A 57,671-nucleotide genomic window follows, 5' to 3' on the forward strand; every position below is an offset into this window, starting at 1 on the left:
CCTTGTGCCGCAACAATAGTGAATACACCGCCGGTACCGTCACCATGACCGATACCCGCTCGGCGCTCAGCGCGGCGATCAGCGCGCCGAGGTCCAGCGTGGGCATGATCACCGACGCTCCCCCGAGCCGGGCGGCGGCCAAAAGCTGTGAATTGCAACCCGTCACGTGGAACAGCGGAACCGAGATGAGCGTTCGCATCTCCTCACCCAGGTCCCGCGGCTGTTGCAGACAGCGGATCGCGTTCTCGGTGTTGGTCAGGAAAGCCTCGTGCGTGGTCGGCACCCCCTTGGGGTGGCCGGTGGTGCCCGAGGTGTAGAACAGGGCGGCCACGTCGGCGGGGCCGAGCTGCTCGGTGACGTATGGCTGCCCGTCGGGCAGCGCGGAGTCAGGCGACAGATCCAGCTGCGCACCGGCGTCGGACAGGACGAACTCGACCTCCGGTTGCGCCGAGCGCGTATTGACCGCCACCGCAACGCCACCGGCCATCACGGTGCCCCAGAACGCCAGCACCCAGTCGATCCCCGCGGGGTAGCGCAGCGCGACGCGATCACCGCGCTTCACCCCGGCCGCGCGCAGCCCGCCGGCCACGCGCGCCGCGCGGTCCCAGAGCTGCCGGTACGTCAGCCGGCCGCCGCCGAGCTCGACGACGGCCTCGCTGTTCGGACGGGTGTCGACGTGTCCGGCGAGCATGTCCAGCAGGGTGGCGGGCAGCTCGTCGTATCGCGGGATGCCGTCGCGGCCCCGGGACACGCCGGTCACCGGGAACGGGTTGCGCCCGCGCGAAATTTCGATCACTGGAGGCATGCCCGGTCCTTACTCTCCGGTGTCCTATCGTGATAGCGGTGACGAACGATTCCGCCATCATGCCCGAGGCGTTTTTCACGGTCGACGGCGACTCCTATATTCCGGGCACGTTGACGCAGGGGCCGTGGGGCGCGGCCATGGGCGGCCAGATCGTCGGCGGCCTGTTGGGTTGGGGCATAGAGCAATCCGGCATCGACCCGGACCTGCAGCCCGCCCGGTTCACCGTCGACCTGTTGCGCCCGGCCCTGATGCGGCCGGTGCAGATCCGGACGTCGGTGACGCGGGAGGGCCGGCGCATCAAGCTCGTCGACGGCGAGCTGGTGCAGAACGGCACGGTTGTCGCGCGGGCCAGCGCGCTGTTCCTGCGCCGCGGCGATCATCCCGACGGTCAGGTCTGGTCCTTTCCGGTCGAAATGCCTCCGCTGCCGACGTCCTCGGACGGCTTTCCGGCGGACATGCCGTTTCTCATCTGGGGGTACGGGGCGACTGTCGAGGGCAGTCCGGGCATCGCGGCCGGCGAGTGGGAACAGTCCGACTCGCAGAAGTTCGCGTGGGCCAGGCTCTTTCGGCCGATGGTGCAGGGCCACCCGCTCACCCCGTTCACCCGCCTGGCGTTCGTCGGCGACATCACGAGTTCGCTCACCCATTGGGGCACCGGCGGATTGCGCTACATCAACGCCGATTACACCGTCACCGCGAGCCGGCTGCCCGACGGCGAATTCCTCGGGCTGGCCGCCCAGAGCCATTACGGCGCGGCCGGGGTCGCCACCGGCGCGGCCACCCTGTTCGACCGGCACGGCCCGATCGGCACCAGCTCGGCGCTGGCGCTGGCCCAACCGGCCGACGCGTTCAAGCCGACCTACGCCTAGCTCCCCGAGGGTGCGACTCACTCCATCAGCTGGGCGGCGACCGTCGCCCCGAGCTCCCAGCACGCTTGCAGCTGCTCCTTGCTGGGCTTGCCCGAAACCACCACCGTTTCAGCGGCTTTGGACCAACCCAGTCCGGTCGTGATGGTGTCGACCGCGCGCTCTGCACCCTCGGTGCCCTCGTTGCCGTGCAGGTACAGCCCGAAGGGGCGCCCGCGAGTGGAGTCGAGCAGCTGGTAGTAGGAGCAGTCGAACGCATGCTTGAGGGCCCCGCTGATGTAACCCAGATTGGCCGGGGAGCCCAGCAGATATCCGTCGGCGCCCAGCATCTCGGCCGGCGAGACCGTCAGCGCCGGGCGGCGCAGCACCTCCACGCCCTCGATCTCGGGGTCGGTCGCACCGGAGACCACCGCCCCGAACATCTCGTGCGTGTGCGGCGACGGAGTGTGGTGCACGATCAGCAGCGTCTTGCTCATGGGTGGCCCTGCAGGTTGACGGCCGTCTTCATGGCCTCGCGGGCGCGCCGCCGATCCCCCGCGTAGTCGTACGCGCGGGCCAGCCGATACCAGCGCCGCCAGTCGTCGGGGTGGTCCTCCACCTCGGTGCGCACCGTGGCGAACAGCGCGTCGGCCGCGTCGCGCTGGATGCGCCCGGACGGCCGGCGCGGCAGCGCGCTGGTGTCCAATTCCATTCCGTCGTCGGCGATCAGGCGCGCGAGTCTCTGGTGCGCGAACCCGGCGCGCAGGGTGGCGATCATCGCCCACAGCCCGATCGCGGGAAGGATCAACACCGCAAGGCCGAGGCCGACGGCGGCGGCCCGGCCGGAGCCGATCATCGCGACGGCCACGCGCCCCAGCAGTACGAAGTACACCAACAGCGCGACGCACATGAAGGCGACGAGCAGTTGGGTGCGCAGCGCTTTGGTCATGGCAGATTCAGGTCATTGCAGGTTGAGCAGGGCCTCCAGGCCCACCGTCAGGCCGGGGTGTTCCGTGATGCGCCGCACCGCCAGCAGCACGCCGGGCACGAACGAGGTCCGGTCGAGGCTGTCGTGCCGGATGCTCAGCGTCTCCCCCTCGGTGCCGAACAAGATCTCCTGGTGCGCGACCAGCCCGGCCAGGCGCACCGAGTGCACCGGGATTCCGTCCACGTCGGCGCCCCGCGCGCCCGGCAGGCTGGTGCTGGTGGCGTCGGGGTTGGGCGGCAAGCCTTTTCGGGACTCGGCGATCAGTTTTGCGGTGCGCGTCGCGGTGCCGGACGGGGCGTCGGCCTTGTGCGGGTGATGCAGTTCGATCACCTCCGCCGAGTCGAAGAAGGGCGCCGCCTGCTTGGCGAAGTGCATCGAGAGCACCGCCCCGATGGCGAAGTTGGGCGCGATCAGCACCGATGCTTTCGGGTTCTCGGCAAGCCAGGCCTGCACCTGCTGCAGCCGTTCGGCGGTGAAACCCGTGGTGCCGACGACGGCGTGAATTCCGTTGCCGATGAGGAACTCCAGGTTGCCCATCACCACGTCGGGGTGGGTGAAGTCGATGACCGCCTCGGTGCCGCCGTCGGTCAGCAGGCTCAGCGGGTCACCGGCGTCCACCTCGGCGGACAGCGTCAGATCCTCGGCGGCCTGCACGGCGGTCACCATCGTCGATCCGACTTTTCCCTTGGCTCCCAGCACTCCCACTCGCATGGCCTTCACCCTAGACCGGGGCGAGTTATCCACAGTCCGCGGTTTATCCACAGTTGCCGCCCCTGCCCATGTCCCCCGGCGGTGGGAAGCCATAGAATTCGAACATGCATTCGATCGAAGTCCCGGCCGAGGTGGCCGCCGCCCTGGCCGCGCAGGACGCCGCCGACGCGGCGATCCGCGGGCTGAACTTCGATCGGTTGGATCCTGCCGTTCGGCTGCGCGTGCTCGAACGGATGGAGACCTCGCGCCGGACGCAGATCGCGGTCAGCCACGACGTGATCGCGGGCCTGGCAAAAGAGGACCCCGCGGCCATCGGCGGCCCGGCGCACCAGGTGGTCGCCGACTGGCTGCGGATCAGCTGCGCCGAGGCCTGCCGCCGGCTTCGCGACGCCAACCAGCTGTCGCCGCGACTGACCCTCACCGGTCAGGAGTTGCCGCCCGAGCTGTCGGCCACCGCCGTGGCGTGGCGCGACGGCATCCTCGACGGCCAGCACCTGCGGGTGATCCAGGCGTTTGTGCGCGACCTTCCGGAGTCCACACCCGTGGACAAGGTGGACAACGCCGAGCGATTCCTGGCCCGTGAAGCCGAGAAGTTACGCCCCGACCAGCTGCAGAAACTCGCGCACCGCTACGCGCTGTCGATCAACCCCGACGGGAAATTCTCCGACGCCGACCGCTCCCGCCAGCGCGGCTTCACCTGGTGCGGTCAGCGCGGCGACGGCATGAGCATCGGGAAACTGATCGCCTCCCCGGAGCTGCGCGCCAACTTCGATGCGTGGCTGTCCCGCTTCGCGGCGCCCGGGATGTGCAACCCGGATGACGAAACACCCTGTGTCGACGGCGAACCCGATGACGAGTGCGCGCGCCGAGACACGCGCAATCCCTCCCAGCGCCAGCACGACGCCCTCAACGCCCTGGTGCGCGGCCAGCTGGGCGATCCGAAACTCGGCCGGCACAACGGCTTGCCGGTGGCCGTGATCGTGTCGACCACGCTGCAGGAGCTGACGTCGGGCACCGGGCGGGCGGTGACCGGTGGCGGAACGCTGCTACCGATGCGCGACGTGATCCGGATGGGTCGCCACTCCTACCACTATCTCGTCGTGTTCGACGAACATTCAAGTCGCCCATTGTATCTCGGCCGGTCGCGGCGTATCGCCTCAGCGGATCAGCGCGTCGTCCTGTACACGCACGACCGCGGCTGCACCCATCCCGGCTGCGACGCACCCGGCTATTGGTGCGAGGTGCATCACCTGAGCGAATGGGCAGCCGGCGGCATGACCGATGCCGACAACCTCACCTTCGCCTGCGCGCCACACCACAAGCTGGTCGAAAAGGGCTGGCGCACAAGGAAGAATTCCGGTGGTGACACCGAGTGGATACCGCCGCCGCGATTGGACCGCGGGGTCCGCACCAACGACTATCACCACCCCGAGCGCGGCATCGGCGACCGCGCCGGACCCTGACCCGGCCTACGTGACGAACCGCCCGGCGAAGCCGCGCAGCGGCAGGTCCGCGCTCGTGATGAGCCCCGGCGGCGCCGCGATCACCGACTTGATCGCGGCGAGGGCGGGCATGCCGGTGACGGTCATGCCGATGGAGGCGAAATTCTCCGGGTTGGACAGGTCGACGCCGGGCTTGGGAAAGATCATGTGCTTGTTGTAGACGCACGGGTCGCCCTTGATCTGGGTGATGTAGCAGCCCTTGATGTTCCAGCTGGGATCGGTGTGCGGGGTCATCTGCCATTCCAGGTGCGTCTCGACCCGGGGCACGCCGTCGACCATGCCTTGATACTTGATGTAGTTGCCGCCCAGCGAACCCTTGGGCAGCGTGTACCAGCCCAGGTCGACGTCCTTGGTGCAGGCGCCCAGCTCGTAACTGAACTTGACCTCGTCGAGCGGCAGGTCGAAGCAGTCGGCCATCATGTACACGCTGTCGGCGAAGACGCGGGTGTACTTCTCGAGCTTCGACGGGATCTCGGGATCGTCGACCGGCTGGCCGTAGCCCACCTCGATCCAGGTGTCCTTGGAATGGTGGCACGACACGTCGACCGACTCAATGGTGGTGATGTTCTCGATGTCGGCGACATCGGCCGAGCACACCACGCCCAGGATCTGGTTCAGCCCCGGGTTCATTCCGGTGCCGTAGAACGTCGCACCGCCCTTTTCGCAGGCCTCGGCCAGCAGCTGGCTCACCGGCTTGCCCGACAGATGCGGGTGGTTCGTGTCGCGATGCCAGCCGGTGATCCAGTCCGCGGTGGTGACGATATCGATGCCCGCCTCGAGCACTGTGACGTAGAGGTCCTCGTCGGGGAACACGCCGTGGAAGGTCAACACGTCCGGCTTGGCGGCGATGATCTCCTCGATGGTCCCGGTGAACACCACCCCGTTGGCGCCCACGCCGGCGAACTCCCCGGTGTCCTTGCCCACCTTCTCCGGCGAATAGCAGTGCACGCCAATGAGTTCGAGGTCGGGCTGGGTGGCGATCCGCTTGATCATCTCCGAACCGACGTTTCCGCTTCCGACCTGGAAGACGCGGATCGGTCCAGCGGGTGCATTCATGCGATTCAGCCTTTCTGGGACGCTGCGTAGACTTCGGCGGCGCTGCCGCCGATGCCATCGGGATAGAACTGCTTGGCCCACTGGCGGATCGCCGTGAAGCCCTCGTACTCGTCGGTGGCCAGTGCGGGTGGATCCGAATACCGTTGGTGCCGCCAGATTTCGATGTCCTGGGTGAACTGGCGGATCACTTCCTGCCCGAATTCGGCCGCCTTGAGTTCGGCGCGGTCCGATTCGTTGCCCGGCACCCGGCCGATGTAGACCATGAAGCGCACATCGGAGGTGCGATCGTCCACCGGGGTGATCGCCGAGATGGTGCGGTTGTCGATCATGCCCCAGCTCTTGGTCACCGCGATCCCCAGTCCGCCGTTGATGGCCTGCACGCCGCTGTTGACGTCCTCGATCCGCTGGCCGTCGTCACCTTCGAAGGTGATGGTGAAGTCGACGTAGGACACCGGCTCGGCGAAATCGTGGCGGGTGAACACGGGCACGATCGGCGTGTTGTGCACGTACTTGAAGTGCGCGAAGTCAACCCCGTTCTCCAGCACGTACTGCGGGTGCATTTCCAGGGTCTCCCGGTACAGCCGTTGCTGCGGGTAGTAATCGTCGGCGCTGCTGCCGTCGTTGAAGGCGGCGAACACGTCCGGCGGGTCGAAGTAGGGTTCGCGGCGCTGTACGTCGTGCCAGATGTAGACCGACGCATTGCGCTCCACCACCGGGTAGGTGCGCATGCGCCGGCCGCGGTTGGGCCGGTCCTGGTACGGGATGCAGACGTTGCGGCCCTCCTGGCTCCACTGCCAGCCGTGGAACGGGCACTGCAGCACCTCGCCGACGACCTTGCCGCCGTACCCGAGGTGCGCGCCGAGGTGCTCGCAGTAGGCGTTCATCACCGTGAGCTGTCCCGATTCCGCGCGCCAGGCGACCATCTCGGAGTCGAAGTACTTCATCGTGTGCACGTCGCCGACGCCGATCTCGTCGGACCAGGCGACCTGGAACCAGCCGGTCGGCTTCATCGACAACGGCGGTTTAGCCATCGAGCCCTGCCATATGAGCTGCCCTCCCTCGGGTACGAATATAAGCCGCGCCAACAGGAAATCAAAGTACCCTCTATGAAACTCCTCATCCCGCCCGGCCCGAGTGGATAGGATCACCCAATGACGCGCCCACGCAGCGGAGCCGGGATCGCGGGCCGGCGCCCCAATCGGCGTGGTCATGCGACCCGCGAAAGCATGCTCGAGGCCGCGCTGCGCTCGCTGGCCTCCGGCGAGCCCGGCTCGGTATCGGCCAACCGGATCGCCAAGGACATCGGCGCCACCTGGGGGGCGGTGCAGTACCAGTTCGGCGACACCGACGGCTTCTGGGCCGCGGTGTTGCACCGCACCGCGGAGCGGCGTGCCGCGACGTTCTCGACGCTGACGACACCGATCTCGCCGGAGGCGCCGCTGCGCGAACGCGTCGGCGCCATCATCGACACCCTCTACAGCGGCCTGGCGTCGCCGGATTCGCGCGCGATCGAAAACCTGCGGGCCGCGCTGCCGCGCGATCCCGACGAGCTCGAACGGCTCTACCCGCGCACGGCCGCCGAGCTGTTTTCCTGGGGCAAAAGCTGGCTGGAGACCTGCCAGCACGCGTTCGCCGGTCTGGCCGTCGACCCGGACCGGGTCCGCGAGGTGGCCGCCCTGATTCCCGCCGCGATGCGCGGTCTGGTGTCGGAACGCCAGTTGGGTTCCTACGCCGACCTCGACATGGCGCGCCGGGGCCTGACCAACGCGCTGGCCTCCTACCTGGAGCAGTCCCGGCCGTAACGCCACCGGCTCAGGCGTCGATGACCACCCGCCCGCCGTCGGCCCGCGAGACGCACACCAGCATGCCGTCGTCCCCGGGCGAGGCACGCCCGCGGTGATCTACCTGTCCGGCAAGCACTTTGACCCTGCAGGTGCCGCAGAACCCCTGCCGGCACGAGTAGGGGGTCGTCGGGTCGCGATCGAGCATGACCTCGAGTGCGGTCCGATTCGCCGGCACGCTGAGCACCTGCCGTGATCGCGCGAGCTCCAACTCGAACGGAACCCCGTCGATCACCGGCGCCGGGCTGAACCGCTCGTAATGCAAAGGCGCGCCGGCATGTTGGCTGCGGGCGACCCGGACCGCCTCGAGCATGGCCGCCGGCCCGCACACGTAGACGGCGGTCGCCGGGCCGGCGCCGGCCAGCAGCTCCGCCACGGTCGGGAAGCGGCCGCGCTCGTCGTCGGCCCACACCGTCACCCGGTCCGGGGCCACCGACACCACCTCGTCGAGCAGCGGCATGTACTCGCGGCTGCGGCCGGTATAGATTGCGCGCCAATCGATCCCGCGCTGCGCGGCGGCGAGGATCATCGGCAGGATGGGGGTCACCCCGATGCCGCCGATGACGAACAGCACGTCGTGCTCGGCCGTGCCGAGATAAAACGCGTTGCGCGGGCCTTCGAACTCGCACGTGTCGCCCACGCCGAACGCGTCGTGCATCTCGATGGATCCACCGCCGCCGTCGGCGATCCGACGAACCGCGATGCGGTAGTCGGTGCGCCGCCCGGGCGGACCGCACAGCGAGTACTGCCGGCGCCGGCCCGAGGGCAACAGGACGTCGATGTGCCCGCCGGGCGTCCAGGAGGGAAGCAGCCCGCCGTCGGGGTCGGCCAACGTGAGCGCGACGACGTCGGGCGCGACGAGCTCGCGCTTGGTGACGACCGCGGTCAGCTTGCGCTGCACCGGCTTCACCCGCGAGGGCTCCCACCGCGACACCGAGGCGAATCCCTCGAACACCGCGCGGATTCCCCACAGCAACGACCCAAAGCGGTCGTGGTCGCGCCGCCCGTACAGGTCGGCGGGCCTGCTGGCCCAAATGCTTTCCGGCACCGGTCCCCTACCTCTGTCGAATGTCCAAGCGCGCGAATAGCCGGACCGCCCCCGGGCTGATGCGCCGCATCGCGTAGCCGATCCTGGATTCGGCGGCGATAGGCAGCACGGCCGGACCGGTCTTGATGGCCTTGACGATCGCCTTGGCGGTCGCCTCGGGGGTGAAATTGCGGCGCCGGTAGGCGGCGTCGGCCTTGCCCCGCGCCCGCTCCTGCTGCTGCGCGCTCATCCCGGCGTAGATCGTGCTCTTGGCGATGTTGGTGTTGACGAAACCCGGGCACACCGCGGTGACGCTGATGCCCTCGTCGGCGAAGTCGGCCCGCAGCGATTCGCTGAGCGCCAGCACCGCCGCCTTGGTGGTGCTGTAGGCGACCATGGATTTCGACGGCAGGTAGGCCGCCGCCGAGGCCACGTTGATGATCGTGCCGCCCTCGCCGCGCTCGACCATCTGCGCGCCGAAGGCCCGGCTGCCGGAGATGACGCCGCCGACGTTCACCCCCATGATGTCTTCCCAATTCGCGGAGCTGGTCTCCAGGAACCGGCCCGCCATCCCGATGCCGGCGTTGTTCACCAGGATGTCGACCACCCCGTGCTCGCTACGCACTTGCGCCGCAAGGTTATCCATCGCGTCCTCGTCGCTGACGTCGACCTGGTAGACCGCGGCCTCGGCCCCTGCGGCGCGGACCGCGTCGGCGGTGTCGTCGGCGGCGCCGCGATCACGGTCGACGAGCACGACCTTGCGGGCGCCGCACCGGGCCAATTCCATCGCGGTGGCCCTGCCGATGCCGGCGCCGGCCCCGGTGACCAGCGCGAGTTTGCCGCGCACCTCGCGCCGTTCGCCACGCACCTCGGACGCGCCGGGGCCGCCGGCGACGCCCCCATCGACCCACTCGGCCGTCAGCCGGGCGACGACGTCGGGACGCGACGTCACCACCCAGTGCCCGCCCTCGATCGCAATCACCCTGGCGCCGTCGGGAATTGCGCCGGTGAAGCGTTGCAGCGCGGGCGTGACGAAGACGTCGCGGCGCGGGACCAAGGTCTGCACGGCGACGGTGGTCGTCGGCAGCTGCGGACCCGGCGCCAGCATGGGCGCGGGCATGTTCTGCCGGTACAGGTTGAGCCCGTTGACATAGTCGGTGACCGAGCGCATGGTTTCGTGGCGCTGGCTGCGGGTGCTCGAGCGGCCGATCCGCTCGACGGCCTCAACGACTTTGACGCCGATCCGGGAGCGAAACGACAATTCCGGCACTCCAGGGCACAAGAAGAAGCCGATGTAGCCCGACGAGATCAGCTGTCTGGCAACCTGGGCCACGGCCCGGGGCGTGCGCGCGGACCGCAGAAACGCCCCGGCGTACTGCAGGTGCGGGCCCGAGATCGACGTGAACGACGCCACCTTGCGCATCACCGAATCGTCGGTGACCGCCGCCCACGCCTGAATCGAACCCCAGTCGTGGCCCAGCAGGTGCACCCGCTCGACGCCCAGGCTGTCGATCACCGCATCGATGTCGGAGATCAGTTGTGCGAACAGGTACCCGGAACGCTCTGCGGGAGAAGACGATTCACCCGCGCCGCGCACGTCGTAGGCGACGAAGTTGTAGGGGCGGCCGGCCAGCTCCCGGGCCACGCCGTCCCAGACATGGTGGTTGTCCGGAAAACCGTGAATCGCCAGGATGGTTGGGCGCGCCGGGTCGATGTCGGTGTAGCGGTGCACGGCCAGCGTGACGCCGTCGCTGGCGGTGAGGCTCGACGTCGTGGTCATGGGTCAGTGCGAGGCCCGCGCGGCGGGTGAGACGGCCAGGTAGTCGACGGCCAGCCCCAGCCCGCCGAGCTGCGAGGGGTGAAAGCCCGGCCGGTAGTAGTTTCCGATCGCCCGCACGAATCGCCGCGGCCCGGGCACCAGACCGCGGCGTGCCGAGCGGAAGTAATCCCGCCAGCGCGGCTTGGTGCGCGCAGGCAGACACGGATCCAGCGAGTACATGAACCGCACCCCGCGAATCCACAGCAGCAGCATGGCGGGCGACACGAACAGCTGGGCGCGGACCTGTCGCCAGTACCCGGCCCGCAGATGCTTCATGGTGTCGAAGGCCACCGCCTTGTGCTCGACTTCTTCGGCGCCGTGCCAGCGCAGCATGTCCAGCATCACGGGATCGGTGCCGATCGCGTCGTGCGCCGGCGAGTCGAGAATCCACTCGCCCAAGATGGCGGTGTAGTGCTCGATGGCCGAGATCAGCGACACCTGCTCGAGCAGCCAGCTCTGCTGGCGGCGCTGGCTCCAGTGGGGCCGGGGCCCGAGCAGCTTGTCGAACAGCCACTTGATCTGGCCGGTGTAGGGGCTCAGGTCGATGCCCCGTGCGGCGAAGTGGGCGAGCACGTTGGCGTGCGCCTGGGAATGCACCGCCTCCTGACCGATGAACCCCTGGACGTCCAGCCGCAGCTGGTCGTCTTTGATCAGCGGCAACGTCTTCTTGAACACCTCGACGAAGAACTCCTCGCCCGCGGGCAGCAGCAGGTGCAGGACGTTGAGGACGTGGGTGGCGAAGGGCTCACCCGGCACGTAGTGGAACGGCAGCGTCGCCCAATCGAAGTGCACGTCACGCGCCTCGAGGACCAGTCGCTCGTGGTCCAGCGACGCGTCGTGCGGGCCCGCGGCCTGGTCGTCGACGGTCAGCATGATGGCCCCCTACCTCGGCGTTTAGCCCTGGATCACTGTCTTTCCGGTGGATGTTGCGCGCCGCAAGTATAGTTGCGCGACCAAGTATGCGAAACCGCCGGTACCGGGTTTTGTGCGTTTGGTCCGCGGGTGATTCAGGGCGCGGTCGGGCGCAGGTCGTACTTTTCCGGATCGGTGTTGGCCAGCATCGCGCGATGGTCGGCCGGCGTGAAGGGCCACACCTCGGGCACGCCGTCCTTGTTGAGGTACCAGCTGTCGCAGCCGGTGGTCCACACGGTGTCCGGCATCGCCGCGCGCAGTCCGGCGTTGTAGCTGTCGGTCGCCGACGGCGTCGGCTCGACGGTGTCGAATTCCCTTCGGCGCCAACGCTGGATCCACCGCAGGATGTGATCGGCCTGCGATTCGGCGACGGTCGTGAGAGCCAGGTTGCCCACCGGGCTGTGCGGCCCCAGCATCATGAAGAAGTTGGGGAAGCCCGGCATCGCGACGGTCTGGTAGGCCCGCGGGCCGTCGCGCCACAGATCGTCGGCGGCGATCCCGTCCCGGCCGGTCAGCCGCATCGGCCGGAAGAACGCGTGGGTGTCGAATCCGGTGGCGAGCACGATGATGTCCACTTCGTGCAGGACGCCGTCGTCGGTCACGATGCCGCGCGGCTCCACATGGTCGATACCGGCGGTGACCAGGTCGACGTCGTCGCGCTGCATCGCGCGGTAGAAGCCGCCCGACATCACCAGCCGTTTGCACATCGGCGTGTAGTCGGGGGTCAGCGCCCGGCGCAGCTGGGGGTCGCGGACCTCACGGAGGCTGGCACGGCACAGCGCTGCCATGATCTTTCGGCGGACACCGGGTTTGGTCAGCCCCACCGCGAAGAGGTCGAAGACCGCGCTGTAGCCCCGATACGCCATCCGGTCGAGCCACGGAAATCTGTTCCGGGTGACGCCGGTGAACCTGGTGTAGCGCGGATTGGGCAGCTTGAGCACCCATTGCGCCGTGCGCTGGAACAGCATCACCCTGCCCGCCACGCCGGCCAGGCCGCAGACGAGTTGCACACCCGTCGACCCGTTGCCGATGATCGCGATCCGGCTGCCGCCCAGCCCGACGGAATGGTCCCAGCGCGCCGAGTGAAAGACACGGCCGCCGAAGTCGTCCAGGCCGGCGATCGAGGGCACCCGGGGATGATGCAACACGCCGGTGGCCGTGATCAGGAAGTCCGCCGCGCACTGGGCCCCGGCGGCGGTGCGCAACCGCCAGCGGCCGTTCTCGAAACGGGCATCGGTGATTTCGGTGCCGAACCGGATGCGGTCCCGCAGGGCGAACTTGTCCGCGATGCCCCGGAAGTAGTCCTGGATTTCGCCGCCCGGCGAGAACATGCGCGTCCAGTGCGGGTTGGTGGCGAACGTGTACTGATAGACCCGCGAAGGTACGTCGCAGGTCAGGCCCGGATAAGTGTTGTCCCGCCAGGTGCCGCCCACCTCGTCGGCCTTCTCAAAGATGGTCACATCGGTAATCCCGCTGCGCAGCAAGGCAATCGCGACGCACAACCCGGACATGCCGGCTCCGACGACGGCTACGGCGGGATCGCGTCGCGTCATTGGAGAACTCCCGCGCCTCTTCGGCTACTCGGTTTCGGCGCGCTGTTTGAGCCGCTGCAGCGTGAGCCGGATGTGTTCGCTGTTGGCGGCCACCCGGTCGGTGACGCCGGTGGCTTTGCCGGCGACCTTGCGGAACCACCCGGGCCGGTGGTCCCAGGTGCTTTCGGTGACCTCGCAGCCGCCGTCCGCCGCGACGATGTCGTACTGCCAGCGGGCAATCGGAAGAACGGTGTGGGTCACGTCAAAAGCAAACCGTCGGCCCGGTTCCGCGTCGGTGACGGTGCATTTGGTGCTCCAGCGCCGACTACCGCTTTCGTTGCGGCCGGTGAACACCGCGCCTGGGGTCACCGCGTCACCTCTGCGCCACTCCATCGCCACCGCCTCCTCGGCCAGCGACGACAGGGTGGGCAGATCGGTGATGAGCCGGTACACCACGTCGGGGCGGGCATCGATGCGCACTGTGGCCGAAACGCAGGGGTCGGTCATCCGCCGATCATAGCCAGCGAGTGATGCGATGCACATCGATTGCGGCCCTTCCGAACTTTCTTCACACTTGAAAGGGCTTCACAATTGAAAGTGAATGCGCGAACAAGGGGCGATCATGCGAGTCGGCGTACCGACCGAGACCAAGACGAACGAGTTTCGCGTGGCCATCACCCCCGCCGGTGTCGCCGAGTTGATCCGCCGCGGTCATGACGTGCTCGTCCAGTCCGGCGCCGGCGAGGGCTCGTCCATCACCGACTCCGAGTTCAAGGCGGCGGGCGCCCAACTCGCCGATACGGCCGAACGGGTTTGGGCCGACGCCGAGCTGCTGCTCAAGGTCAAAGAACCGCTGCCGGCCGAGTATGAGCTGTTGCGGCGCAACCAGATTCTGTTCACCTATCTGCACCTGGCCGCGTCGCGTGCGTGCACCGACGCGCTGTTGTCGTCCGGCACCACGTCGATCGCCTACGAGACGGTCCAAACTCCCGACGGCACACTGCCGTTGCTGGCGCCGATGAGCGAGGTGGCCGGGCGGCTGTCCGCTCAGGTGGGGGCGTATCACCTGATGCGCACCCACGGCGGGCGCGGCGTGCTGATGGGTGGTGTGCCAGGCGTCAAGCCGGCCGACGTCGTCGTGATCGGGGCGGGGACGGCGGGCTACAACGCGGCCCGCGTCGCCGGCGGCATGGGGGCGATGGTCTCGGTTCTCGACGTCAACATCAACAAACTTCGGTTGCTCGACGCGGAATTCGGCGGCCAGGTCCGCACCCGGTACTCGTCGGCCTACGACTTGGAGGGCACCGTCAAGCGCGCCGACCTGGTCATCGGCGCCGTGCTGCTCCCCGGCGCGAAGGCACCCAGCCTGATCTCGAATTCCCTTGTCGCGCAGATGAAACCGGGCGCGGTGCTGGTGGACATCTCCATCGACCAGGGCGGCTGCTTCGAGGACTCGCGGCCGACCACGCACGACGATCCGACCTTCGCCGTGCACGACACGGTGTTCTACTGCGTGGCGAACATGCCCAGCGCGGTACCCAAGACGTCGACGGTGGCGCTGACGAACGCGACCATGCCGTACGTGCTCGCGCTCGCCGACCGCGGCTGGCGGCCGGCGTGCCGCTCGGATCACGCTCTGGCCAAAGGACTTTCGACGCATGACGGCGCGCTGCTGTCCGAACAGGTGGCCATCGATCTCGGCCTGCCGTTCACCGACCCGGTACGATTCCTGGGCTAAGCGGTGGCCGCGAGGCTCGCGATGATGTCGGCCGCGGGGCCGGCGCTGGCGTGCTTGAATGCCGCCCCCGCCCACAGCGGTATCCCGTTGGGATCCTCGATGGCGGCGGCGGCTTCCCGGATGGGCGATGTCATCTGGTTGACCTCGGGGTAGCCTAGCGGCGCCACGTGGTCGAGCATGCGGGTGAAGTCGTTTTCCAGCCCGCGCGCGTACCGGCCCGAGAATGCCCGCGTCACAACGGTGGTGGCGAACAGCGGGTTTTTCAGGGCGGTGCGGTGCGCGGGGTTGGTGCCGGCCTCGTCGGCGAGCAGTAGCGCGGTGCCGACCTGGGCGGCGACCGCTCCCCTGCGCAACACGGCCCCGACCTCGTCGGCGGTGCCCAGCCCGCCCGCGGCGACGATCGGGATGTCATGCGCGTTGCGGACGCGATCGATGAGCTGGTGCAGCGACTCGTTGGCGGGTTCCATGTCGGGCGCGAACGTGCCACGGTGCCCGCCCGCGGCGGGGCCCTGCACCACCAGGCTATCCGCGCCCGCCGCGACGGCCACTCCGGCCTCGTAGGCCGACGTCACCGTCACCATCACCAGCAGGCCCAGCGCGCCGAGGCGCCGAATCACGTCGGGTGGTGGGACACCGAACGTGAACGACACCAACTCGGGCCGGACGTCGGCCACCACCTCGAGCTTCTGCTCCCACCCGTCGTCGTCGCCGTACTGCGGATGACCGACCTCCACCTGGTAGTGGTCGGCGATCTCTTCGAGTTCGGCCGCGTAGTAGTCCAGCGCCACCCAATCGGCGACGCTGGGCTGGGGCACAAACAAATTCACCCCCAGCGGGCCGGTGGTGGCCTGGCGCGCCGCGGCGATGTCGCCGGCGAACTGCTCGGCGCTGAGGTACCCGCCGGGGACGAAACCGAGCCCACCGGCATTGGACACCGCCGCGGCCAACGCGGGAGTGCCGGGCCCACCGGCCATCGGAGCGCCCACGATGGGCACCACGATGTCCCAGAAGCCCAGTACCATTCGGCTAGTCCGTCGACGGCGAGCGCCGGCACGCTGCGAGTGAGGAGGCGGACATTTGAGCTACGTTACCATCGCCCGAAGTTGTTGGGGCAGTGACCGTTTGGCGGTGTACGGGCCGAGAACCGCGGCGCCGTAGCGCTGCCCGAGCAGCCGGTGCGCGACGGCGTTGACCTGCTCGACGGTCACCCGGTCGATTTGCTGCAGCGTGTGCTCGATGCTGCGGTGCTTGCCGTAGTTGAGCTCGCTGCGGCCCAGGCGGCTCATCCGTGAGCCCGAGTCCTCCAGGCCGAGGACCAGACCGCCGCGCAGCGAGCCCTTGGCGATGCGGCATTCCGACTCGGTGATGCCGTCGCGCGCCACCGAGTCGAGGACCTTGCTCGTCACGGCCATGACCTCGGCAAAGCGTTCGGGCTGGCAGGCGGCGTATACGGACAGGGCGCCGCTGTCGGCGAAGATGTCCACCGTCGAGTAGACCGAGTAGGCCAGCCCGCGCAGCTCCCGGACCTCTTGGAACAGCCGAGAGCTCAGGCCGCCGCCCAGCGCGGTGTTCAGCACCGACAGCGCCCAGCGGTGCTCCCAGCCCCGGCCGGGCGTGCGGACACCCAACGACACGTGCGTCTGCTCGGCGTCCCGGGTGCCCAGCAGCAGTCCGGGGTAGCCGTTGACACGCCCGGCGCCCTTGCGCGGCGCGATGGGCTCGCGGCCGCGCACCAGATGCGGGCCGAAATGCTCGCGCACCAACGCGACCACCTCGTCGTGGTCGACATTGCCGGCCACCGCCACCACCATGCGTTCGGGCGTGTAGCGCCGGACGTGGAACGAGTGCAGCTGGCTTCGCGTCATCGACGTCACCGACCGGGCGGTGCCGATCACGGGCCGGCCCACCGGATGGTCACCGAACAGCGCGCCCAGGAACATGTCCCCGAGCGCGTCCTCGGGGTCGTCGTCGCGCATCGCGATCTCCTCGAGGACCACGTCGCGTTCCAGTTCGACATCCGCGGCGGCGCAGCGGCCGTTGAGCACCACATCGGCGACCAGATCGACGGCCAGCGCCAGGTCGCTGTCGAGCACGTGCGCGTAGTAGCAGGTGTGCTCCTTGGCGGTGAACGCGTTCAGCTCTCCCCCGACGGCGTCCATCGCCTGGGCGATGTCCACCGCGGTACGGCTGGGGGTCGACTTGAACAGCAGGTGCTCGAGGAAGTGAGCCGCGCCGGCGACGGTGGCACCCTCGTCGCGCGAGCCGACCCCGACCCAGACCCCGACCGAGGCGGAACGCACCGCGGGCAGGTACTCGGTGACCACCCGCAAGCCGCCCGGCAGCGTGGTGCGGCGCAGTGCGGCTTGCGGTTCGGGGTCCGCCGCGGCGGTCTGGTTGCCCCGCCGCAGCGCGGGATCAGCTGCTCGCCTTCGGGAGTCAGCTCGCGGCATCGGCTGGGGCGGCCGCCGGGACATCGGCCGGAGCCGAGTTGTCGTCCTCCACCAGCACCAGCGAGATCTTGCCGCGCTTGTCGATGTCGGCGATTTCGACGCGCAGCTTGTCGCCGACGTTCACCACGTCCTCGACCTTCGCGATGCGTTTGCCCTTGCCGAGTTTGGAGATGTGCACCAGGCCGTCGCGGCCCGGCAGCAGGGATACGAACGCACCGAAATCCGTTGTCTTGACCACGGTTCCGAGGAACCGCTCGCCGACCGTGGGCAGCTGCGGGTTCGCGATGGCGTTGATCCGGTCAATCGCGGCCTGCGCCGAGGGGCCGTCGGTGGCGCCGACGAACACCGTGCCGTCGTCCTCGATGGAGATCTGCGCGCCGGTCTCCTCGGTGATGCCGTTGATGACCTTGCCCTTGGGGCCGATGACCTCACCGATCTTGTCCACCGGGACCTTGATGGTGGTGACCCGCGGTGCATACGGGCTCATCTCGTCGGGCGCGTCGATGGCCTCGGCCATGACCTCGAGGATCGTCAGGCGCGCGTCTTTGGCCTGGCTCAAAGCACCCGCCAGGACCTGCGACGGGATGCCGTCCAGCTTCGTGTCCAGCTGCAGCGCGGTGACGAAGTCCTTGGTGCCGGCGCACTTGAAGTCCATGTCGCCGAACGCATCCTCGGCGCCCAGGATGTCGGTCAGGGTGACGAAGCGGCGCTCGGTCGATTTTGTGCCGTCTCCCGCCTCGACCTCGACGTCGTCGGAGACCAGGCCCATCGCGATGCCGGCCACCGGAGCCTTCAGCGGCACACCGGCATTCAGCAGCGAGAGCGTGGAAGCACAGACCGAGCCCATCGACGTCGAGCCGTTGGAGCTCAGGGCCTCGGAGACCTGGCGGATGGCGTACGGGAACTCCTCGACGCCGGGCAACACCGGGATCAGGGCCCGCTCGGCGAGCGCGCCGTGCCCGATCTCACGCCGCTTGGGCGAACCCACCCGACCTGTCTCGCCGGTGGAGTACGGCGGGAAGTTGTAGTGGTGCATGTAGCGCTTCGAGGTTTCCGGTCCCAGCGAGTCGATCTGCTGCGCCATCTTGACCATGTCGAGCGTGGTCACACCCAGGATCTGGGTCTCACCGCGCTGGAACAGCGCGCTGCCGTGCGCCCGCGGCACCACGGCGACCTCGGCCGACAGCGCGCGGATGTCGGTGATGCCACGGCCGTCGATGCGGAAGTGATCGGTGAGGATGCGCTGGCGCACCAGCTTCTTGGTCAGCGCGCGGAACGCGGCGCTGACCTCTTTCTCGCGGCCCTCGTAGGTCGCAGAGTCCCCAGTGAGCCGCGCCAGCACTTCCGCCTTCAGCTCGTCGGTGCGGGCGTCGCGCTCGGCCTTGCCGCCGATGGTCAGCGCCTTGGACAGCTCGTCGGTGGCCACCGAAGCCACCGAGTAGTAGACGTCTTCCTGGTACTCCGGGAACGTCGGGTACTCGCCGACCGGTTTGGCGGCGGCCCCGGCCAGCTCCGCCTGCGCGGTGCACAGCGCGGCGATGAACGGCTTGGCGGCCTCCAGGCCTTCGGCCACAACGGTTTCCGTGGGCGCCTGGGCTCCGCCCTCGACGAGCTCGATGACCTTGTCGGTGGCCTCGGCCTCGACCATCATGATGGCGACGTCTTTGTGGTCACCGTCGCCGACTATGCGGCCGGCCACGACCATGTCGAACACCGCACGCTCGAGCTGCTCCACGGTCGGGAACGCGACCCAGGTGCCGTCGATCAGCGCGACCCGCACGCCCCCGATCGGACCCGAGAACGGCAGACCGCTCAGCTGGGTGGACGCCGACGCGGCGTTGATCGCCAGCACGTCGTACAGGTCGTTGGGGTCCAGGCTCATGATCGTCACGACGACCTGGATCTCGTTGCGCAGGCCATTGACGAACGACGGCCGCAGCGGGCGGTCGATGAGCCGGCAGGTCAGGACCGCGTCGGTGGACGGACGTCCCTCCCGACGGAAGAACGAACCGGGGATGCGACCGGCGGCATACATCCGCTCCTCGACATCGACGGTCAGCGGGAAGAAGTCGAAGTGCTCCTTGGGACTCTTGCTGGCGGTAGTCGCCGACAACAGCATGTTTTCGTCATCCAGGTACGCGACCACGGCACCGGCGGCCTGCTGGGCCAACCGGCCGGTCTCGAAACGGATGGTGCGGGTGCCAAAGCTCCCGTTGTCGATGGTGGCGGTCGCCTCGAACACGCCCTCTTCAATTTCAGCGACAGACATAGACGTCCGTACGGCCTCTCTTATTCGGCTGTTTCGCGTCGCCACGCGCAACCTGGAGAGGGTCCGCAGAACCCGTTCGGGCCTGCGAGTCACCCTGGGAGCTATCCCGAAGAGCCAGTCTGAATGCGGCTACGGCCATCGATCGAAGCGGCCGAGAAGCCCCAGATCCGGAGAGCCCGGCAGCCACTACCGAAGACCGCCCGATGCAGACTGGGCTGCTCCCTCGAAGGTGCGTAGTGACACGCTGGAACGGCACACGCGGATCTGCGTGACCGCACCGTTTGCTCGGGCCGGAACCGGCCCAGAACGTCCTCACTCTACACGGGCGGCCCCGCCCCGGCAGCATCGCGCGGGATCAGCGGGGTGCCATCGGCCCGGTGTCGCCGGCGTCAGCGACGCAGGCCGAGGCGCTCGACCAGCGAGCGGTAGCGCGCCACATCGATCTGGGCGACGTATTTGAGCAGCCGGCGCCGACGCCCGACCAGCAGCAGCAGCCCGCGCCGCGAGTGGTGGTCGTGCTTGTGCACCTTCAGGTGCTCGGTCAGGTCGGCGATCCGCTTGGTCAGCAGCGCGACCTGCGCCTCCGGGGAACCGGTGTCGGTGTCATGCAGGCCGTAGGTGCCCAGGATTTCTTTTTTCTGCTCGGCTGTCAGCGCCACGAACTATCTCCATCAATCGGTCCGCGAAAGGAATCTTGAAGGCGCGGCCACCGCGAACCGCAGCACGCGCCGATGTCGTCCGGCAGTTTAGCAGCGGTGCAACCGCCGGGCACAAACGCAGCGCATCAACCCGCGGACAGCAAAGCCCGGGTCCGGTCGGTGTCCCTGCCCATCGCCACGATGAGTTCCTGGACGGAGTCGAACTTGTGCTGCCCGCGGATGCGGCCGACGAAATCCAGCGCGACGTGCTGCCCGTACAGGTCGGCGTCGGTGTCCAGGACGAACGCCTCGACGGTGCGGGTGCGTCCGGAGAAGGTCGGGTTGGTGCCGACCGAGACCGCGGCCTGGTAGCGCTCGCCCGGGACCATCGCCCCGGGGGCGCCCGCCCCTGGACCGTGGCCGAGCACGGTGAACCATGCGGCGTACACGCCGTCGGCCGGGATTGCCGAATACATCGGCGGCGCCACGTTCGCGGTCGGGAAGCCCAGTTCGGCGCCGCGGCCGTGACCCCGCACCACCACGCCCTCGACCCGGTGCGGTCGGCCCAGGGCTTCCGTGGCCGCCACCACGTCGCCGGCGTCCACGCAGGACCGGATGTAGGTGGACGAGAACGTGACGGTCTCGTTGCTGTGGTGTTCGGACAGCAGCGACATCGATTCCACGGCGAACCCGAATCGGTCGCCGGCGCGCCGCAGGGTCTCGACGTTGCCGGTCGCCTTCTTGCCGAAGGTGAAGTTCTCCCCCACGACGACCTCGACCACATGCAGGTTCTCCACCAGCAGCTCGTGCACGTAGCGGTCCGGCGTGAGTTTCATGAAATCGGTGGTGAACGGCATCACGAGGAAGACGTCGATGCCCAGCTCCTCGACCAGCTCGGCGCGCCGCGTCAGCGTCGTCAGCTGCGCCGGATGACTGCCGGGATAGACCACTTCCATCGGGTGCGGGTCGAACGTCATCAACACCGTCGGCACGCTGCGCGCACGCCCCGCCTTCACCGCATGCGCGATCAGCTCCGCGTGGCCGCGATGCACCCCATCGAACACACCGATGGTGAGCACACACCTGCCCCAGTCCGTGGGAATCTCGTCCTGGCCGCGCCACCGCTGCACGACCGCAAGCCTACGGCGCCGAGTCCCCGGCCGGGAGATCCGCGGGGCGCAACACCCGCCAACGTGGCGGGGAACACGCCGGATCCGGAGTGGGGTGCCTAAACTTTGTCGTTGTGAGTGCTGACGAAGAACGTGGCGGTCTCACCGCGGTCGGCCAGGACTACCTCAAGGCGATCTGGAACGCCCAGGAGTGGTCCCCCGACAAGGTCAGCACGAAGATGCTGGCCGAGAAGATCGGGGTGTCGGCCAGCACAGCCTCGGAGTCGATCCGCAAACTGGCCGAGCAGGGCCTCGTCGACCACGAGAAGTACGGCGCGGTGACCCTGACCGAGGCGGGGCGGCGCGCCGCGCTCGAGATGGTGCGCCGGCACCGGCTGTTGGAGACCTTCCTGGTCAACGAGCTCGGCTACGCCTGGGACGAGGTGCACGACGAGGCCGAGGTGCTCGAGCACGCGGTGTCGGATCGCCTGGTGGCCCGCATCGACGCCAAGCTGGGGTTCCCGCAGCGCGACCCGCACGGCGACCCGATCCCGGCCTCCGACGGGCAGGTGCCCACCCCGCCGGCGCGCCAGCTGTGGGCGTGCGGCGACGGGGACGCCGGGACGGTGGCCCGCATCTCCGACGCCGACCCCGAGATGCTGCGCTACTTCACCGACGTCGGCATCAGTCTCGATTCCCGGCTGCGGGTCCTGACCCGGCGGGAATTCGCCGGCATGATCTCGGTGGCGATCGAATCCGGTGACGGCGCCGAGACGACCGTGGATCTGGGCAGCCCCGCCGCGCGGGCGATCTGGGTGACGGCCTAGCTTTTCGGGTTCGCGGTGCGGTTACGCGCGAAGCTCAGTCCGCCAGTAACCCCTTGGCGATGTGGGTGACCTGCACCTCGTTGCTGCCGGCGTAGATCATCAGCGACTTGGCGTCGCGGGCCAGCTGCTCCACCCGGTACTCGGCCATATAGCCGTTGCCGCCGAACAGCTGCACGGCCTCCATCGCCACGTCGGTGGCCGCCTCCGAGGAGTACAGCTTGATCGCCGACGCCTCGGCCAGCGTCAGCGGTTTACCGGCCTGCTGGCGCTCGATGGTCTGAAAGACCATGTTCTGCACGTTCATTCGGGCGATTTCCATCTTGGCGAGCTTGAGCTGGATCAGCTGGAATTGCCCGATGTTGCGGCCCCACAGCGTGCGGGTCTTGGCGTAGTCGACGCACAGCCGGTGGCATTCGTCGATGATGCCCAGGGCCATCATCGCGATCCCGATCCGCTCGGCGGCGAAGTTGGCGCGGGCGCTGTCGCGGCCGTCGCCGTCGGTGTGCTGTTCGCTCTCGCCGAGCAGCCGGTCCGGGGTCAGCCGAACGTTGTCGAAGAACAGCTCGCCCGTCGGCGAGGACATCATGCCCATCTTCTTGAACGGCTTGCCCTGCGTCAGGCCCGGCATGCCCGCGTCGAGCACGAATACCAGCACCGGGCGGTTGCGCTTGTCGACCGACGCGTCACCGTCATCGAGTTTGGCGTATACGACCAGGACGTCGGCGTTGGGCCCGTTGGTGATGAACGTCTTCTGCCCGTTGAGGATGTAGTCCTGGCCGTCGCGTTTGACGTAGGTCTTCATGCCGCCGAACGCGTCCGAGCCCGAATCCGGCTCGGTGATGGCCCATGCCGCAATCTTTTCCAGCGTCATCAGCTCGGGCAGCCAGCGCTCCTTCTGGGCCAGCGTGCCGCGGCTCATGATGGTCGCCGCACCCAGACCGAGGCTGACCGACGCGGTGCTGAGCAATCCGATGCTGACCCGGGCGATCTCGGACACCAGCACCGCGATCATCGAGCCCTGGGCTGTGCCCCCGAAACCGCCTGCGTCATCGGGCTTTTCGGCGGGCTCCTCGGCCGCGGGAGTCCCGTCGAGCTTGGCCCGTTCCCGGTCCAGCATCTTCTTGACCGACTCGGCGGCCATCGCGTCAAGGCCGAACTGGCTGAACAGCTTGCGCGCGATCGGATAGGGCGACATTGCGCCGCTTTCCAATTCGTCCAGATGCGGCCGGATCTCTTTGTCGACGAACTGCCGAACGGCATCCCGGACCATCAGGTCGGTGTCGGACCACTCGATCATCGTGCGGTTCAGCGTTCGGCGCGCTGGTAGGCGGTGACGACGGCGGCCCCACCCAACCCGATGTTGTGTTGCAGTGCGGCGCTGACGCCCTCGACCTGACGCTTGTCGGCCGTGCCTCGCAGCTGCCAGGTCAGCTCCGCACACTGCGCCAGCCCGGTCGCGCCCAGCGGGTGCCCCTTGGAGATCAGGCCGCCCGACGGGTTGATCACCCAGCGCCCGCCGTAGGTGGTGTCGTTGTTGTCGATCAACTTGGGCGCCTCACCCGGACCGCACAGGCCCAGGGCTTCGTAGAGCAGCAGCTCGTTGGCCGAGAAGCAGTCGTGCAGTTCGATCACCTGGAAGTCCTGCGGCCCCAGCCCAGACTGGTCGTAGACCTGTTGTGCGGCTTGCACATTCATGTCGTAGCCGATGAGGTTCTTGGCGCTTCCGTCGAACGTCGAGGCGAAGTCGGTGGTCATGGCCTGACCGACGATCTCCACGGCTTGGCCGGCCAGCCCGTGGCTGTCGACGAAACTTTCCGAGGCCAGGATCGCCGCGCCCGAACCGTCGGAGGTCGGCGAACACTGCAGCTTGGTCAGCGGGTCGGAGATCATCCGCGCCGCCAGGATGTCCTCGAGCGTATAGGACTCCTGGAACTGGGCGAAGGGGTTGTTCACGGAGTGCTTGTGATTCTTGTAGCCGATCTTGGCGAAATGCTCTGCGGTGGAACCGTATTGCTTCATGTGCTCGCGGCCGGCGGCGCCGAACATCCACGGCGCGACGGGCATCGCGAACTCGTCGATCTCGGCCATCGCCTTGACGTGCTTGCCCATCGGCGATTCGCGGTCTTGCGCGCCGCCGCCCAGCGAACCGGGCTGCATCTTCTCGAAGCCCAGCGCGATCGCGCAGTCGACGATGCCGCCGCGGATGGCCTGCGCCGCCAGGAAAAGCGCGGTGGAACCGGTGGAGCAGTTGTTGTTGACGTTGACGACCGGGATGCCGGTCATGCCGAGCTCGTAGAGCGCGCGCTGTCCGGACGTCGAGTCACCGGCGACGTAGCCGACGTAGCCCTGCTGCACCTCGTGGTAGGCGATGCCGGCGTCCTTCAGGGCGTTGGTTCCCGATTCGCGCGCCATGTCCGGGTAGTCCCAGCCCTCGCGGCGACCCGGCTTCTCGAATTTCGTCATGCCGACGCCGACGACATAAACCTTGTTGGATTGCTTGGTAGACATCGTTGTCCCTTCCGTAGGCCGCCTTGACAACCAGTGTGCAACGTCGCCCAACCAACCGCTCGGCCGGGACCCGCTAGAGCGTCTCGGGGCGGGATTTGATGGCCCGGCTCCTCCTCAGTCCGATCCGGACTGCATCGTCGCCGGTCGGATTTGATGGCCCGGCTCCTCCTCAGTCCGATCCGGACTGCATCGTCGCCGGTCGGACCACCACCACCGACTTGGTCCCCGCGCCCTCGTCGCGCAGCAGCGCCATCACCCGACCGTCGGGGTCACACGCGGCATAGACGCCGTCGATCCCGGCCGGCGGCAGGGATCGACCGTTGGCGGCGGCGTCGGCCTCGTCGGCGGACAGGTCACGGCGCGGGAAGATCAGCAGGCAGGCCTCGTCGAGGCTGTAGCTCAGCCGCGGACGCTCGGCCAGCTCGTCGAGCGAATGTGCCTGATCCAGCCCGAAGCCCCCGACGCGGGTGCGCCGCAACGCCGTCAGGTGCCCGCCCACGCCCAGCGCCGCCCCCACATCGCGGGCCAGCGCGCGAATGTAGGTCCCCGACGAGCAGTCGACCTCAACGTCAACGTCGACGACGTCGAAGCCTTCGGACCCTGGCCGGACGTCGAACACGTCGAACCGGTCGATGCGCACCGGCCGCGCCTCGAGCTCGACGGTCTGGCCTTCGCGGGCCAGCCGGTAGGCGCGCTTGCCGCCCACCTTGATCGCGCTGACCGTCGACGGCACCTGTGCGATGTCACCTCGCAGCCCATCCACCGCGGCCTCGATCGCCGCGAGCGTCAGGTGCCGCGCCGCGACGCTGCGCACCGGTTCGCCCTCGGCATCGTCGGTCGACGTGCTCTGCCCCAGCCGGATGGTGGCGGCATACGACTTCGACGACGCCGTCAGCAGGCCCAGGATCTTGGTGGCGCGCTCGATGCCGATCACCAGCACCCCGGTGGCCATCGGGTCCAGCGTGCCCGCGTGCCCCACCCGGCGGGTGGAAAAGATCCGTCGGCAGCGCCCCACCACGTCATGGCTGGTCATCCCGGGCGGCTTGTCGACGACGACGATGCCCGGACTGCTCATAGCACGATGGCGGTCAGCACCAGTCCGCGTTCGACCGACCACCGGCCCGCCAGCTCGGTCAGCGGCGGCCCGGACAGCGCCGCCGGATCGATCAGGATTCGCGAGACGAACCGGCCGGTCGCCGCCCCGGGACCGTCGGATTCGAACGTGATGTGCGCGTCCTCGAAGCCCAGCCACCTTTTGGTCAGCGGGAACCACGCTTTGTAGGTTGCCTCCTTGGCGCAGAACAGGATTCGGTCCCAATGCAGATCTCCCGACAGGTTGGCGGGGATCTCGGTGCGTTCGGCCGGCAAGCTGATCGCGTTGAGCACGCCGTCGGGCAACACGTCGTGCGGTTCGGCGTCGATGCCCACCGAGCGCAGCACATCGGCGCGGCCCACCACCGCGCCGCGGTAGCCCGTGCAATGGGTGAGGCTTCCGACCACGCCGTCGGGCCAGCAGGGTTCTCCTTTCTCGCCCTTGAGGATCGGCACCGGCGGCAGGCCGAGCTCACCCAGCGCGACCCGGGCGCAGTGCCGGACGGTGATGAACTCGTTGCGCCGCTTGGCCACCGACCTCGCGATCAACGGCTCCTCGTCGGGCAGCGCGACGAGATCGGGCGGATCGGTGTACACCTCGGAGTAGGCCAGACCGTCGGAGGCCGGCAGCACGGAGGACACCAGCGTGTGCTCCCCCGTCATCGTGATTGCCGCTGCCGCAACCGTTCCCGGAACTGCGTGGCCTGTTGCCGCATCTCGGGAGTGATCTCGAAGTGGCCACCGAAGTCGTTGAGGTCGCCGGGCGCGTACTGGGGATCCGGCAGCACCTGACGCAGCCAGCTCGGCGGCTTGCGGCGCCGCCACTCGCGCGGATAGCCCACCGACACCTCCTCGAAGCGCACGTCGTCGTACCACGTGGTGCGCGGGATGTGCAGGTGGCCGTAGACCGAGCAGACGGCGTTGTAGCGGGTGTGCCAGTCGGCGGTCTTGGTGGTTCCACACCACAGCGAGAACTCCGGGTAGAACAGCGCGTCGCAGGGATCGCGAACCAGCGGGAAATGGTTCACCAGAACGGTCGGTGTCATCCAGTCCAGCCCTTCGAGCCGCGCGCGGGTGATCTCCAGACGCTCGCGGCACCACGCCTCGCGGGTGGGGTAGGGCTCCGAGGAGAGCAGGAACTCGTCGGTGGCCACCACGTTGTGGTCCCGCGCGATGGTCAGGCCCTCGGCTTTGCTCGTGGCCCCCTCGGGCAAGAAGCTGTAGTCGTAGAGCAAAAACATCGGCACGATCGTGGCCGGGCCGCCGCGCTCGGTCCACACCGGGAACGGATGCTCGGGCGTGACCACACCCATCTCGTCGCACATGTTGACCAGGTAGTCGTAGCGCGCCTTGCCGAAGATCTGCACAGGGTCGCGCGTAGTGGTCCACAGTTCGTGGTTGCCCGGCACCCAGATCACCTTGGCGAACCGCCGTCGCAGCAGGTCAAGGGCCCAGCGGATCTCGTCGGTGCGCTCGGCGACGTCGCCGGCGACGATCAGCCAGTCATCCGGCGACGAGGGATGCAGCGATTCGGTGACCGGCTTGTTGCCGAGGTGACCGGTGTGCAGGTCGGACACCGCCCACAGCGTCGGTTGCCCACCGTTGGTCGATTCCTGCCCCGATTGATGCCCAGCCACGAATAACCACCCTAACGACCCGAGTCGGGCAAGGCCGTTTCGCGGCCGCCGGGCCCGCGAATTAGAACAAGTTCAGGTTTGCCTGTGACGCCGCACGCGCGACTTGTACACTCCCCCGAAAGGACCGCTGCGGCGTCAGGGGGGTGTCGTGTTCGCCAGTGTTCGTCTGATGGGCGCGCTTGGTGCGCTGCTCACAGCGGCCATCGGGGGCACGGTAGGTCTGCTGACCGCCCCGCCCACACCAGGCGGCGGCGACCGGCCCGTCGAGCTGCGGTCGACCGCCCAGCCGATGGAAACCACCATGAAGAGCCCCATCGTGGCGACCACCGATCCGCGCCCGTTCGATGCGTGCGAGGACATCCCGTTCGACGTCGTCCAGCGGCTCGGGCTGGGATTCACACCGCCCGAACACGAGGACGGCCTGCGCTGCCACTTCGACGCCGGTAACTATCAGGTGGCCGTCGAGCCCATCATCTGGCGCACCTACGAGGCCTCGCTGCCCGCCGACGCCGTCGAGACGACGATCGCGGGCCACCGCGCCGCGCAGTACTGGGTGCTCAAGCCGACCTATCACAACAGCTACTGGTTCTACTCCTGCATGGTCGTGTTCAAGACCGGCTACGGGGTGCTGCAGCAGGCCCTGTACTACTCGACGGTCTACTCCGACCCCGAGGTCGATTGCATGCAGACCAACCTGCAGCGCGCCAACGACCTCGCGCCGTATTACAAGTTCTAGGGTGAGCATCACCTCGATCCGCCCCACGCAGCCGGCCCTGAACACCCTGAAACACTTGGGCGGCAAGGCCCTCGGCCGGCTGCTGGGTCTGCCGCCCGCGACCACCGGCTACACCGTGGAGCGCGTGCGCGTGCCGATGCGCGACGGGGTCCAGTTGGTGGCCGACCATTACGCGCCCGCCACGCCCGCGGCCGCCGGCACCTTGCTGGTCCGCGGCCCCTACGGGCGCGGCTTTCCGTTCACCCTGATATTCGGCGGGTTGTATGCCGCGCGTGGCTACCACGTGGTGCTGCAGAGCGTGCGCGGGACGTTCGGGTCGGGCGGGGTTTTCGAGCCGATGGCCGACGAGGTCGCCGACGGCGCCGACACCGTCGCGTGGCTGCGCGAGCAGCCGTGGTTCACCGGCCGCTTCGCCACCATCGGCATGTCGTACCTGGGATTCACCCAGTGGGCCCTGTTGCAGGATCCCCCGCCGGAACTGGCCACCGCGGTGATCGCGGTGGGACCGCACGACTTCAACGAATCAGTGTGGGGTACAGGCGCTTTCGCGGTCAACGACTTCCTGGGCTGGAGCGACATGGTGGCGCACCAGGAGGACCCGGTGCGCGCCCGGTCCGCGCTGCGCCAGTTGCAGACCCGCCGCAAAGTGGCGCGGGCCGCGGCCACCGCGCCGCTGGGTGACGCCGCGCGGGCCCTGCTCGGCACGGGCGCACCGTGGTTCGAATCCTGGGTCGAACACAGCGATCCCGACGATCCCTTCTGGAATGCGTTGCGGTGCAACGAGGCGCTGGACCGCGTGCAGGTGCCCGTGCTGCTGGTCGGCGGCTGGCAGGACATCTTCATCAGGCAGACGCTGCAGCAGTACGCGCATCTGCGCGGCCGGGGCATCGATGTCGCGCTGACCGTCGGCCCGTGGACGCATACCCACCTGCTCACCACCGGGCTGGCCACCTGCGTCCAGCAGTCACTGGAGTGGCTGGGCACCCATCTGGGCGACGCTCCCGCCGCGCGCCGGCCCAGTCCGGTCCGGGTTTACGTCACGGGCGTGGACCGGGCGCACGCCTGGCGCAGCCTGCCCGAATGGCCGCCGGCCACCACCGAGCGCGCGCTGTACCTGCGCCCCGGCGGCTACCTGGGCGAGACCGCACCGACACTGAAACGCCTGTCCCCAGCCACATTTCGCTACGATCCGGCCGACCCGACACCCACCACCGGGGGCCCGCTGCTGTCCGCCAATGGCGGTTACCGCGACGACGGCCGGCTCGCGTCGCGGGACGATGTGCTGGCCTTCACCAGCGCCACCCTCACCCAGGATCTGTACGTTTACGGAACGCCGGTCGTCGAGCTCGCGCATGGCGCCGACAATCCGCACGTCGACCTGTTCGTGCGGGTGAGCGAGGTCGACGCAAAGGGCCGGTCGCGCAACGTCAGCGAGGCCTACCGTCGGCTGCACACGGCGGCGAAGCCGAAGTCGGAGAAGATCGTTCGCCTCGAGCTCGACGGCGTGGCCCACCGCTTCCGCGCCGGCTCACGCGTCCGGGTGCTGATCGCGGGCAGCTGGTCCCCGCGCTACGCGCATAACCTCGGCGGCGGCGAACCGGTGCTGACCGCCCGGCACGCCACGCCGGTCACCCACAGCGTGCGCTACGGACGTTCCCGGCTGGTGTTGCCCGTCGGCCCGGCCGAGCTGTCAGCCAACGGCGTCGCGGACGCGGACGGCGACCGCGGCTAGCGCGTCGTCATCGTGCACCGGCGCCGCCAACGGCGCGTGCACCCCCAGTTCCACCCAACTCTTACAGCCGGCGTATTCGGGGGCCCGGGCGAGGCGCATCGGCTCGGCCAACGGGATCACCGACACCACCAGCACGGCCAGCTTGTGCTTGGGGCGGAAGTCGAGCCGGTCGGCGCGCACCGACTCGGGCGTCCAGATGTGCAGGTCCTCGATGCTGGAAAGGCCGTCCGGCCGGTTAACCGGCACTGCCGCAACCACTTTCGCAGCGGCGCGGATCACGAGCTCGTCGTCGGTGCTGTCGGCGGCGGCGGGCTTGAGTAAGTCTTGATACTCGGCGCGCACCCGCTCGGCGTGACTGTGCGCGACCGTCGGGAACAACAGGAATTCGCGGGCCGCCAGTTCGAATCGCTTCTCACCGATGCCGCCCTTGCGCAACAGCACTCGCTGGCGACCGTCGAGCAGGGCGTGGACGGCCGCGCTCCACTCTTTGAGCGCGGGCAGCGTTGCGGTCACCGTCACGTCGCACCGGCTAACCGGGCCACCACCGCGGGCCGGCGCAGCGGCGGAACCGTCTTGGGCGGCTGGCGCCGCGGAGCCAGCTTCCCGAGCAAGCGCGTCGTCGTCTCGGTGACCTCGGCGACCGCCTCCTCGAACGCCTCGGCATTGACGGCGGACGGGTGGGTGATGCCGCTGACCTTGCGTACGTACTGGCGGGCGGCCGCCGCGATTTCCTCGGCGGTGGCCGCTGGTTGTAGACCGCGCAGTTCGGTGATGTTCCGGCACATGACCCCACGATAAGCGCTGCGCGCGGCGCTCTCTACCGCACGAGCAGACACAAAAGCACCTCCTGACCGGGGCGTGTCGTGGGGCCTTTACGTCTGCTCGCGAGGGCATCTCTACGGTGTTGTCATGACCGACGAGATCCTGCTGATCGACACCGCGGAACGGGTCCGCACCCTGACCCTGAACCGTCCCCAATCGCGCAACGCGCTGTCCTCGGCGCTACGGGACCGCTTTTTCGGCGCGCTGGCCGACGCCGAAACCGACGACGACGTCGACGTCGTCATCGTGACCGGCGCCGACCCGGTGTTCTGCGCGGGACTGGATCTCAAGGAGCTCGGTGGTTCTTCGGCGCTTCCGGACATCTCGCCGCGGTGGCCGGCGATGAGCAAGCCGGTGATCGGAGCAATCAACGGCGCCGCGGTGACCGGCGGGCTGGAGCTGGCGCTGTATTGCGACATCCTGATCGCCTCGGAGAACGCCCGCTTCGCCGACACGCACGCCCGGGTGGGCTTGCTGCCCACCTGGGGGCTGAGCGTGCGGTTACCGCAGAAGGTGGGCATCGGCCTGGCCCGGCGGATGAGCATGACCGGCGACTACCTGTCCGCCGCCGACGCGCTGCGCGCCGGCCTGGTGACCGAGGTGGTGCCGCACGAGCAACTGCTGGGCGCCGCCCGGGCGGTCGCGGCGTCGATCGTCGGGAACAACCAGGACGCGGTCCGGGCGTTGCTGGCGTCCTATCACCGCATCGACGACGCGCAGACCGGCGCGGGGCTCTGGCAGGAGGCGATGGCGGCCCGGCAATTCCGGACCAGCGGCGACGACATCGCTGCCAACCGCGAGGCCGTGCTGCAACGGGGGCGGGCCCAGGTCCGCTGACGGGGCCGGTCTCTGGCGGTCCGTTTGGGCCGGATTTCGGCCACCCAATACGATCGGGTGATGCATGCGGTCGTCGGAATCAGCAGGGTGCTCGCCGGCCTGACGCTGGCGGCATCGGCGCTCGTGGTCGGCGCGCCGCTCGCGGCCGCGCAGCCACCACCGAACTTCCCCAATCTCGACGGCTTCACCGCCGTCCCGGCCGACGGCTACCTCAGCGCCGGGGCCGGGGGGACCTCGCCACGGATCAGCTTTACCGCCCCGTATGCCCTGGTCTGTGACTTCTACGGCGGGCCGGCGCCCGCCCCGCCACCCTCGCAGGACATCAAGTGCAAGGGGGACATGTCCGGAATGGACGACGTCCCCATCCACGGGGGGCGCCCACGACCGGGCGATTGTGTCGTGGGGTCGGTTGACTTCAAGGGCCCCGGCTACCAATTGAGCCGCATGTCCTACAGCGGATGCGACGGCAACCCGCCCACGCTGCCGTCGGGCGCCAAATTGTTGGCCGCGGGCCAGAAGTTGACCTATCTCAACGTCACCTGCGCGGTGGGAGCCGACAACCTGGTCGCCTGCCTGGACTCCACCAGCGGCGACCACGGATTCGTCGTGCAGCGCTCGGGCAGCTGGGCGTTTTAGCCACCGGCGGCCGAACAGCTGTCAGCGCGCCCAGCGGCCCGAGATCGCCCGCCAGCCAACGAAGATCAGTCGCAACACCACGAACGTGGTCAGTCCCGACCAGATGCCCGCCAGACCCCAGTCGAACACCAGCGACAGCCAGACCAACGGCAAAAAGCCGATCAGCGCGCTGATCACGGTGGCGGTGCGCATGAATGCGGCGTCCCCTGCGCCCAGCAGCACACCATCCAGCGCGAAAACTATTCCGGCAAAGGGCAATTGAGCCACCAGGAACCACCACGGCACCCTGATCGCGGCCAGCACCGAACGGTCGTCGGTGAACAGTGCGGGCAGTGCGGAAAACCCGATCGCGAACACCGCGGCCAACAGTCCGGCGGCCGCGGCCGAAAACACCGTCACCCGCCACGCCACCGATTTGGCGTGCACGGCGTCACCGGCGCCCAATGCGGCGCCCACCAAAGCCTGCGCCGCTATCGCCAACGAATCCAGAACCAGCGCAAGGAACTGCCACAGCTGCAGGACCACCTGATGCGCGGCCAACGCCGAGGCGCCGAATCGGGCGGCAACCGCGCCGGCCGAGACGAAGCAGGCCTGAAAAGCCAACGTCCGCACCACCAGATCGCGACCCATGACGAGTTGGGCCCGCAACACGGTGCGGTCCAGCCGCAACGGTGCCCGCTCGGCCAGCAGCGCACGTCCGAACAACACGGCGGCCAGCCACTGGCCCGCCAGATTGGCCACCGCCGAGCCGGCCAGCCCCAATCGCGGCAACCCCAGCCAGCCGTAGACCAACAGGGGGCACAGCAGCGCCGAAAGCCCAAAGCCGGCAACCACATAACGCAGCGGGCGGATGGTGTCCTGCACGCCGCGCAGCCACCCGTTGCCCGCCAGCGACACCAAAATTGCCGGAGCGCCGAAGATCGCGATCCGCAGCCACGGCAGCGCCATGCCGGCGATCGCCTCTCCCCCCACTTTGCCGCCGGCGATCGCCGATACCAGCGGCACCGCCGCGGTCTGCACCACGACCACGACGAGCGCGCCCAGCCCCAGCGCCAACCAGGTCGCCTGCACGCCCTCGGCCACCGCCGAAGCCCGGTTCCCGGCACCGAAGTGGCGAGCCGAGCGTGCCGTCGTGCCGTAGGACAAAAACGTGAGGTCGGAACCCACCAGGCTGAGCAGCAGTCCCCCGATGGCCAGCCCGGCCAGGCTCAGTGCGCCGAGTCGGCCGACGATCGCGGTATCGAACAACAGATAGAGCGGCTCTGCCGCCAGCACTCCCAGCGCGGGCAGCGCCAGGCCTGCGATCTGTCGGCCCCCGGCGCCAGGTCGATCCCTTTCGGTCACCCGAGGGCGGTGTGCAGCGACGCCACGACGTCGTCGATCGAGCCGGTGGTCGAGTAGCCGGCCGCCAGCCGGTGCCCACCGCCGCCGAACCCGGACGCGACCGCCGCCAGATCCACCTCGGCCTTGGCGCGCATCGACACCGACCACTGTTGCGGCGCGATCTCCTTGAAGACCGCGGCCACCTCCGCCTGCTGCGTGGTCCGCACGATGTCGACGATGCTCTCGACTTCCTCGGGGCGTGAAGTGATCCAATCCTGGTTGCCGACAACGGCATACACCAGCCCCCGCCCGCCGGCGGCGCCCGGCAGCAACTGGGCCGACGCCAGCACGCGCGACAGCAGCGGCAGCCACCCGAAGGGGTGGGTGTCCATCAGCGTTCGGCTGATCGCGGCGTTGTCCACGCCGGCGTCGACCAGCCGGGCGGCCAGGCGGAGGGCGCGCGCGCTGGCCCAGCGGAACGATCCGGTGTCGGTCGTCAGGCCGGCGTAAATGCAGTGCGCGACGTCGGGGTCGAGGGGCTTGCCCCACGCGTCGAGAATGTCGGCGACCAGCATGGTGGTCGAATCCGCCGACACGTCAACGAAATTGGCGGTGCCGAACAAGTCGTTGGAGGCGTGGTGGTCGATCACCAGCACCTCGGCGCCCGACACGGTCAGGTCGCCGAGCGCTCCCAGCCGCTTGACGCTCGGAACGTCAACGGTGACAACCAGATCGACGTCGCGGCGCATCGCCTCCGGAGCAACCAGCAGCCGGCAGCCCGGCAGCGAGGCCAGCGATTCGGGCAGCCCAGCCGGCTCGGCGAAACTGACCTCCACCCGCTTACCGCATTTGTCGAGCACCAAACCCAGCGCCAGCCCGGCGCCGATGGTGTCGGCGTCGGGATGCACATGGGCGATCACCGCCACGGTGTCGGCGCCCGACAGTAGTTCGACGGCGGCCGCCGCGTCGATGCGTGCGCCCACTCCGGCCAGTTCAGTATTCGCGTTGGTCGTCGTCACCGATGCTCCCGTCGAGGCCGGGCTCGACGCCCGATCCGCTATCCCGGTATGGATCGGCCTCCCCAGCCGGCTTGGCGCCAGAACGAACCCGCGCCAGATCAGCGTCCGCGGCGCGAGCGCGCGCCAGCAACTCGTCCATCCGCTGCACGTTGTCCGACGTGGTGTCGCGGGTGAACGTGAGGGTAGGGGTGAAGCGGACGCCGGTGCCCGCGCCGACCATGGTGCGCAGCGCGCCCTTGGCCCGCTCCAGCGCGGCGGCGGCGGCACCGTAATCCGGCTCTTCGTCCAGCGTGCGCCCCATCACCGTGTAGAACACCGTGGCGTCGTGCAGGTCGGCGGTCACCTTCGCGTCGACGATCGTGACGCCGTCCAGCCCGGGGTCCTTGATCTCGAACTCGATCGCCGAGGCGACGATCGTGTTGATCCGCTTGGCCAGGCGGCGGGCCCGGGCCGGGTCAGCCATGTCGATTCACCGCCTCCTCCTCATCACTTCGTTCTGCATCGTCGGCGGTGGGTCGATTCACCGCCTCCTCCTCATCACTTCGCTCCGCATCGTCGGCGGTTATCAGGCGCGTTCTTTCTCTACCAACTCGTAGGACTCGATGATGTCGCCTTCCTTGATGTCGGAATAGCCCAGCGTCATACCGCATTCGAAGCCCTCGCGGACCTCGGTGACATCATCCTTTTCGCGCCGCAGCGAGTTGATCGTGAGGTTCTCGGTGACCACGACGTTGTCGCGCAGCAGCCGGGCCTTGGCATTGCGCCGCACCACACCGGAGCTGATCATGCAGCCGGCGATGATGCCCACCTTCGAGGACCGGAAGATCGCCCGGATCTCGGCGCGGCCCAGCTGGCTCTCCTCGTAGATCGGCTTGAGCATCCCGCGCAGGGCCTTTTCGATCTCGTCGATCGCCTGGTAGATCACCGAGTAGTAGCGGATCTCCACGCCTTCGCGGTTGGCCAGCTCGGTGGCCTTGCCCTCGGCCCGCACGTTGAAGCCGATGATCACCGCATCCGAGGCCGACGCCAGGTTGACGTTGGTTTCGGTGATGCCACCGACACCGCGGTCGATGACGCGCAGCGCCACCTCGTCGTCGATCTGGATGCCCATCAGGGCCTCTTCGAGCGCCTCGACCGTACCGGCGTTGTCGCCCTTGAGAATCAGGTTCAGCTGGCTGGTCTCCTTCAGCGCCGAATCCAGGTCCTCCAGGCTGATCCGCTTGCGCGTACGCGCCGCCAGCGCGTTGCGCTTGCGGGCGCTGCGCTTGTCGGCGATCTGGCGGGCGATCCGGTCCTCGTCGACGACCAGCAGGTTGTCACCGGCGCCGGGCACCGACGTGAAGCCGATGACCTGCACCGGCCGCGACGGCAGCGCCTCGTGGACGTCGTCGCCGTGCTCGTCGACCATGCGGCGGACACGCCCGTAGGCATCGCCGGCCACGATCGAGTCGCCGACGCGCAGCGTGCCGCGCTGGATCAGCACGGTGGCGACGGGGCCGCGACCCCGGTCCAGGTGGGCCTCGATCGCCACCCCCTGGGCCTCCATGTCGGGGTTTGCCCGCAGGTCCAGGGCGGCGTCGGCGGTCAGCAGCACCGCCTCCTCCAAGGCCTCGATGTTGGTGCCCACCTTTGCCGAGATGTCCACGAACATCGTATCGCCACCGAAATCCTCTGCCACCAAACCGTATTCGGTGAGCTGGCCACGAATCTTGGCCGGGTCGGCGCCTTCCTTGTCGATCTTGTTGACCGCCACCACGATCGGCACGTCAGCGGCCTGCGCGTGGTTGATGGCCTCCACCGTCTGCGGCATCACGCCGTCGTCGGCGGCGACCACCAGGATCGCGATGTCGGTGGCCTTGGCGCCGCGGGCACGCATGGCGGTGAACGCCTCGTGACCCGGGGTGTCGATGAAGGTGATCGGCCGCTCGGTGCCGTCGAAGTCGACGGTCACCTGGTAGGCGCCGATGTGCTGGGTGATGCCACCGGCCTCGGCCTCGCGGACGCTCGCATTCCGGATGGTGTCCAGCAGTCGGGTTTTACCGTGGTCGACGTGACCCATCACGGTCACCACCGGCGGACGCGTCTGCAGGTCTTCCTCGGTGCCCTCGTCCTCGCCGTAGGTCAGGTCAAACGACTCGAGCAGCTCGCGGTCCTCGTCCTCGGGACTGACGACCTGGACGACGTAATTCATCTCGCTGCCCAGCAGCTCGAGCGTCTCGTCGCCCACCGATTGGGTGGCCGTCACCATCTCGCCGAGGTTGAACAGCGCCTGCACCAGTGAGGCCGGGTTGGCGTTGATCTTGTCGGCGAAGTCGCTCAGCGACGCGCCGCGTGCCAGCCGGATCGTCTCGCCGTTGCCGTGCGGCAACCGCACGCCACCGACGACCGGCGCCTGCATGTTCTCGTACTCGGCGCGCTTCGCCCGCTTCGACTTGCGGCCACGCCGCGGAGCACCACCGGGACGGCCGAACGCGCCGGCCGCACCGCCGCGCTGTCCGGGACGGCCACCGCCGCCACCGGGACGGCCCCGGAAACCGCCCCCCCCGCCGCCGGGGGGGGCGCCGACTCCGCCGCCACCGCCGCGGTAGTTGCCGCCTCCGCCGTCACGACCACCGGGACCACCGGGCCGGCCGCCACCGGGCCGCGGGGCGCCGGGCCGGGCCGGGCGGCCCGCTCCAGCGGCTCCACCGGGTCGCGGTGGCATGTTGCCCGGCGACGCGCCGGGTCGCGGCGCGCCCGGGCGGGGCGCTCCGGGACGGGGCGCCGCCGGACGCGGGATGGGCCGGTCGACGGGTTGCGTCGACGAGAACGGGTTGTTGCCGACGCGCGGGGCGCGGGGCTTGGGCATCGGGCCGGGCCGTGGGCCCGGCGTCATGCCCGGCTGCGGCGCCTGGCCAGGGGCGGGCGGCTTCGGCTGCCCGGGCGACGGCGCCGACGGGCGTGCGGGGGCCGGCCCCGGACGCGCGGGGGCGTCAGTGGGCGCGGCGCCGGCGGCCTGGGCCGCAGCGGACGTCGCGGAGCCGTCGGGCTGAGCGGGCGCCGCGGCCGCTTCGCCGTTGCCGCCGGAATTGTTGATCGCGTTGTCGAGGGCCGTGTCGAGCGACTTGTCGGGGGCCTTGGCGGCCTTGGCCTCGCCTTTTGCGGCCTTCGCGGGGGCCTTCTCCGCGGGCTTGCCGCCCCCGAAGGACTCGCGCAGCCGGCGAGCCACCGGCGCTTCTACCGTCGACGATGCGGATTTGACGAATTCGCCCTGATCGTTCAGTCGGGCGAGGACTTCCTTGCTGGTGACACCGAGTTCCTTAGCTAACTCGTGTACGCGGGCCTTACCTGCCACTACATCTCCTGTCTATGAGGCGACAGTCGTGGGGCCGCGCCTCGGGTTTAGCTATGACGCATTGTCATCGGGACTTCACGGTGTGCTCATGTTCTTTGCTACCTGTTCTGTTGCCGGGCGATCGCGCGCACTGAGGAACTCTATGTGCTCGACCACCGCGGAGGTGTCCGGTGAACCGGTGATGCGCAGCGCCTTGGTGAAAGCCCGCCGCCGGATCGCCTGTTGCGCGCACTGCGACACGGGATGCAGCCATGCACCCCGCCCCGGCAGGCTACTGCCTGTGTCAACGATCACGGCGAATTCGCCGTTCCCGGTCGACACAGCCACCACTCGAAGCAGTTCGACGGCCAACTCTCGCTTTCGGCACCCGATACACGTCCGCACGGGTCCACCCATGTGTCGGTGCGGGGCCGAAGGCTCGCGCTGGATCACGGCTCAGTCTAGCGTCACCGAATCCATGGTCAGAACCACCCGAGGATGTGTGGCCTCGTGCCGGTATGCGGCTAGCGGTCGTGGGCCATTCCGTGGGTGGCGCCGTGCTCGGGCTCGCTCTCCGGATGTCCTCCGGGCGCGGCGGGCGAGTCCCCCCGGATGTCGATCCGCCAGCCGGTGAGCCGGGCGGCCAGCCGCGCGTTCTGGCCCTCCTTGCCGATGGCCAGTGACAGCTGGAAGTCGGGAACCACGACACGGGCGGCGCGGGCGGACTGGTCGATGATCGACACCGAGACCACCTTGGCCGGTGACAACGCGTTGGCGACGAAGCGGGCCGGGTCCTCGTCGTAGTCGATGATGTCGATTTTCTCTCCGGACAGCTCGCTCATCACGTTGCGGACCCGCTGCCCCATCGGACCGATGCAGGCGCCCTTGGCGTTGAGCCCGGGCAGGTTCGACTTCACCGCGATCTTGGAACGATGGCCGGCCTCCCGCGCCACCGCCACGATCTCGACCGACTCGTCGGCGATCTCGGGCACCTCCAGGGAGAACAGCCTGCGGACCAGGTTGGGATGCGTGCGCGACAGCGTGATCAGCGGCTCTCGGGCCCCGCGGGTCACCCCGATCACATAGCACCGCACGCGGTTGCCGTGTTCGTAGCTTTCGCCGGGAACCTGTTCGGCCGCCGGGATCACGCCCTCGGAGGCCTTCGTCTCGGTGCCCATCCGGACCACCACCAGGCCGCGCGCGTTGGCCCGGTTGTCACGCTGGATGACGCCTGCGACGATCTCGCCCTCGCGGGTGGAGAACTCGCCGTACGTGCGCTCGTTTTCGGCGTCCCTGAATCGCTGCAGCATCACCTGGCGTGCGGTGGTGGCGGCGATGCGCCCGAAGCCCTCGGGGGTGTCGTCCCATTCGCTGATGACGTTGTCGTCTTCGTCCGTCTCCCGCGCGATCACCCGGACGACACCGGTCTTGCGGTCGATCTCGATCCGCGCGTCGTTCTGATGACCTTCGGTGTGCCGATAGGCGGTGAGCAGCGCGGACTTGATGGTCTCGAGCAGCTCGTTGACCGAGATGCCCCGATCCACCTCGATCGCGTGCAGTGCAGCCATGTCGATGTTCATCAGCGCCGCTCCTCCTCATCGCTACGCTCTGCATCGTCGCTGGCGCGGTTCATGTTCCGGTCTCCGTCCTCCGGCCCTGACCCATACTCGCCAGTTCCAGTTCCGCTTGGGCAGGGGGCGAAAACTCCACCTGGACAACAGCTTTGACGACGTCACCGAGTGATATGTCACGTATCGCCCAGTCGCGGCCCGCGCGCACCACCAGCGCGACGGTGTCCTCGTTCGTTTCGCCGACACGGCCGGTCAGCTTCGATCCATCGGAGAGCACGACGTCGACCTTGCGGCCGCGGGCGCGACGGAAGTGCTTCGCGCTGGTCAGGGGGCGGTCCACGCCGGGCGAGGAGACCTCGAGCACGTAGTGGTCCCCGATGGTGTCCAGATCGTCGAGCAACGCCGACGCCGAGTGCGACAGCGTGGCGGCCGTGTCCAGATCGAGGCCGTTGTCGCCGTCGGCGATCACCGTGATGCGCGGTGGGTGGGTGCGTGCGTCGATGACCACGTCTTCGATGTCGTATCCCGCGCGCGCAAACTCTGCATCGAGTAGCTCGATCACCTGCGTCTGCGACGGTAGCCCGGTGGTCACGGCGAGCTCCTCATCTTGAGTTGTCCGGTCATCTGGCGGATGTCGCCGCCGCGATGGCTTCGCGTCCGGCTTCCGGTGTCCCGGCGGAGGAACATACTGGCCATCCTCTGCGAGAACCAGCTATCCACGATACGCCAGGAATCGCGGATGGCGGCGCGATCGCGTGCTGGCTTCGTACCCGCTCTCGCGCCGATGGCAGGATGTGCTTGTGCCTAGCGCAGTTCCGTTCGTCAACCGGCGAGACGTCCTCTCCGGCGGCGTCGCTTTGGCCGCGCTGGGCGTGGTGTCCGCGTGCGGCAAGTCCGCTCCGAAGGCCCCGCCCGTCGAACAACTGCTGGGGCCGTTGGACCAAGCCCGCCGCGACAGCGCGCTGGCGGCTGCCGCCGCCGCGGCCGTCGGGAACCCTCCGCAGGTCGCCGCCGCGCTGACGGTGGTGGCGAGCCAACGCGCCGCGCACGCCCGCGCGCTGTCCACCGAGATCTCGCGCGCCGCCGGCAAGCTCGCTGCGCCGTCATCGAGCGAAACGACCAGCCCGAGCCAGGCCGAACCCGCCGGACCCCCGCCTCCCCCGCCACCGGTGGCCGATGTGATCAACGCGCTGCGCGCCTCGGCCGACAGCGCGGCTCGCCTGGTCGGCACCGAATCCGGCTACCGGGCGGGGTTGCTCGCCTCGGTCGCCGCATCATGCACGGCGTCCTACACCGTGGCGCTGGTGCCCGGGGGGCCGTCGATATGACCTCGGGGAAGGACGCCGACAACGCGGCGCTGTCTGACGCGCTGGCCATCGAACACTCGACGATCTACGGCTACGGCATCGTCTCGGCGCTGTCACCGCCCAGCGTGAACGGCATGGTGGTGGAGGCCCTCGATCAGCACCGCCAGCGTCGCGACGACGTCATCGCGATGCTGACCGCCCGCAAGGTCACCGCTCCGGTCGCCGCGGCCGGCTATCAGCTGCCCATGGTGGTCGGCAGCCCCGCGGACGCGGCGCGGCTGGCCGTGCGGATGGAGAACGACGGCGCGGGCGCGTGGCGCGTCGTCGCCGAACACGCCGAGACCGCCGAGGATCGGGCGTTTGCCTCGACGGCGCTGATTCAGAGCGCGGTCATGGCCGCCCGGTGGAACCGCGTGTTGGGCGCCTGGCCCATCACGACAAGCTTCCCGGGCGGCAACGACTAACCGTTGAGGGCGGCCGCGATGTCGCTGGCCAGCGACGGCCCGGTTGCCAGCTCGCGGGTTTGCCCACCGAAACGGTCGCGCAACTCCACCACGCCGTCCGCCCAGCCGCGCCCCACCACCACGATCCAGGGCACGCCCAGCAACTCGGCATCCTTGAACTTCACGCCGGGCGAGGCCTGCCGGTCATCGAGCAGCACCTCGACGCCCAGCCGGTCCAGTTCGGCGGCCAGCTCGGTGGCCCCGCTGCGGGCCTGGGCGTCTTTGTTGGCGATCACCAGGTGGACGTCGAACGGGGCGACGGCCGACGGCCAGCGCAGCCCCAGCTCGTCGTGGTGCTGCTCGGCGATCACGGCCACCATCCGCGACACCCCCAGGCCGTAGGAGCCCATGGTCAGGCGCACCGGCTTGCCGTCCTCGCCGAGCACGTCGACGGTGAACGCGTCGGTGTATTTGCGGCCGAGCTGGAAGATGTGCGCGACCTCGATGCCGCGCGCGGACACCAGCGGGCCCGCGCCGTCCGGCGAGGGGTCGCCGTCGCGCACGTCGGCCGCCTCGATGGTGCCGTCGGCGGTGAAATCCCGGCCGGCGACCAGCCCGACGACGTGCCGGCCCGGCTCGTCGGCCCCGGTGATCCAGCTGGTGCCGTCGACGACCCGCGGGTCGACCAGGTAGCGAACACCGTTGCCTTGCAATGCCTTCGGTCCGATGTATCCCCTGACCAGGAAGGGGTATTTGGCGAAGTCGGCGTCGTCGAGCATCGCGTATTCGGAAGGTTCGAGCGCCGCGCCCAGCCGCTTGTCGTCGACCTCGCGGTCACCGGGCAGCCCGATGGCCAGCAACTCCCAGTCCCCGCCCGGTTCGCGCACCTTGAGCAGGACGTTCTTCAACGTGTCGGCCGCGGTGACCGCGCGCCCCAGGTCGGCGGTGTTGGCCCAGTCCACCAGGGTGGCGATGGTCGGGGTGTCGCCGGTGTCGTGGACCACCGCCTCGGGCAGTCCATCGATGGGCTGCGCCTCGGGGCGGGCGGTCACGACGGCCTCGACGTTGGCCGCGTAGCCGGACTGCAGGCACCGCACGAAGGTGTCCTCGCCGACCGGACTTTCGGCCAGGAACTCCTCGGAGGCGCTGCCGCCCATGGCGCCGGAGACCGCGGACACGATGACGTAACGCACCTGCAGGCGCGCGAAGATGCGCTGATAGGCCTCGCGGTGCGCGTGATAGGCGGCCGCCAGGCCGGCGTCGTCGATGTCGAAGGAGTAGGAGTCCTTCATCAGAAACTCCCGCACGCGCAGGATGCCGGCCCGCGGCCGCGCCTCGTCACGGTATTTGTTCTGGATTTGGTAGAGCAGGACCGGAAAGTCTTTGTAGGAGCTGTATTCACCCTTGACGGTCAGGGTGAACAGCTCTTCGTGGGTGGGGCCCAACATGTAGTCGTTGCCGCGGCGGTCCTGTAGCCGAAAGACCGAGTCGCCGTATTCGGTCCACCGGTTCGTCGCCTCGTACGGCGCGCGGGGCAGCAGGGCGGGAAACAGGATCTCTTGCCCGCCAATGGCGTTCATCTCCTCGCGGACGATGCGCTCGATGCGGCGCAGCACCCGCAACCCCAGCGGCAGCCAGCTGTACAGGCCGGGCGCGACGGGCCGGATGTAGCCGGCCCGGATCAGCAGCTTGTGGCTGGCGACTTCGGCGTCGGCGGGATCATCGCGCAACGTGCGCAAAAACAGCTCAGACATCCGGGTGATCACAGCGGGCCAGCCTAGCTTGCGAAGGGCATGGCGACGATGCGGGCCGTGACGACCTGTCGTACGGGGGTGGCCGATGCGTGCGGCATCGTCGAGGCGCGCACGCGAAAGTGCAATTGGCGACGCGTTTCCCGAGTAGGGGTGTCGATAGTTGCACTCTCGCGGAGAGCGAGGGAGCTACAGCTCCCCGGCGTCCATCGCTTCCTTGACCTCTTGCGCGTGCGCAACCTGGTCGGGGGTGTAGCCGATGAGCAGCGCCGCCGCGCCGACGATGACGGCCACGCCGGCCACCCACAGCAGGCCGTAGGTGTAACCGTGGTCAAGCGCCTGCAGCTGCGCGTCGTTCATGAATTTCACGGGACCGGTGGTGCCACCCAAATACAGTGTCCGCGAAGTGATCACGGCCTGGATGACGGCCAACACCAGCGGCCCGCCCAAGCTTTGCAGCATCAGCGTGACGGCCGATACGGGGCCGATCTGGTCGAAACCCACGCCGGCGATGGCCGACAGCGTCAGGGGGACGACGGCCATGCCGATGCCGATCCCGCCGACCACGATGGGCAGCACCAGGTTGGGGAAGTAGGCGACGCCGCGGTGCATGAACGCCCAGCCGTACAGCATCGCCCAGAACAGCAGGACGCCGCCGCCGATGGTCAAGACGCGTGGCGAGAACCGTGAGACCAGCTGCGAGGAAACGCCGAGACCGATTCCCATCGCGATGACGAACGGGATGAAGCCGACGCCGGCGTGCAGCGCGCTGTAGCCGAGGATGTCCTGCACGTACAGGCCGATGCACACGGTCAGGCTGAACATCAGCCCGCCGGCCAAAAAGATCGCGATGAAGGTGGCCAACCGATTGCGGTCACGGAACAGATCGAAAGGCACGACGGGGTTTTCGGCGCTGCGCTCCACGATGATGAAGGCCAGCGCCGCGCCCATCGCCACCACACCCGAGCCGACGGTGGTGAGCGAAACCCAGCCCTTTTCCGGGCCCATCGAGAAGGCGAACACCGCGGCGGTGCACGTCAGGGTGGCCAGCATGGCGCCGGTGGCGTCCAGCTTCATCCGCTCGCGGTTGGTCTCGCGCAGCGCGGTGCGGGCCAGATAGATCATCACCAGGCCGATCGGCACGTTCACCAGGAACGCCAGCCGCCACGACACCTCGGTCAGCGCTCCGCCGACCACCAGACCCATCACCGAGCCGATAGCCGTCATCGCGGCGAACACCGCCGTCGCGAAGTTACGCGCCGGCCCCTTGGGGAACGTCGTCGCCACCAGCGCCAGGCCCGTCGGCGAGGCGATGGCCGACCCGACGCCCTGCGACAGCCGGGCGATGACCATGGTCGCCTCGTCCCAGGCGACCGCGCACAGCACCGAAGAAATGGTGAACAGCGCGACACCGACGATGAACGTGCGCTTGCGCCCGATGGTGTCGCCGAGTCGGCCGCCGAGCAGCATCAGCCCGCCGAATGTCAGCACATAGGCGGTGATCACCCAGCTGCGGCCGGCGTCGGACAGGCTGAGCTCGTTTTGGATCTTGGGCAGAGCGACGATCGCGACGGTGCTGTCCATCGTCGCAAGCAGCTGCATACCGCCGATGGCGACGACGGCCGCGATGAAGCGTCGCGACGGCAGCCACGCCGGGTAGTACTTGCTGATGCGATTTGAGGCGGTCTCCGCCGGGGGCTTTGAGGCGGTCTCCGCCGGGCGCGCCGGGGCCGGACGATCGGGGCGTGCAGACGTCCAGTTTTGGACAGCGCGCTCTGAGTCGTTGAGAGCCGTCATAAAGGGTTACCTTACAGTAATCTTAAGAACCGTTTAAACCCCGAAAGCCGCCACAGCCCCGATCACGACGATCGCGGGAGGTCGGATACCTTCGGCCCGAATCTTCTCGGGCGTGTCGGCCAGGGTGGCCCGCAAAGTATGTTGAGCGGCCGTCGTTCCATGCTGCACCACCAGTACGGGCGTATCCGCAGGTCGACCGCCCTTCAACAGGGCCTGGGCGAAGAGTTCGATGCGCTCGACCGCCATCAGCAAAACGATAGTGCCCGACAGTGCGGCCAGCGCGTCCCAATTCACTAACGATTCGGGATGCCCGGGCGGGAGATGGCCGCTGACCACGACGAATTCGTGATTGATCGCCCGATGGGTGACGGGAACGCCCGCCAATGCGGGCACACCTATGGCGCTTGTCACACCCGGCACCACCGTGACCGGGATGCCGGCGTCGGCGCACGCGAGCACCTCCTCGTAGCCGCGGGCGAACACGAAGGGGTCGCCCCCCTTGAGGCGCACCACAAAGCTTCCGGCCCGGGCGCGTTCGATCATGACGTCGTTGATGGCGTCCTGGGCCATCGCCCGCCCGTAGGGAATCTTGGCCGCGTCGATGACGTCCACGTGCGGCGGTAGTTCGGCGAGCAGTTCGGGCGGCGCGAGGCGGTCGGCGACAACGACGTCGGCCTGAGCGAGCAACCGGCGGCCGCGCACGGTGATCAGTTCCGGGTCACCGGGACCGCCGCCGATCAGCGCCACGCTGCCCTTGACGGCGTCGGAGCTCACCGGGCCTTCGGGGGTGATGACCCCGGTCTGCAATGCCTCCCGGATGGCCGAGCGGATCGCCGCCGAGCGCCGGTGCTCTCCGCCGGCCAGGACGCCGACGGACAATCCCGCGTAGCTGAACGATGCCGGCGTTACCGCGGTTCCCTCGATGGCGATGTCCGCCCGGACGCAGAAGATTTGGCGGCTTTCGGCCTCGGCGACCACGGCCTCGTTGACGCGCGGGTCATCGGTGGCCGCGATCGCGTACCAGGCCCCGTCGAGGTCGCCGCCGCGGTATTCGCGCAATGCCAGGGTGATTCCGGTCATCGCCTCGACCGACCTGGTGGCGCTGCGGGAGATGACGTGGACATCGGCGCCACTGGCGATGAGCAACGGCAGCCGGCGCTGGGCAACGGTGCCGCCGCCGACGACGACGACCTTCCTGCCGGTCAGCCGCAGGCCGACGAGGTAGGCGCTCTCAGTCACCCGGCAAGCTTAGTGGTTGTCGATGCTGGCGCCGCGCGCGTAACGCCACTGTGGGTTTGCCCAACTTTTGCCACCCTGGCGTTACATTCGCGGACGGGCGGGCCGGGCGGCGTGTGCGACGAAGCGCGCCACCGCGTCCGGCGCGGCGGCCGGATGGGTGTGCAGATACGAGGCGTGCACACCGCCGTGCACGACGCCTTCGCGCACGGGTGCGCCCCCATGGTCGGCGTCGTGGGCCCGGTAGATCCATGCCGGTTGATAGCCGTCGCTGAATGTGACTGCGGTGCGGTGGAATTCGTGCCCGACGGCCCGTTGGCCTGCGGTGTAGAGCGGGGAATCGGCGACGACGACGGCATCGCGGTAGGCCAGCGTCAGCTGCGGCGTGAACCGTGCCTGCCCGTCCAGCACGCCGCACATCGGATGGCCGTCAAGTTCGGTGGCCAAATAGATCAGTCCGGCGCACTCGGCGTGGATGGGCGCCCCGGCGGCGGCGAGTTCCTTGATCTGCCGGCGTACGACCTCGTTGGCGGACAGTTCCGCGGTGAACTGTTCGGGAAAACCGCCGGGCAACAACACCGCATCGGTGCCGTCGGGCAACGCGTCGCCGAGCGGATCGAATGCGGCGACGTCCGCGCCGGCCGCCGCCAGCAGCTCCGCGTGCTCGGCGTAGCCGAAGCTGAAGGCCTTGCCGGCCGCCACGGCCACGGTGGCGCGGTGGCGCGGCGTCTCCCCCACGGCCGTCGCCGGATCCCACGGCTGTTCCGCGACCGGGCCTCGCGCGACCGCAGCCACCGCCGCGAGGTCGACGTGGCGGGCGACCAAAGCAGTCATCGCGTCGACCGCGAGCCGGGCCCGGCGCCCGTACTCCACCGCGGTGACCAGCCCCAAATACCGTGTGGGCAGCTCTAATTCGGCGGTGCGCGGGATGGCGCCCAGCACCGGGACACCGGCCTGCTCGCACGCCTGCCGCAGCACCTGCTCATGCCGGGCCGAGCCGACCCGGTTCAGGATCACGCCGGCAACCCGGGTGGTGTTGTCGAACGTCGAAAAGCCGTGCAGCAGTGCGGCGATGCTCTGGCTTTGACCGCGTGCGTCGACGACCAGGACGACGGGCGCACCCAGCAGTCCGGCGACGTGGGCGGTCGATCCGGCGGCGGGGGTGGCGGCGGACGGCCCGATCCGCCCGTCGAACAGCCCCATCACGCCTTCGATCACGGCGATGTCCGCGCCGCCGGCGCCGTGGGCGTACAGCGGGCCGATAAGACCCTCCCCGACCAGTACCGGGTCGAGGTTGCGGCCGGGACGGCCGGCGGCGAGGCCGTGATAGCCGGGGTCGATGAAGTCCGGCCCCACCTTGAACGGCGCCACGGTGTGGCCCGCCCGCCGCAAAGCACCGATCAAACCCGTTGCCACCGTGGTTTTTCCGCTGCCGGAGGCGGACGCGGCGAGGACCACAGCGGGAACACTCACCACTCGATGCCCTTCTGCCCCTTACGCCCGGCGTCCATCGGGTGCTTGACCTTGGTCATCTCGGTGACCAGGTCCGCCGCATCGACCAACCGCTGCGGGGCATCGCGTCCGGTGATGACGACATGCTGATGACCGGGCCGCGCCGAGAGCACCTCGACCACCTCGTCGACCTCCACCCAGCCCCACTTCAGCGGATAGGTGAACTCATCGAGCACGTAGAAGTCATGGCGCTGGGCGGCCAGCCGGCGCGCGACCTCGGCCCAGCCATCGGCCGCGGCCGCCGCGTGATCGATGTCGCTGCCCGCCTTGCGCGTCCAGGACCAGCCCGCACCCATCTTGTGCCACTCGACGGGCGCACCGGCCTGGTGCTGATCGTGCACGTCGCCGAGCGCGGCGAAGGCCGCCTCCTCGCCCACCTTCCACTTGGCGCTCTTGACGAACTGGAACACCGCGACCGAGAGCCCGGCATTCCAGGCCCGCAACGCCATTCCGAACGCCGCCGTTGACTTACCCTTGCCGGCGCCGGTGTGCACCGCCAGCACCGGCGTGTGGCGGCGCGCCCGGGTGGTCAGGCCGTCATCGGGAACGTGAATCGGAACGCCTTGCGGCATAACATGTTACCTTTCTCAGGGTTTTCTCAAGCCACGTCGCGCACAGCACGCGTCAACGAATCCGCATGCAACTGCTCGAGCCGAACGGCCGGAGCACCGAGGTGGCGGGCCAGCTGCTCGGCCAAGCCCAACCGCACATAAGACGTCTCGCAGTCCACGACCACCGCGGCGGCGCCTTCGGCGACCAACCGGGCGGCCGCGGAGCGGGCGCGGCCCAACGGATCCGGTCCGGCGGTGGCCCGGCCGTCGGTGAGCACCACCACCAGGGAGCGGCGGGCCCGGTCACGCGCCTTCTCCCGGACGATCAGCTCACGCGCGGCCAGCAGGCCCTCGGCCAGTGGGGTCTTGCCGCCGGTGTCGAACCGGGCCAGTCGGCGGCCGGCGATGTACGCAGAAGAGGTCGGGGGCAACAACAATCGCGCCTCCTGGTGCCGGAAGGTGATCACGGCGACCTTGTCGCGGCGCTGATAGGCGTCGCGCAACAGCGACAGTGTGGCGCCGCTGACCGCCGCCATCCGGTCCCGCGCGGCCATCGAGCCCGAGGCGTCCACGACGAAGATCACCAGGTTGCCTTCGCGCCCCTCGCGTACGGCGCGCCGCACATCGTCAGGCCCGGGACGCAGCGGCCCCGCCCCGGCCCGCTCGGCGGCCGAAAGCAGGGTGGCGAACAGGTGCAGCCCGTGCCCGCCGCAGCTCGTGTCGTCCCCGTCGGTGGCGGCGATGACGCTGCCGCTGGCGTTGCGCGCCCGCGACCGCCGCCCCGGCGCGCCTTCCCCGACACCGGGAACCCGCAGCGCTCGGGTGCGGAAGGTTTTCGACGGCGGTGCGCTGGGCCTCGCCTTCGGTGGCTGCACCGCGGAGGTATCTCCCGAATTCTGTTGCGGCGCATCCTGTTCAGTTCCTGACGATTGACCACCGCCGGGTGGGTCGGGCTCCGGGTCCGGGTCGGCGCCGGCCCGCGCCAGGGCCTCGTCCAGCTGGTCGCGGTCGATGCCCGGGTCGTCGAAGGGATCGCGGCGGCGCCGATGAGGCAGCGCCAGCTCGGCGGCCACCCGGATGTCCTGTTCCTCGACGGTGGGCGCGCCACGCCAGGCGGCGTGCGCGACGGCGGTGCGGGCCACCACCAGATCCGCGCGCATGCCGTCGACGTCGAACGCCGCGCACAACGCCGCGATGCGTCGTAACTCGTTGTCGGGCAACACCACATCGTCGACAAGGGAGCGCGCCGTGGCGATGCGCCGTGCCAGCTCGGCATCAGCGCCGGCATAACGCTCGGCGAAACCGTCCGGGTCGGCCTCGTAAGCCATCCGTTGCCGGATGACCTGCACCCGCACGTCGACGTCGCGTGAGGCGTGCACGTCGACGGTGAGCCCGAACCGGTCCAGCAGCTGCGGACGCAGTTCGCCCTCTTCGGGATTCATCGTGCCGATCAACACGAACCGCGCCTCATGCGAATGCGAGATGCCGTCGCGTTCGATGTGCACCCGCCCCATCGCCGCGGCGTCGAGCAGCACATCGACGAGATGATCGTGCAGCAGGTTGACCTCGTCGACGTAGAGCACTCCGCCGTGCGCGCGGGCCAACAGTCCCGGCGAAAACGCATGCTCGCCGTCGCGCAGCACCCGTTGCAGATCCAGTGAACCGATCACCCGGTCTTCGGTTGCCCCGAGCGGCATTTCGACCAGGCCGGAGTCGCTGCCGGTCGCGGCGGACAGCAACGCCGCCAGGCCGCGCACGGCCGTCGACTTGGCGGTGCCCTTCTCGCCGCGGATGAGCGCGCCGCCGATCTCGGGGCGCACGGCGCACAACAGCAGGGCAAGCCGCAGCTGGTCGTGCCCGACGATGGCGCTGAACGGGTAGGCCCTCACGGCTGGGCCGCCAGACCGGAGCCGGGCCGCAGCATGGGCACGTGCGGGACGCCGTCGTCGAGGAAATCGTCGCCGTCGCGCACGAATCCGTGCTGGGCGTACATGTCCGCCAAATAGGTCTGCGCGTTGATCCGGCACGGGTAGTCGCCCACCTCGGCCAGGGCGGCGCGCAGCAGCCGGGTGGTGTGGCCCTGCCCGCGGGCGCTGCGTTTGGTGCACAGCCGCCCGATGCGGAATGCCTTCTCGCCTCCGGCGTGCTCCTCCATCAGGCGCAGCGTGCAGATCACCTCGCCGTCGGCGGTTTCCAGCCAGAAGTGCCGGGTTTCGGCGAGCAGGTCACGGCCGTCCAACTCCGGATACGGGATCGCCTGTTCGACGACGAACACCTCCACCCTCAGCTTGAGCAGCTCGTAAAGTGTCCGGGCATCAAGGTCTTTGGCCCAGATACGCCGCAGTGCTTCGCTCAATTGCGCCGCTCCTCCTCATCGCTCCGCTCTGCATCGTCGCCGCCGCGTCTCAATTGCGCCGCTCCTCCTCATCGCTCCGCTCTACATCGTCGCCCAACCCCAATACTTTCGTCCCCCACGAAAAAACCTCGTCGTAGAGCGCCGGCTCATTCGACAGCGTCGCCCCCAGCGACGGAACCATCTCTTTGAGCGCGGGCAGCCACGCCTGAAAACGGTTGGCAAAGCACCGTTCCAAGACATCGAGCATGATCGGTACCGCGGTCGACGCCCCCGGCGAGCCGCCGAGCAGGCCCGCGATGCTTCCATCGGCAGCCCCCACCACCGCGGTGTCGAAGTCGAGTACCCCGCCTTTGCGTTTGTCGCGCCGGATCACCTGCACGCGCTGGCCGGCCTCCGTCAACTCCCAGTCGGAACCCACTGCGGTGGGCGCGAATTCGCGCAACACGCGCAGCCGGTCCGGTTCGGAGAGCCTCAGCTGGCCGAGTAGATATTTGACCAGCGTGAGCTGGGTGGCGCCGACACCGACCAGCGAGGCCAGGTTGTGGGGCTTCACCGAGCGGGGCAGATCGGTAAAGTGCCCGTGTTTCAAGAACTTCGGTGACCAGCCGGCGTAGGGGCCGAACACCAGCCACGGCTTGCCGTGGACATAGCGCAGGTCCAGATGCAGCGCCCCCAGGGGCGGGGCCCCGGGCGCGGGCGCCCCGTACACCTTGGCCCGGTGTGCGGCGGTGAGCGCCGGGTTGTCGGCGCGCAGGAACCGGCCGCCGATCGGGAACCCCGCGAAACCCTTGACCTCGCCGATGCCGGCCTTCTGCAGCAGCGGCAGCGCGCCACCACCGGCACCGACAAACACGAATTTGGCGTCACACCGGCGCTTTTCGCCGTTGTGACGATTGCGGATTAGCAGCGTCCAGCCGCCGTCGGACCGCCGGTTCAGGTTGCGGACCTCGTGTCCGAACAGGGCCGTCGCGCCGCTGCGCACGCAGAACCCGACCAGCTGTCGCGACAGCGCACCGAAGTCGACATCGGTGCCGTGGGCCGCCCAGTTCAGCGCGGTCGGCGTGGAGAAGTCGCGTTTGGCGGCCATGAACGGCAACCGGCGCGCGAACTCGTCAGCATCCTCGATCAATTCGATCCCGGCGAACAGCGGGTTGGCGGCCAGGGCCTGCCGGCGTCGCCGCAGATACTCGACACCCTGCGCCCCGCGCACGAAACTCGCGTGCGGGACGCGGGTCACGAAGCGCCGATCGGTCAGGATGCCGTTCTCGACGGCGTAAGCCCAGAACTGGCGGGTCACCTGGAACTGCTCATTGACGCGCACCGCTTTGCCGATGTCGATCGAGCCGTCAGCGCGCCGCGGGGTGTAGTTGAGCTCGCACAACGCCGAATGCCCGGTGCCCGCGTTGTTCCAGGGACTGCTGCTTTCGGCGGCGACGCCATCGAGACGCTCGACGAAGGTCAGCGACCAATCCGGCTGCAGCCGGCGCAGCAACGCACCCAGCGTCGCGCTCATGATGCCCGCGCCCACCAGCACGACGTCCGTCCGCATGGCTGTGGCTAGCGATGACACCGGGTTGCTGGTCCTTCCCTCGACTGGGCCGATCCCCAGGTTATCCCGAGGCCAAGCGGGCGCGAACGGCGCGCGGCTCCCCGTGCCCAGCAAAAGCTCTAAGCTTGCCTCGTGACTGGCTGGGTGCCCGATGTCCTACCCGGATATTGGCAGCGCACCGTCGCGTTGGGCTCCGATCCCGCCGGCGAGGGCGACATCGTCGCGACGCTGATCCGGCGCGGGGCCGAACCGGCACCGGACGGCGGCCAGCCGCGTCCAGCCGGGCGGGCGGTGCTGGCGGTCCACGGCTACACCGATTACTTCTTTCACACCGAGCTGGCCGATCACTTCGCCGCCCGCGGCTTCGCCTTTTACGCGCTGGACCTTCACAAGTGCGGCCGGTCGCGGCGTGACGGCCAAACCCCGCACTTCATCACCGACCTCGCCAACTACGACACCGAACTCGAGCACGCCCTGGGCATCGTGAGCTCGCAGGCCCGCACGGTGCTGGTGTACGGGCATTCCCTGGGTGGGCTCATCGTGTCGTTGTGGCTGGATCGGTTGCGCCGCCGCAACCCAGCCGCGCACGCCAACATTGGCGGGCTGGTGCTCAACAGCCCGTTCCTGGAGCTGCCCGGCCCGGCCGTTCTGCGGCATTCCGCGACCGTGGCGGTGATCGCGGGCCTGTCCCGGGTGCGGTCCAAGGGCGTGGCCCGGCCACCCGTTGAGGGCGGCTACGGCACCACGTTGCACCGCGACTACGACGGGCAATTCGACTACAACCTGCAGTGGAAACCCGTGGGCGGCTTCCCGATCACCTTCGGCTGGCTGCACGCCATCCGGCGCGGCCAGGCCCGGTTGCACCGCGGCCTCGACGTCGGCGTGCCGAATCTGATCCTGCGGTCGGACCACAGCGTGCAGGAGACCGCGGATCCGGCGTCGATGCGGTGCGGCGACGCCGTTCTCGACGTCACCCAGATCGCCAGGTGGGCAGGCTGTGTCGGCAACCGCAGCAGCATCGTCCCGGTGGTCGATGCCAAACACGACGTGTTCTTGTCGCTGGACCGCCCGCGCGACGCCGCCTATCGGGAACTGGATCTCTGGCTGGACGAGTACCTGCCCACCAACAACAACGACACCTCGCCGTCGTTGGGAAAGGGGTGACGGGGTGGAGACCTACGACGTCGCAATCATCGGAACCGGTTCGGGCAACACCATTCTCGACGACCGCTTTGACGACAAGCGGGTGGCGATCTGCGAGCAGGGCACCTTCGGGGGCACGTGCCTGAACGTCGGGTGCATCCCGACCAAGATGTTCGTCTATGCCGCCGAGGTCGCCCAGACCATCCGGGAGGCGGCGCGTTACGGCGTCGACGCGCGCATCGAGCGGATCCGCTGGGACGACATGGTCTCGCGCGTCTTCGGCCGCATCGATCCGATCGGGGTCAGCGGTGAGGACTACCGAAATTCCGCGCCCAATATCGATGTGTACAAACAGCACACCCGGTTCGGTCCCGTCCAGGCCGACGGGCGCTACCTGTTGCGCACCGATGCCGGCGACGAGTTCACCGCCGACCAGGTGGTGATCGCGGCCGGGGCGCGGGCCGTGGTTCCCCCGGCGATCCTCGAGTCGGGTGCGACCTACCACACCAGCGACACGATCATGCGAATCCCCGAACTGCCGGAGCATTTGGTGATCGTCGGAGGCGGCTTCGTAGCCGCCGAATTCGCCCACATCTTCTCCTGTTTGGGCTCGCGGGTCACAATGGTGGTCCGGGGCTCGATCCTGCTGCGGCATTGCGACGACGTCCTCTGCGAACGCTTCACCCGCATCGCGGCGAACAAATGGGAGCTGCACACCCACCGCAACGTCGTGGGCGTCACCGACCGCGGCTCGGGCGTCGCGCTGCGCCTCGACGACGGTCGCACCGTGAACGCCGACGCGCTGCTGGTGGCGACCGGCCGCGTGCCCAACGGCGATCTGCTCGACGCCGAACAGGCCGGCGTCACCGTCGAGGACGGCCGCGTCGTCGTCGACGAATACCAGCGGACCACCGCCCCCGGCGTTTTCGCACTCGGCGACGTCTCGTCGCCGTATCAGCTCAAGCACGTCGCCAACCACGAGGCGCGCGTCGTGCGACACAATCTGCTCCGCGACTGGGACGACACCGAAGCGATGGCCGTCACCGACCATCGCTACGTGCCGTCCGCGGTGTTCACCGATCCCCAGATATCCTGCGTCGGTCTGACCGAAAACCAGGCCATCGCACAGGGTTTCAAGATTTCGGTGAAGATCCAGGACTACGGCGACGTCGCATACGGCTGGGCGTCGGAGGACACCACCGGGATCGTCAAGCTCATCGCCGAGCGCGGCACCGGGCGCCTGCTGGGCGCGCACATCATGGGTCATCAGGCCTCGTCGATCATCCAGCCGTTGATCCAGGCGATGAGCTTCGGGCTGACCGCCCCGCAGATGGCCCGCGGGCAGTACTGGATCCATCCCGCGCTGCCCGAGGTGGTGGAGAACGCGCTACTGGGCCTGCACCGACCTCAGCGGCGGCGCGGGCGGGCGACCGGTTTGTCGTCCTGACACTGGGGACACAGGCCGTGCAGCGTCAGCCCGGCCGCCTCCGACAGCGCGAAAGAACTGCCCGCGATCGCATGCTCGAGCGCCAGGCTCAGCCGGCGGGCGGGCACCTCGATGATCGTGCCGCAGTTCGTACATACCGCGTGGTGGTGCGGTGCGGTGGCCAGCCCGTAGGTGGTGACGCCGCCGTCGAGGGTCAGCGCGTGCAGCACCCCCTGATCGACCAGGGTGGTCACGGTGCGGTAGACGGTGGCGACGTCGGGCGCCTGGGCTCCCGGGGGCAGGCACTCACGCATCCGCTTGTCGATCTCGGCCACCGACAGGTGTCCGTTGACCGGTTCGAGCACCGCCAGCACCTGGATCCGTGACGCCATCCGCCGCAGCCCGCGGGCGCGCAGCAGATCGCCGATCCTCTCGGTGACCGACGGATCCAACAGTGGCGGCTTGGGCGTCACCGCTTCAGTGTCACGCCGCGGCGCCGGGATCGCCAGCTTTCGCCCCGATCAAGGCTCCACGATTCTGCGACTCACTTGCATCTGGTGCGACACGGAACTTACAGTCGTGCCGGTTGTTGCCTGCCCGATACCGCAAGGACGCCCCGGAAGGACCCCCCGTGGCCAGCACCGAGATCGACTGGCGGCCGTCATGGGCGACCAGGCTTCTCGGCGCCCTGGAGCCGGCGGAGTGGTGGCGCTCGGCCTCGATGCTGGCCGTCATCGTCGCGCTGCACCTGCTCGGCTGGGTCACCCTGGTTTTCGTCGTGGCACCGGCCCAATACAGCTTGGGCGGCAAGGCTTTTGGTGTCGGCATCGGATTGACGGCCTATGCCTTGGGCATGCGGCATGCCTTTGACGCCGACCACATCGCCGCCATCGACAACACCACCCGCAAGCTGATGAACTCTCGTCAGCGCCCGCTGGCCGTCGGCTTCTTCTTCTCGCTGGGCCACTCCACGGTGGTCTTCGGGTTGGCGCTGCTGCTGGCGTGCGGGGTGAAAACGGTCGTCGGGCCGATCAGAGACGACTCCTCGGCGCTGCACCACTACACGGGGTTGATCGGCACCAGCGTCTCCGGCGTCTTCCTGTATGCGATCGCGCTTCTCAACGTCATCGTCCTGGTCGGCATCCTGCGCGTGTTCGCCCGGATACGGCGGGGCGAATACGACCCCGAGACCGACGGGGCCGAACTGGAGCGGCAATTGCAAAGCCGCGGACTGATGAACCGGTTGCTCGGCCGCCTCACCAAGTCGATCACCAAGTCCTGGCATTGCTATCCGGTCGGGTTGTTGTTCGGCCTGGGTTTCGACACCGCCACCGAGATCGCGCTCCTGGTGCTGGCCGGCACCAGCGCCGCCGCCGGGCTGCCGTGGTACGCCATCATGTGCCTGCCGGTGCTGTTCACCGCCGGCATGTGCCTGCTGGACACCATCGACGGCTCGTTCATGAACTTCGCCTACGGCTGGGCCTTTTCCAATCCGGTGCGCAAGATCTACTACAACATCATCATCACCGCGCTGTCGGTGGCGGTCGCCCTGCTCATCGGCAGCGTCGAGCTCCTCGTCCTGTTCGCCGACCAATTCGGTTGGCGGGGCGCGTTCTGGAACTGGGTCGGCGGGCTTGACCTCAACGCCGTCGGCTACGTCGTCGTCGGCATGTTCGTCGTCACGTGGGCGGTGGCCCTGCTCGTCTGGCGCTACGGCCGCATCGAGGAGAAGTGGGGCCCCGGTGATCTCGGAGCCGAAACCCTGACCTAAGCCAGGCTCACCGAAATCCGTCTTTCGGGTGTAGAACAGTGCTCATGGGCTCCTTCGGTTCAGCCCAGCCGTCGGACGGACCCCGGACACCGGTGATCCGCGGTGCATGAGCTGTCACTGTGCGAAGCGATCGCCGGCGTGATCAGGGATCACGCCGACGGCCGGCACGTCGACGTGGTGCGCGTGCGGGTCGGCGCGCTTCGCCAGGTGGTGCCGGAGTCGTTGTCCTTCTGCTGGACGCTCGTGCGGGACGCCGAGGACATGCCGGACGCCGAACTGGAACTCGAATGCGTCAGCGCCGAAGTGACATGCCGGGCCTGCGGCCGGCAATCGGAGATCATCTCGCCGTGGTCGATCTGGTGTCCGCGGTGCGACAGTTCCGACGTCGAGGTGCTGCGCGGCAACGAATTCTTGGTGACGTCGATGGATGTCTCGTGACAAGGGGGGCGTCGTGAGGCGTCACGTCGAAAGGTGTTGAACATGGGTAGATTCCATCGGCACGACGACGGGACCGTGCACACCCATGAACACAGCGAACTGCCCCACGACCACGGCGATCACAGCCGCTACCGGACCGGCGGCCAGCGCATCGACGTGCTGGAGGCGATCTTCGCCGAGAACGACCTGCTCGCCGACGCCAACCGGGCGGCGTTCGAGAACAGCGGGGTCCGGGCCCTCAACCTGATGAGCTCTCCCGGTTCGGGCAAGACCACCGTCTTGCAGGCGACGCTCGACGAGCTCGCCGGCGAGCTCGCGATCGGGGTGATCGAGGGAGATATCGCCACCGATCTGGACGCTGCCAAGCTCACCGGCCGCGGCGCCCAGGTCTCACTGCTCAATACCAGCAACGGATTTGGCGGCGAATGCCATCTCGACGCGCCGATGATCAACCGCGCACTGGCGGGCCTCGACCTCGCCGTTCTGGACCTGGTGGTCATCGAGAACGTCGGCAATCTCGTCTGCCCGGCCGAGTTCGACGTCGGCGAGCACGCCAAAGCCATGGTCTATTCGGTGACCGAGGGCGAGGACAAGCCGCTGAAGTATCCGGTGATGTTCCGGTCGGTCGACGTGGTGCTGCTCAACAAAATCGACCTGATTCCCCATCTCGACGTGGACGTCGACGCGTACATCACCCACGTCCGCAAAGTCAATGCGGCAGCGACGATCCTGCCCGTCAGCGCGCGCACCGGTGACGGCATGGGCGCCTGGTTCGGCTGGCTGCGCCGCTTCGCCACAGCGGGCGCCTGACCGGGCGCGTCGGAACCGATTCCCCGGCCACGCGCTCCTGCGAAGCATTCGCAGGAAAACGGAGGTCTTGATGGACGGCCCGAACTGCCGAAAGACCCAGACGCCCAAGTCTTTTCGGTGTCATACCACACGTGACTACTAATCGGTAATGTCGAACCGTTGACAACGCCCGATAGCGGGAGTAGACCCAAAAAATAGCGCTGCGCAAGTGGGCCGACGGTCGACTCCGGCGGCGCAGGAGCCCCAGCCCGGCTCCGGAAAGCTGCAGCATGCCAACAGAAGCAGC

Annotated in this window: 56 protein-coding genes (2 of these 56 running past the window's edge); 17 read left to right on the forward strand and 39 right to left on the reverse strand. The window is 68.7% G+C overall.

The features are described from left to right. Nucleotides 1–805, reverse strand: the 5' portion of a protein-coding gene (locus tag A5775_RS12895; protein WP_197512543.1) for a class I adenylate-forming enzyme family protein. It extends 737 nt beyond the left edge of the window; 805 of the gene's 1,542 nt are visible here — the first part of the coding sequence; the start codon lies at nt 803–805; the stop codon falls past the left edge of the window. A 59-nt stretch (nt 806–864) separates the two neighbouring features. Between A5775_RS12895 and A5775_RS12900 the strand changes: the two genes are divergently transcribed. Continuing rightward, nucleotides 865–1,674, forward strand: a complete 810-nt coding sequence (locus tag A5775_RS12900) for a thioesterase family protein (RefSeq protein WP_067252827.1) — start codon at nt 865–867, stop codon at nt 1,672–1,674. Nucleotides 1,675–1,691: 17 nt separating this feature from the next. Here A5775_RS12900 and A5775_RS12905 read toward each other — a convergent pair whose 3' ends face one another. From A5775_RS12905 to dapB, 3 genes are read right to left on the reverse strand one after another with little or no spacing between them, the layout of a single operon-like run. Further along, nucleotides 1,692–2,147, reverse strand: coding sequence for a flavodoxin family protein (locus A5775_RS12905; RefSeq protein WP_067252624.1), 456 nt, complete (start codon nt 2,145–2,147; stop codon nt 1,692–1,694). Beyond that, nucleotides 2,144–2,599: a hypothetical protein gene (locus A5775_RS12910; protein ID WP_067252625.1), complete on the reverse strand. Its 456-nt coding sequence runs from the start codon at nt 2,597–2,599 to the stop codon at nt 2,144–2,146. The genes A5775_RS12905 and A5775_RS12910 overlap by 4 nt, the downstream gene beginning before the upstream one ends. Before the next feature lie 12 nt (nt 2,600–2,611). Next, nucleotides 2,612–3,349, reverse strand: a complete 738-nt coding sequence (gene dapB, locus A5775_RS12915; protein ID WP_067252829.1) for a 4-hydroxy-tetrahydrodipicolinate reductase — start codon at nt 3,347–3,349, stop codon at nt 2,612–2,614. A 104-nt stretch (nt 3,350–3,453) separates the two neighbouring features. Here dapB and A5775_RS12920 point away from each other — a divergent pair, with 104 nt between their 5' ends. Further along, nucleotides 3,454–4,812, forward strand: coding sequence for an HNH endonuclease signature motif containing protein (locus A5775_RS12920; protein WP_067252626.1), 1,359 nt, complete (start codon nt 3,454–3,456; stop codon nt 4,810–4,812). A gap of 6 nt (nt 4,813–4,818) precedes the next feature. Here the strand turns inward: A5775_RS12920 and A5775_RS12925 are convergent, their stop codons facing one another. After that, nucleotides 4,819–5,907 (reverse strand): dihydrodipicolinate reductase, encoded by a 1,089-nt coding sequence (locus A5775_RS12925; protein ID WP_067252629.1) that lies wholly within the window; start codon nt 5,905–5,907, stop codon nt 4,819–4,821. A gap of 5 nt (nt 5,908–5,912) precedes the next feature. Next, nucleotides 5,913–6,938, reverse strand: coding sequence for a Rieske 2Fe-2S domain-containing protein (locus A5775_RS12930; RefSeq protein WP_067252631.1), 1,026 nt, complete (start codon nt 6,936–6,938; stop codon nt 5,913–5,915). Between the two features lie 120 nt (nt 6,939–7,058). On the opposite strand from A5775_RS12930, the gene A5775_RS12935 reads away from it, so the two are divergent. Continuing rightward, nucleotides 7,059–7,709 (forward strand): TetR/AcrR family transcriptional regulator, encoded by a 651-nt coding sequence (locus A5775_RS12935; protein ID WP_067252634.1) that lies wholly within the window; start codon nt 7,059–7,061, stop codon nt 7,707–7,709. A gap of 10 nt (nt 7,710–7,719) precedes the next feature. On the opposite strand, the gene A5775_RS12940 is transcribed toward A5775_RS12935, so the two are convergent. From A5775_RS12940 to A5775_RS12960, 5 genes are all read right to left on the reverse strand, one after another. Then, complete coding sequence (locus tag A5775_RS12940; protein WP_067252636.1) at nt 7,720–8,796, reverse strand: PDR/VanB family oxidoreductase; 1,077 nt, start codon at nt 8,794–8,796, stop codon at nt 7,720–7,722. A 7-nt stretch (nt 8,797–8,803) separates the two neighbouring features. After that, nucleotides 8,804–10,555, reverse strand: coding sequence for an SDR family oxidoreductase (locus A5775_RS12945; RefSeq protein WP_067252639.1), 1,752 nt, complete (start codon nt 10,553–10,555; stop codon nt 8,804–8,806). Nucleotides 10,556–10,558: 3 nt separating this feature from the next. Beyond that, a complete protein-coding gene (locus A5775_RS12950; protein WP_067252641.1) occupies nt 10,559–11,467 on the reverse strand; it encodes a metal-dependent hydrolase in 909 nt (302 codons plus the stop codon). A gap of 134 nt (nt 11,468–11,601) precedes the next feature. Then, complete coding sequence (locus tag A5775_RS12955) at nt 11,602–13,059, reverse strand: NAD(P)/FAD-dependent oxidoreductase (RefSeq protein WP_067252644.1); 1,458 nt, start codon at nt 13,057–13,059, stop codon at nt 11,602–11,604. 24 nt (nt 13,060–13,083) lie between these two features. Next, nucleotides 13,084–13,545, reverse strand: a complete 462-nt coding sequence (locus tag A5775_RS12960) for an SRPBCC family protein (protein ID WP_067252646.1) — start codon at nt 13,543–13,545, stop codon at nt 13,084–13,086. 115 nt (nt 13,546–13,660) lie between these two features. On the opposite strand from A5775_RS12960, the gene ald reads away from it, so the two are divergent. Further along, a complete protein-coding gene (gene ald / locus A5775_RS12965) occupies nt 13,661–14,776 on the forward strand; it encodes an alanine dehydrogenase (RefSeq protein ID WP_067252832.1) in 1,116 nt (371 codons plus the stop codon). On the opposite strand, the gene A5775_RS12970 is transcribed toward ald, so the two are convergent. The 5 genes from A5775_RS12970 to A5775_RS12990 form a co-directional block, all read right to left on the reverse strand. Further along, nucleotides 14,773–15,798 (reverse strand): nitronate monooxygenase, encoded by a 1,026-nt coding sequence (locus tag A5775_RS12970; RefSeq protein ID WP_067252648.1) that lies wholly within the window; start codon nt 15,796–15,798, stop codon nt 14,773–14,775. The genes ald and A5775_RS12970 overlap by 4 nt on opposite strands. A gap of 60 nt (nt 15,799–15,858) precedes the next feature. Further along, on the reverse strand, nt 15,859–17,226 hold the full coding sequence (locus A5775_RS12975) for a pitrilysin family protein (protein WP_067252835.1): 1,368 nt from the start codon (nt 17,224–17,226) through the stop codon (nt 15,859–15,861). Then, the gene (locus tag A5775_RS12980) at nt 17,213–19,495 is read right to left on the reverse strand and encodes a polyribonucleotide nucleotidyltransferase (RefSeq protein WP_082952999.1); all 2,283 of its coding nucleotides are present in this window, start codon (nt 19,493–19,495) and stop codon (nt 17,213–17,215) included. The genes A5775_RS12975 and A5775_RS12980 overlap by 14 nt, the downstream gene beginning before the upstream one ends. Before the next feature lie 389 nt (nt 19,496–19,884). Beyond that, on the reverse strand, nt 19,885–20,154 hold the full coding sequence (gene rpsO, locus A5775_RS12985; RefSeq protein WP_066950523.1) for a 30S ribosomal protein S15: 270 nt from the start codon (nt 20,152–20,154) through the stop codon (nt 19,885–19,887). A 125-nt stretch (nt 20,155–20,279) separates the two neighbouring features. Further along, a complete protein-coding gene (locus A5775_RS12990) occupies nt 20,280–21,263 on the reverse strand; it encodes a bifunctional riboflavin kinase/FAD synthetase (protein WP_067252653.1) in 984 nt (327 codons plus the stop codon). Between the two features lie 113 nt (nt 21,264–21,376). On the opposite strand from A5775_RS12990, the gene mntR reads away from it, so the two are divergent. Beyond that, nucleotides 21,377–22,069 (forward strand): manganese-binding transcriptional regulator MntR, encoded by a 693-nt coding sequence (gene mntR, locus A5775_RS12995; protein WP_067252655.1) that lies wholly within the window; start codon nt 21,377–21,379, stop codon nt 22,067–22,069. A gap of 34 nt (nt 22,070–22,103) precedes the next feature. On the opposite strand, the gene A5775_RS13000 is transcribed toward mntR, so the two are convergent. From A5775_RS13000 to A5775_RS13020, 5 genes are all read right to left on the reverse strand, one after another. After that, nucleotides 22,104–23,366, reverse strand: a complete 1,263-nt coding sequence (locus A5775_RS13000) for an acyl-CoA dehydrogenase family protein (RefSeq protein ID WP_067252658.1) — start codon at nt 23,364–23,366, stop codon at nt 22,104–22,106. 8 nt (nt 23,367–23,374) lie between these two features. Beyond that, nucleotides 23,375–24,577 carry a lipid-transfer protein gene (locus A5775_RS13005; RefSeq protein ID WP_067252661.1) on the reverse strand — a complete coding sequence of 401 codons (1,203 nt, stop codon included), beginning with the start codon at nt 24,575–24,577 and terminating at the stop codon, nt 23,375–23,377. A gap of 169 nt (nt 24,578–24,746) precedes the next feature. Then, nucleotides 24,747–25,652: a tRNA pseudouridine(55) synthase TruB gene (truB, locus tag A5775_RS13010; RefSeq protein ID WP_067252663.1), complete on the reverse strand. Its 906-nt coding sequence runs from the start codon at nt 25,650–25,652 to the stop codon at nt 24,747–24,749. Next, nucleotides 25,649–26,332, reverse strand: coding sequence for a 4'-phosphopantetheinyl transferase (locus A5775_RS13015; protein WP_067252665.1), 684 nt, complete (start codon nt 26,330–26,332; stop codon nt 25,649–25,651). Before A5775_RS13015 ends, truB begins: the two co-directional genes overlap by 4 nt. After that, nucleotides 26,329–27,306, reverse strand: a complete 978-nt coding sequence (locus A5775_RS13020; RefSeq protein ID WP_067252667.1) for a metallophosphoesterase — start codon at nt 27,304–27,306, stop codon at nt 26,329–26,331. The genes A5775_RS13015 and A5775_RS13020 overlap by 4 nt, the downstream gene beginning before the upstream one ends. A gap of 148 nt (nt 27,307–27,454) precedes the next feature. On the opposite strand from A5775_RS13020, the gene A5775_RS13025 reads away from it, so the two are divergent. Together A5775_RS13025 and A5775_RS13030 are read left to right on the forward strand one after the other, a co-directional pair. After that, nucleotides 27,455–28,042: a DUF3558 domain-containing protein gene (locus A5775_RS13025; RefSeq protein WP_067252669.1), complete on the forward strand. Its 588-nt coding sequence runs from the start codon at nt 27,455–27,457 to the stop codon at nt 28,040–28,042. 1 nt (nt 28,043) lies between these two features. Next, complete coding sequence (locus A5775_RS13030; RefSeq protein ID WP_067252671.1) at nt 28,044–29,774, forward strand: CocE/NonD family hydrolase; 1,731 nt, start codon at nt 28,044–28,046, stop codon at nt 29,772–29,774. Here the strand turns inward: A5775_RS13030 and A5775_RS13035 are convergent. Continuing rightward, entirely contained in the window at nt 29,733–30,293 is a 561-nt protein-coding gene (locus A5775_RS13035; protein WP_067252674.1) for a DUF1802 family protein, read from the reverse strand. The two genes, A5775_RS13030 and A5775_RS13035, sit on opposite strands and share 42 nt — an antisense overlap. Next, nucleotides 30,290–30,559 (reverse strand): DUF2277 family protein, encoded by a 270-nt coding sequence (locus A5775_RS13040; protein ID WP_067252677.1) that lies wholly within the window; start codon nt 30,557–30,559, stop codon nt 30,290–30,292. Before A5775_RS13040 ends, A5775_RS13035 begins: the two co-directional genes overlap by 4 nt. 124 nt (nt 30,560–30,683) lie before the next feature. Between A5775_RS13040 and A5775_RS13045 the strand changes: the two genes are divergently transcribed. Together A5775_RS13045 and A5775_RS13050 are read left to right on the forward strand one after the other, a co-directional pair. Continuing rightward, nucleotides 30,684–31,433: an enoyl-CoA hydratase gene (locus A5775_RS13045; protein ID WP_067252679.1), complete on the forward strand. Its 750-nt coding sequence runs from the start codon at nt 30,684–30,686 to the stop codon at nt 31,431–31,433. A 60-nt stretch (nt 31,434–31,493) separates the two neighbouring features. Beyond that, entirely contained in the window at nt 31,494–32,069 is a 576-nt protein-coding gene (locus tag A5775_RS13050) for a hypothetical protein (protein WP_067252838.1), read from the forward strand. A 21-nt stretch (nt 32,070–32,090) separates the two neighbouring features. Here A5775_RS13050 and A5775_RS13055 read toward each other — a convergent pair whose 3' ends face one another. From A5775_RS13055 to rimP, 7 genes are all read right to left on the reverse strand, one after another. Further along, the gene (locus A5775_RS13055) at nt 32,091–33,413 is read right to left on the reverse strand and encodes an MATE family efflux transporter (protein ID WP_067252682.1); all 1,323 of its coding nucleotides are present in this window, start codon (nt 33,411–33,413) and stop codon (nt 32,091–32,093) included. Continuing rightward, nucleotides 33,410–34,411, reverse strand: a complete 1,002-nt coding sequence (locus tag A5775_RS13060; RefSeq protein WP_197512545.1) for a bifunctional oligoribonuclease/PAP phosphatase NrnA — start codon at nt 34,409–34,411, stop codon at nt 33,410–33,412. Before A5775_RS13060 ends, A5775_RS13055 begins: the two co-directional genes overlap by 4 nt. Further along, the gene (gene rbfA / locus A5775_RS13065) at nt 34,386–34,874 is read right to left on the reverse strand and encodes a 30S ribosome-binding factor RbfA (RefSeq protein WP_067252688.1); all 489 of its coding nucleotides are present in this window, start codon (nt 34,872–34,874) and stop codon (nt 34,386–34,388) included. Before rbfA ends, A5775_RS13060 begins: the two co-directional genes overlap by 26 nt. Nucleotides 34,875–34,976: 102 nt before the next feature. Next, on the reverse strand, nt 34,977–37,745 hold the full coding sequence (gene infB, locus A5775_RS13070) for a translation initiation factor IF-2 (protein ID WP_067252691.1): 2,769 nt from the start codon (nt 37,743–37,745) through the stop codon (nt 34,977–34,979). A 75-nt stretch (nt 37,746–37,820) separates the two neighbouring features. Continuing rightward, entirely contained in the window at nt 37,821–38,096 is a 276-nt protein-coding gene (locus tag A5775_RS13075) for a YlxR family protein (protein ID WP_067252694.1), read from the reverse strand. 152 nt (nt 38,097–38,248) lie between these two features. Next, the gene (gene nusA / locus A5775_RS13080) at nt 38,249–39,304 is read right to left on the reverse strand and encodes a transcription termination factor NusA (protein WP_067252696.1); all 1,056 of its coding nucleotides are present in this window, start codon (nt 39,302–39,304) and stop codon (nt 38,249–38,251) included. A 49-nt stretch (nt 39,305–39,353) separates the two neighbouring features. After that, nucleotides 39,354–39,887: a ribosome maturation factor RimP gene (rimP, locus tag A5775_RS13085; protein ID WP_067252698.1), complete on the reverse strand. Its 534-nt coding sequence runs from the start codon at nt 39,885–39,887 to the stop codon at nt 39,354–39,356. A gap of 208 nt (nt 39,888–40,095) precedes the next feature. Here rimP and A5775_RS13090 point away from each other — a divergent pair, with 208 nt between their 5' ends. After that, entirely contained in the window at nt 40,096–40,623 is a 528-nt protein-coding gene (locus tag A5775_RS13090; RefSeq protein WP_067252840.1) for a hypothetical protein, read from the forward strand. Further along, nucleotides 40,620–41,066 (forward strand): ferritin-like domain-containing protein, encoded by a 447-nt coding sequence (locus tag A5775_RS13095; protein WP_067252701.1) that lies wholly within the window; start codon nt 40,620–40,622, stop codon nt 41,064–41,066. Before A5775_RS13090 ends, A5775_RS13095 begins: the two co-directional genes overlap by 4 nt. Here A5775_RS13095 and A5775_RS13100 read toward each other — a convergent pair. From A5775_RS13100 to mqo, 8 genes are all read right to left on the reverse strand, one after another. Further along, nucleotides 41,063–42,811, reverse strand: coding sequence for a proline--tRNA ligase (locus A5775_RS13100; RefSeq protein ID WP_067252703.1), 1,749 nt, complete (start codon nt 42,809–42,811; stop codon nt 41,063–41,065). The genes A5775_RS13095 and A5775_RS13100 overlap by 4 nt on opposite strands. 174 nt (nt 42,812–42,985) lie before the next feature. Next, nucleotides 42,986–44,593: an MFS transporter gene (locus A5775_RS13105; protein WP_067252713.1), complete on the reverse strand. Its 1,608-nt coding sequence runs from the start codon at nt 44,591–44,593 to the stop codon at nt 42,986–42,988. A 33-nt stretch (nt 44,594–44,626) separates the two neighbouring features. Further along, nucleotides 44,627–45,832: a uroporphyrinogen-III C-methyltransferase gene (gene cobA / locus A5775_RS13110; RefSeq protein WP_067252715.1), complete on the reverse strand. Its 1,206-nt coding sequence runs from the start codon at nt 45,830–45,832 to the stop codon at nt 44,627–44,629. An 81-nt stretch (nt 45,833–45,913) separates the two neighbouring features. Next, nucleotides 45,914–47,302, reverse strand: coding sequence for a cobyrinate a,c-diamide synthase (locus A5775_RS13115; RefSeq protein WP_067252717.1), 1,389 nt, complete (start codon nt 47,300–47,302; stop codon nt 45,914–45,916). After that, entirely contained in the window at nt 47,299–47,913 is a 615-nt protein-coding gene (gene cobO / locus A5775_RS13120; protein ID WP_067252720.1) for a cob(I)yrinic acid a,c-diamide adenosyltransferase, read from the reverse strand. The genes A5775_RS13115 and cobO overlap by 4 nt, the downstream gene beginning before the upstream one ends. Nucleotides 47,914–47,939: 26 nt before the next feature. Then, entirely contained in the window at nt 47,940–49,781 is a 1,842-nt protein-coding gene (locus A5775_RS13125) for a magnesium chelatase subunit D family protein (RefSeq protein WP_067252722.1), read from the reverse strand. Next, nucleotides 49,778–50,248 (reverse strand): GNAT family N-acetyltransferase, encoded by a 471-nt coding sequence (locus tag A5775_RS13130; protein WP_067252724.1) that lies wholly within the window; start codon nt 50,246–50,248, stop codon nt 49,778–49,780. The genes A5775_RS13125 and A5775_RS13130 overlap by 4 nt, the downstream gene beginning before the upstream one ends. Nucleotides 50,249–50,297: 49 nt before the next feature. Beyond that, entirely contained in the window at nt 50,298–51,797 is a 1,500-nt protein-coding gene (gene mqo, locus A5775_RS13135; RefSeq protein WP_067252727.1) for a malate dehydrogenase (quinone), read from the reverse strand. A 132-nt stretch (nt 51,798–51,929) separates the two neighbouring features. On the opposite strand from mqo, the gene A5775_RS13140 reads away from it, so the two are divergent. Together A5775_RS13140 and mtr are read left to right on the forward strand one after the other, a co-directional pair. Next, complete coding sequence (locus A5775_RS13140) at nt 51,930–52,961, forward strand: alpha/beta hydrolase (RefSeq protein WP_231995171.1); 1,032 nt, start codon at nt 51,930–51,932, stop codon at nt 52,959–52,961. A 4-nt stretch (nt 52,962–52,965) separates the two neighbouring features. Continuing rightward, the gene (gene mtr, locus A5775_RS13145; protein WP_067252733.1) at nt 52,966–54,387 is read left to right on the forward strand and encodes a mycothione reductase; all 1,422 of its coding nucleotides are present in this window, start codon (nt 52,966–52,968) and stop codon (nt 54,385–54,387) included. Here mtr and A5775_RS13150 read toward each other — a convergent pair. Then, nucleotides 54,348–54,839 carry a Fur family transcriptional regulator gene (locus A5775_RS13150; protein ID WP_067252737.1) on the reverse strand — a complete coding sequence of 164 codons (492 nt, stop codon included), beginning with the start codon at nt 54,837–54,839 and terminating at the stop codon, nt 54,348–54,350. The two genes, mtr and A5775_RS13150, sit on opposite strands and share 40 nt — an antisense overlap. 158 nt (nt 54,840–54,997) lie before the next feature. On the opposite strand from A5775_RS13150, the gene A5775_RS13155 reads away from it, so the two are divergent. From A5775_RS13155 to A5775_RS13170, 4 genes are all read left to right on the forward strand, one after another. After that, nucleotides 54,998–56,137: a HoxN/HupN/NixA family nickel/cobalt transporter gene (locus tag A5775_RS13155; protein ID WP_067252739.1), complete on the forward strand. Its 1,140-nt coding sequence runs from the start codon at nt 54,998–55,000 to the stop codon at nt 56,135–56,137. A 102-nt stretch (nt 56,138–56,239) separates the two neighbouring features. After that, nucleotides 56,240–56,575, forward strand: a complete 336-nt coding sequence (locus A5775_RS13160; protein ID WP_067252742.1) for a hydrogenase maturation nickel metallochaperone HypA — start codon at nt 56,240–56,242, stop codon at nt 56,573–56,575. 42 nt (nt 56,576–56,617) lie between these two features. Further along, nucleotides 56,618–57,385 (forward strand): hydrogenase nickel incorporation protein HypB, encoded by a 768-nt coding sequence (gene hypB / locus A5775_RS13165; protein WP_067252843.1) that lies wholly within the window; start codon nt 56,618–56,620, stop codon nt 57,383–57,385. Between the two features lie 269 nt (nt 57,386–57,654). Then, nucleotides 57,655–57,671, forward strand: partial view of a hydrogenase expression protein HypE gene (locus tag A5775_RS13170; RefSeq protein ID WP_067252744.1) — the beginning only. It continues 1,039 nt past the right edge of the window; 17 of the gene's 1,056 nt are visible here — the first part of the coding sequence; it begins with the start codon at nt 57,655–57,657; its stop codon lies beyond the right edge, outside the window.

The organism is Mycobacterium sp. 852002-10029_SCH5224772, assembly GCF_001667315.1.
Classification (GTDB): Bacteria; Actinomycetota; Actinomycetes; order Mycobacteriales; family Mycobacteriaceae; genus Mycobacterium.

Coding starts and splice junctions, on each gene's coding strand:
- A5775_RS12925 (WP_067252629.1), bottom strand. CDS start 5,907: ATGAATGCACCCGCTGGACCGATCCGCGTCTTCCAGGTCGGAAGCGGA.
- mqo (WP_067252727.1), bottom strand. CDS start 51,797: ATGCGGACGGACGTCGTGCTGGTGGGCGCGGGCATCATGAGCGCGACG.
- A5775_RS12945 (WP_067252639.1), bottom strand. CDS start 10,555: ATGACCACGACGTCGAGCCTCACCGCCAGCGACGGCGTCACGCTGGCC.
- A5775_RS12935 (WP_067252634.1), top strand. CDS start 7,059: ATGACGCGCCCACGCAGCGGAGCCGGGATCGCGGGCCGGCGCCCCAAT.
- A5775_RS13095 (WP_067252701.1), top strand. CDS start 40,620: ATGACCTCGGGGAAGGACGCCGACAACGCGGCGCTGTCTGACGCGCTG.
- A5775_RS12970 (WP_067252648.1), bottom strand. CDS start 15,798: ATGGTACTGGGCTTCTGGGACATCGTGGTGCCCATCGTGGGCGCTCCG.
- A5775_RS13040 (WP_067252677.1), bottom strand. CDS start 30,559: ATGTGCCGGAACATCACCGAACTGCGCGGTCTACAACCAGCGGCCACC.
- cobO (WP_067252720.1), bottom strand. CDS start 47,913: ATGCCGCAAGGCGTTCCGATTCACGTTCCCGATGACGGCCTGACCACC.
- A5775_RS12920 (WP_067252626.1), top strand. CDS start 3,454: ATGCATTCGATCGAAGTCCCGGCCGAGGTGGCCGCCGCCCTGGCCGCG.
- A5775_RS13045 (WP_067252679.1), top strand. CDS start 30,684: ATGACCGACGAGATCCTGCTGATCGACACCGCGGAACGGGTCCGCACC.
- A5775_RS13005 (WP_067252661.1), bottom strand. CDS start 24,577: ATGTCTACCAAGCAATCCAACAAGGTTTATGTCGTCGGCGTCGGCATG.
- dapB (WP_067252829.1), bottom strand. CDS start 3,349: ATGCGAGTGGGAGTGCTGGGAGCCAAGGGAAAAGTCGGATCGACGATG.
- A5775_RS12960 (WP_067252646.1), bottom strand. CDS start 13,545: ATGACCGACCCCTGCGTTTCGGCCACAGTGCGCATCGATGCCCGCCCC.
- hypB (WP_067252843.1), top strand. CDS start 56,618: ATGGGTAGATTCCATCGGCACGACGACGGGACCGTGCACACCCATGAA.
- A5775_RS12975 (WP_067252835.1), bottom strand. CDS start 17,226: ATGCCGCGAGCTGACTCCCGAAGGCGAGCAGCTGATCCCGCGCTGCGG.
- A5775_RS12950 (WP_067252641.1), bottom strand. CDS start 11,467: ATGCTGACCGTCGACGACCAGGCCGCGGGCCCGCACGACGCGTCGCTG.
- A5775_RS12910 (WP_067252625.1), bottom strand. CDS start 2,599: ATGACCAAAGCGCTGCGCACCCAACTGCTCGTCGCCTTCATGTGCGTC.
- A5775_RS12900 (WP_067252827.1), top strand. CDS start 865: ATGCCCGAGGCGTTTTTCACGGTCGACGGCGACTCCTATATTCCGGGC.
- A5775_RS12930 (WP_067252631.1), bottom strand. CDS start 6,938: ATGGCTAAACCGCCGTTGTCGATGAAGCCGACCGGCTGGTTCCAGGTC.
- rbfA (WP_067252688.1), bottom strand. CDS start 34,874: ATGGCTGACCCGGCCCGGGCCCGCCGCCTGGCCAAGCGGATCAACACG.
- A5775_RS12905 (WP_067252624.1), bottom strand. CDS start 2,147: ATGAGCAAGACGCTGCTGATCGTGCACCACACTCCGTCGCCGCACACG.
- A5775_RS13105 (WP_067252713.1), bottom strand. CDS start 44,593: ATGACGGCTCTCAACGACTCAGAGCGCGCTGTCCAAAACTGGACGTCT.
- nusA (WP_067252696.1), bottom strand. CDS start 39,304: ATGAACATCGACATGGCTGCACTGCACGCGATCGAGGTGGATCGGGGC.
- A5775_RS12955 (WP_067252644.1), bottom strand. CDS start 13,059: ATGACGCGACGCGATCCCGCCGTAGCCGTCGTCGGAGCCGGCATGTCC.
- truB (WP_067252663.1), bottom strand. CDS start 25,652: ATGAGCAGTCCGGGCATCGTCGTCGTCGACAAGCCGCCCGGGATGACC.
- A5775_RS13050 (WP_067252838.1), top strand. CDS start 31,494: ATGCATGCGGTCGTCGGAATCAGCAGGGTGCTCGCCGGCCTGACGCTG.
- A5775_RS13015 (WP_067252665.1), bottom strand. CDS start 26,332: ATGACGGGGGAGCACACGCTGGTGTCCTCCGTGCTGCCGGCCTCCGAC.
- A5775_RS13000 (WP_067252658.1), bottom strand. CDS start 23,366: ATGATCGAGTGGTCCGACACCGACCTGATGGTCCGGGATGCCGTTCGG.
- ald (WP_067252832.1), top strand. CDS start 13,661: ATGCGAGTCGGCGTACCGACCGAGACCAAGACGAACGAGTTTCGCGTG.
- A5775_RS12980 (WP_082952999.1), bottom strand. CDS start 19,495: ATGTCTGTCGCTGAAATTGAAGAGGGCGTGTTCGAGGCGACCGCCACC.